Origin of the sequence: Pseudooceanicola endophyticus (assembly GCF_018760365.1) — a bacterium.
In the GTDB taxonomy this organism is placed as follows: domain Bacteria; phylum Pseudomonadota; class Alphaproteobacteria; order Rhodobacterales; family Rhodobacteraceae; genus Pseudooceanicola; species Pseudooceanicola endophyticus.
Window position 1 is genome coordinate 167,216 of sequence record NZ_JAHIAB010000011.1, and the last position, 45,655, is coordinate 212,870.

The following is a 45,655-nucleotide window of genomic DNA, read 5'->3' on the forward strand; positions in this document are numbered from 1 at the left end:
CGGGGAACGGAATACGAGGTATTCGCGCGAATCACGCACAGGCTCGTCGCTGCCGCCCGGAAGGGAGCTGCCCGAAACGGGGCCGACAAGTCTTCGGCGGAAAATTTCAACGAGCTGGCCCGCGCCCTCTATGAAAATCGCCGCCTCTGGACGTTGCTTGCCGCAGATGTGGCCGACGCCGCCAATACGCTTCCCGAAGCGCTGAGGGCGCAAATCTTCTACCTTGCCGAATTCACTCAGGTGCACAGCCGCAAGGTTCTGGCTGGCAAGGCAAGCCCCCGTGCACTGATCGAGGTGAATACCGCTGTCATGCGGGGGCTTCGGGCGGAGGGGGCTGCCAAATGACCGGGTTGATCCTCAAACTGTCCCCGAAGGAGCGGGTTCTGATCAATGGTGCGGTGATCGAGAACGGGGATCGCCGGTCGCGGCTTTCTATCGTCACGCCGAACGTGAATATCCTGCGCTTGCGGGATGCCATTCATCCCGAGGAGGCCAATACGCCCGTCCGACGCGTCTGCTACGCGGCGCAATTGGTGCTGACCGGTGATGTGGATCCCGAGGAAGCCCGTCATCAGTTGCTGAGGCGGATCGAAGAGTTGAGCCAGATCCTGACGGATCCCGACAGTCGCAATCTGCTGTCCCAGGCCACCGAGGCGGTCCTGCAGGGCCAGTATTACCAATGCCTCAAGGCGCTGCGCGGCTTGCTGCCGCGCGAGGATCGCCTGCTGGCGGCGAGGCTGTCATGAGCTTCACTCCGGTTCTCCCCGCCACGGGCCTCGTCGGTTGGGTCTTTCTGGACCGGACCTACGAAAACCAGCGGGCGACTTTCGACAAGTCGCCCCTGATCACCCGCGATACCGCCTATTTCGAGGAAAATATCGGCAAGGTCAAAACTGCCGAGGATCTCGTGTCGGACCGGCGGCTGCTGCGTGTCGCCCTGGGGGCCTTCGGGCTGCAGGACGATATCAACAACACCTTCTTTATTCAGAAGATTCTGGAAGGCGGGACGTTGAAGGAAGACTCCCTGGCCAACAAGATGACGGATCAGAGGTACAAGGATCTTGCCCGCAAATTCGGTTTCGACCTGACGCCGCCAAGCACCGCCATCTCGACCTTCGGCAGCGAGATCGTTGAGAAGTATCGTCAGCAACAGTTCGAAGTGGCCGTGGGCGAACAGGACGACACCATGCGATTGGCGCTGAATGCGGATCGTGCCTTGGCGGCGCTGTCATCCGATACCAGTTCGGTGAATGCCAAGTGGTTCAAGATCATGGGGACCTCGGCACTGCGGCAGGTGTTCCAGACGGCCTTTGGCCTTCCCAGCAGCATCTCTCAGATGGACCTCGACAAGCAGCTCGAGCTTTTCAAGGATCGTGCCGAGTCCGTGCTGGGAAGCGAGGACCCATCGGTTCTGGCAGATGATGAGCAGCGCGAGGGCTTTATTCGCAAGTTCCTCCTGCGTAGCCAGCTTGATGAGTACCAGGCCAGCACGAGCGGCAGCATTGCACAGACCCTTCTCTCCAGCGCCGTGAGCTTTGCCTATTCTCTGCGAACCCCCTGAAGTGATTTTGGGGCCGGGCCGTTCTAGCCCCGGCCCCTTGGCTTCAGCAGTGCCTCCTTCGAAGCTGGGGGAGTCCTGTTTTGCGTGGCGCCCCGCGGCGTCGTGGTTGCGCGGCGCATGATCAGGCGCAGTCGCGCGAAAGAGGCTTCTGTGTCATTGGCTTCCTTTTCTCCTAGGAAGGCGTCCAGCTCGGGCCAGGCGCGGATGGCATGATCCAAGGTTGGATCGCTGCCGTTCACGTACAGGCCGGCCTGGACCATCATCTCGGAACGGGCATAGGCACTCAGTAATTGGCGGGCCTCGGCAATGTCGCGGTTCTCCTGATCGGAGGCCGCATCGGGGAGGCTGCGCGAGACCGAGCGCAGCAGGTCGATGGCCGGGTAGCGCCCGCGTTCGGCGATCTGACGGTCGAGGACGATATGGCCATCCAGCACGCCGCGCAGGATATCGGCCACCGGTTCTTCCATATCGGAGCCTGCCACGAGCACGCTGAAAATGGCGGTCATGGCTCCGGCGGCGCCGGCACCGGGGCCGGCCCGTTCGCAAAGCTGCATGATCTGGGCCGCGGTTGAAGGTGGATAGCCCCGCAGGGCCGGCAATTCTCCGGCGGCGATGGCGACCTCACGATGGGCCTCGGCGAAGCGGGTGATCGAATCGGCCATGAACAGCACGTGCTTGCCGGCATCGCGGAAATGCTCGGCCACGGTCATCGCTGCCCAGGCGCAACGCCGGCGCACCAGGGCAGACCGGTCCGAGGTCGCCGCGATCACGACGGCGCGTTTCATCCCCTCTTCGCCCAGGGTCCGGTCGACGAATTCCCGCAGTTCGCGGCCCCGCTCCCCGACCAGCGCGATCACCGCGACATCGGCCTGCATGGTGCGGGCCAGATGCGCCATCAGGCTGGACTTGCCGACGCCGGACCCGGCAAAAAGTCCGATCCGCTGCCCTTCGACAATAGGGAGAAGCGTGTTCAGAACGCTCATCCCGGTTTCCAGCCGGGCGCCCAGAGGGTGTCGTTCGGCCGGAGGAGGTGGATCGTTTCGCAAGCTTTTCCAGCGGCTTCCGGGTAAAATCGGACGCCCGTCCAGGGGCTGGCCGTGGGGATCAATGACGCGCCCGATCCAGCTCAGGTCGGGGGCGATGCGCATCGGCCCCTGCAACACCACGCGATCGCCCAGCGACACGCCCTCGGCGCTGGCATCAGGCAGCAGGGTTACCGCCTGCCGGTCGAGGCAGATCACCTCTCCGTGCAAGGCCGAGCCGTCGCCCCGTGTTATCCGCAGGATATCACCCAGCCGGGCGAAGCGCCCAAGGCCCGTGACCCTCAATACCTCGGCCTCGACCGCGTCGATGCGTCCGACATGGCGGACGGCATCCAGCGCCCCCAGTTCGGCCTTGACCCCTTGCAGCACGTTCTGTGACACCGGTCGGCTCCTTCATTCCCTGCCAACGGTTTCTAAAGGAATCGGAGTTAAGCCTTGATTGAAACCAATCGAGGGAGAAGCCCCGGTGTTCGAAACTCTGCAGATCTTCCGGATGTCCGCTGCCATGGCCCGCCATGCCAGCTTCCGGGAAACGGTCATCGCCGAGAATGTCGCCAATGCCGATACGCCGGGCTTCAAGGCGCGCGACACCCTGTCCTTCACCGAGGCCCTGTCGGGCACCGGCCAGCAGGAGGGTCTGCGCGCGACGCGGGCGAAGCACCTCAATGGATTCGATCCCCGCGCCACGCTGGTCTCCGAGGAAAAGGACAATCCCTGGACGTCGCCAAACGGCAACTCCGTCTCGCTTGAGCAGCAGGCGCTGAAATCCATCCAGTCGAAACAGCAGCATGACCGCGCGCTGGCGATCTATCGCAGCGCCATGACCCTCATGCGCAGCGCCATCGGGCGCAGGTAAGGAGGCCACCAGATGGGGGATCTCTCCGATTCTCTCGCGATTTCCTCGTCCGGCCTGCGGGCCCAGGCGCAGCGCCTGCGGCACACGGCCGAGAATATCGCCAATGCCGACACACCGGGATACCGGCGCAAGACCGTGGCCTTCGAAGAGGTTGCGGGCGCCGGGGAAACGGTTGGCGGGGTCCGGACCGGTCGGGTGCAGCTCGACCGGTCGGATTTGCCGCGGGTCTTCGATCCGCAGCACCCGCTGGCCGATGAAAGCGGCCACTACGATGGATCGAACGTCGATCTGGTGGTCGAAATCGCCGACTCGCGCGAAGCGCAACGCAGTTACGAGGCGAACCTCAAGATCTTCGACCAGGCGCGCCAGATGTCGGCGGGTCTGCTTGAACTGTTGCGTCGTTAATCACGTCCGAAAAGGAGGTCCAGAATGGACATTCGTGCTTTGAATGCCGCCCGGAACTATGCGGCCGCACGCCCCGCCACGGAACCCGTGCCGGGCAGCGGCCAGGGGATCGGCGACAGACTCGGCGAGGTCACGAAGGACTTTGCCGAGACCTTCCGGGAAGGGGAACAGACCGCCCTGGCGGCGATGGTCGGAGAAGCCGACACCCAGTCCCTCGTTCAGGCCCTTGCGCAGACCGAACTGGCCGTCGAAGCGGCAGTGACGGTGCGCGACAAGGTTGTCGAAGCCTATCAGGAAATCCTGAGGATGCCGGTCTGACCGGGGGTTCTGGCCAGGATGGACGAGGCACTTCTCTTCGACACCCTGCGCCAGGGCCTCTGGGTCGCCGTGATCTCGGCTGCGCCGATCCTTGCGGTGGCCCTGGTGGTCGGCGTCATCGTGGGCCTGTTCCAGGCCCTGACCTCGATCCAGGAAATGACCCTGACCTTCGTCCCCAAGCTGGCGGCGATCGTCGTGATCTTCTGGCTTTCCATGAGCTTCATGACCCAGACCCTGGTCGCCTTCTTCCATGACCAGGTGATCCCGCTCATCATCGGAGGCTGAGCATGGAAAACGCGGGCTACACCACGCTGGCACGTCTCTCGGGGCTGATGCGAGAGATGACGGTGATCGCCAACAATATCGCCAATGCCAATACCACCGGGTTCCGGCAGGAAGACCTGATCTTCTCGGAATACATTGCCCCGGTGGATGACGGCCCCTCGCTGTCGATGGCCGAGGCCAATCTGCAATGGATCAACTACGCCCAGGGCACGCTGGAGCAGACCGGCGGGCCGCTCGATTTCGCCATCGAGGGCGACGGCTATTTCGTCATCCAGACCCCGAATGGCGACCGGCTGACCCGGGCCGGCAGTTTTGCCAGTTCCAATGCCGGGGACCTGGTGACCAATGACGGCTACCCGGTGCTCGACAGCGGCGGCGCCCCGGTCTTCGTGCCGCCCGATGTCGATGTCAGCGTCGGTGCCGATGGCACGCTGTCGGCCAATGGCCAGGCGATCGGTCAGATCGGCATCGTCCGTCCCCTCGATCCGCTGGCTCTGGTGCGCGAGGGCGGTGTGATGTTCCGCGCCGATGCCGGCACCGAGCCGGTCGAGGATCCCCGCGTCCTGCAGGGCTTCCTCGAGGCCTCCAACGTCGATCCCATCGGGCAGGTTGCCCGCATGGTCGAGGTGCAGCGCGCCTACGAGCTGGGCCAGTCCTTCCTCGACAAGGAGGACGAGCGCATCCGCACCTCCCTCCAGACCCTTCTCAAATAGGAGCTTGCCATGAGAGCCCTCAAGATCGCGGCCACCGGGATGGCCGCCCAGCAGATGCGGGTCGAGACGATCTCGAACAACCTCGCGAACATGTCGACCACCGGCTACAATGCCCGCCGGGCAGAGTTCGCCGATCTGCATTACCAGCAATATGCCCGCGCCGGCACGATCAACGCCACCGACGGCACCATGCTGCCCACCGGCATCCAGCTGGGGCTGGGGGTGCGTCCGGCGGCGGTGACCATGCAGGTGCAGCAGGGCGCGCTGCTGCAGTCCGGCGGCGACCTGGACCTGGCAATCGAGGGGCGCGGCTACCTGGAGGTCACGCTGCCTTCGGGCCAGACCGCCTATACCCGGGACGGGGCGCTGAAGCGGACCGCCGACGGGTTGATCGTCACCTCCGACGGGTATCCCGTCTCGCCCGAGATCACGATCCCGGATGATGCGCGCTCGATCTCGATCAACCCCGATGGTGAGGTCTATGCCTATTTCCTCGGGAACACGTCGGCGCAGCTGCTGGGCCAGTTCAACGTTGCGGGCTTCACCAACGTGAAGGGGCTGGAGGCCATCGGCTCCAACCTGTTCGTCGAGACCGAGGCCTCGGGTGCGGCGGTTCTGAGCACGCCGGGAGAGGACGGGCTGGGCACGCTGCGCCAGGGCTATCTGGAAGAAAGCTCCGTCGATCCGGTCCGCGAGATCACCGAGCTGATCGAGGCGCAGCGCGGATACGAGCTGAATTCCAAGGTGATCTCGGCCTCGGACCAGATGCTGGCCGCGACGGCACAGGTGCGCTGATGCTGCTGCTGCTTCTCCTGCTGGCGGCCGGGCCGGCGCAGGCCGACACGGTCATCGCGGCACGCAACCTGCGTCCGCAGAGCGTGGTGGGCCCGGGCGACCTGATCCTGCAGGAGGGCAGCCTGCCGGGCGCCTACGAAAGCCTGACCGGGCTGGTCGGGATGGAGGCGCGGGTGACGCTCTATGCCGGGCGCCCGGTGCGACCGGGTGATCTGGGCCCGCCCGCCCTGGTGGAACGCAACGGGCTGGTCAGCCTGGTCTACGACCGTGGCGGGCTCAGCATAACGGCAGAGGGGCGCGCGCTGGACCGGGCCGGCGTCGGAGAGATGGTGCGGGTCATGAATCTTGCATCCCGCCTGACGGTCAGCGGGGTGGTTCAGCCCGATGGATCGGTAAGGGTGAAATGATCATGCGTCTGACTCTCCCCCTGCTGATGCTGTTGGCGGGCTGCGCCCGGATGGAAGAGATCGGCCGGGCGCCGCCCTTCACCCCCGACACCACCTCGGCCGAACGCAGCGCGATGTTCACCCCCGGGCCGGTGGCCAGCCGTGGCCAGTTGCAGGAGGCCTCGCTCTGGCGTGGCGGCCAGGCCTCGCTGCTGGGCGATCGACGGGCGATGAAGCGTGGCGACATCATGACCGTGGTGATCGAGATCGACGACAGCGCGCAGATTTCCAACTCCACCTCGCGCAGCCGCAGCGGCTCGGAAAGCCTCGGCATTCCGAACATGCTGGGCCTGCCGCAGCGGATCGACAACGAGCTTCTCTATGAGGGGGCCACGATGGGCTCGGCGGTGGGGCTCGATTCCTCTTCCAGCGCCACCGGCGACGGCTCCGTCAGCCGCAACGAGAAACTGACCCTGCGGGTCGCGGCCACCATCGTCGACGTGTTGCCCAATGGCGTGCTCTCGATCTCGGGCAACCAGGAGGTGCGGGTGAACTACGAGCTGCGCGAACTTCAGGTCTCGGGCTATGTCCGGCCCGAGGATATCTCGCGCCAGAACGAGATCACCTACGACAAGATCGCCTCGGCGCGCATTTCCTACGGCGGGCGCGGGCAGATCAGCGAGGTGCAGCAGCCACGCTACGGCCAGCAGTTCCTTGAAAAGATCCTTCCGTTCTGAGGCCCGCCTATGAAAAAGCTCCTGCCCATACTCCTGATCATCCTCGGCATCGGTGGCGGCGCCGGGGCCGGGCTGATGCTGCGCCCCAAGCCCGCGGAGATGGCTGCGATCGACCCCTGCGGCGATGGCACCGGCGCCGTCGCCCAGGAGGCCGAGCCGCCGCCGCCCGCCGACGAGGCGCCGAAGGACAAGGACTACGTCAAGATGAACAACCAGTTCATCATCCCCGTGGTCATCGACGACAAGGTCGGCGCGCTGGTGGTCATGTCGCTGAGCCTGGAAACCGATCCCGGTTCCTCCGAAGCGGTCTATGCCAAGGAGCCGAAGCTGCGCGATGCCTTCCTGCAGGTGATGTTCGACCATGCCAATGTCGGCGGGTTCGACGGCGCCTTCACCAATTCCAACAACCTGGAACTGCTGCGGCGCAACCTGCTGAACGTGGCCCGCAAGATCCTGGGCGGCATCGTCAGCGATGTGCTGATCACCGACATTGCCCGCCAGGAAACCTGAGGGCGCCTGAAGCGAAGGCCAGATCACAAGGGCCGCCGGTCGGACCGGCGGCCCTTGCCCGTTCGGGCGGGGATCAGGGGCGGGCGCGGCGCAGCACGGCCAGCGCCTGAAGGTCGTTCAGCTGCTTCTGCCGGGCCTCCGCGCGCTCCGTGGCGCAGGCGCTGTCGTACAGGCGGGCAGCGATGTCCTTGCGACCCAGGCTGCGGGTCAGTTTCAGCCGCTGCTCGGTCTTGTCGGCCAGCACCAGCGCCAGCTCGGACTGGATCTGGCCGCGGCGCAGCCCGGCCCAGTCACGCCAGGCCCGGTCCTGCAGGCTGGCCCGGCCCAGGTCCTGGCCGGGTTCGGCGATCCGTGTCAGGAAGCTGTCGCGCATCCGGGCATCCAGCTCTTCCAGGGCGGCACGCAGCCGGGCCTCGTGGGCGGTGATCCGGGTCAGCCGCATCAGGTCGGCCTCGTAGGCCATGGCGGTGGCGGCGGCCAGCGGCGCAAGCTGGCGGGGGGGGACCGGCACGCGCATCAGATCCGCGCCTTCGCCTTGCGGCGCATCTGGTCGGCGAAGCGGATCGCGGCGGCCACGGCGCGGTAGTCGGAGGGGGCGATCTCGGCGCCGATCTCGACCTCGGTGTGCAGGCGCCGCGCAGTGGGCGGATCGGAATGGATCGGCACCCCGTGTTCGGCGGCGATGCGGCGGATGACATGGGCCACCTCGTCCATCCCCTTGGCGACGCAGACCGGGGCGCTGCCGCGCCGGCGGTCCCATTTCAGCGCCACCGCGTAATGGGTCGGGTTGACGATCACCACATCGGCCTTCGGCACCTCGGCCATCATCTGTGACCGGGCGATCTGCTCGCCGCGCATCCGGCGCTGCTGCTTCATGTGCGGATCGCCCTCGGCCTCCTTCATCTCGTCGCGGATCTCCTTGTCGGTCATGCGGTTCTTGCGCAGATGCTCGCTGCGCTGCCAGAGGAAGTCGATCCCGCCGATGGCCAGGGCAATGGTGAAGACGAGGAACAGGAAGGACAGGCAGAGCCGGCCCAGCAGCGCCGCGCCCTGGCCGGGGTCCAGCTCCAGCGTCATCACCATGTCCTGGAAATTCGCGTCGATGAACCGATAGAGGACGAAGGAATAGATCAGCAGCTTGGCCAGGCTCTTGAGGAATTCGGACAGCCCGCCGCGGCCGAATTTCTGCTTGGCATTGGCCACCGGAGAGAGGCGCGACAGCTTCGGGCGGATCCGTTCGGCAGAGACCACGAAGGCCTGCTGGGCGAAGACGATCGCCAGAACCGCAGCGGCGGGCACCAGGAAAAGCGGCGCGATGCGCAGCGCGACCTCGGCCATCATCCCGCCGGCCAGGCTGGTGCCGCCCGACAGCATCAGCGGCCCCAGTTGCGCCGACTGGTCGACCATGCCCTGCATCTGGCTGCCCAGCCCGACCAGCGCGGGCCCGCCAAGGGCCAGCCCCGCAACGCAGAGCCCGCCATAGGCCGCCGCCGTCGAGAGGTCGCTGGAGCGCGGGACCTCGCCCTTCTGACGCGCCTTCTGCAGCTTGCGGTCGGTCGGTTCATGCGGTTTCTCGCCGCTGTCCTCGGTGTCGGCCATGGTGCCTCAGAACGGGTTGCGCAGGAAGCCGAAGACGGCCTCTGCCCAGAGGGTCAGGATCTGCGGCGCCAACACCCACAGCAGTGCCAGCCCGCCGAAGGTGATCAGCGGCGCACCGACGAAGGCGACCATCAGCTGCGGCATGGCGCGGTTGATGACGCCCAGCGTCAGGTTGTAGATCAGCGAGACGATCAGGAAGGGGGCGGCCAGGGTATAGGCCATCCGGAAACTCTGGGCGATCAGCCGCAGCCCCCAGTCCGACAGGTCCGCCCCTGCGGGCCAGCTGCCGGCGGGCATCGCCTGGTAGGAGATCAGCAGGTAGAGCACCGCGTGCACATGCAGCCCCATCAGCATCGCCAGCGCCAGCGCGCCGATCATCAGGATATGGCCGATGGCGGGCATCGGTTCGGTTCCGGCATTGCCGAGGATCTGGCTGAGCGAGGTCGACTGCGCCATCATCGAGGCGGCGGTCTGCAGCCCCATCATGAAGGTCCGCAGCCCGAGGCCGAGTCCAAGGCCGGCGACCGTTTCCGTGCCGAGGAAGCGCAGGAAGGTCGGCCAGTCGGGACCGGGCGGAATGCGGATCTCGGGCGCGGCGCTGACTACCACGGCGCTGAGGCAGAGCGCGATCACCAGCTTCACCCGCACCGGGACCGCCTGTTCGCCGAAGCCCGGCAACAGGGAGGTGAAGGCCGCGACCCGCAGGAAGATCAGCGCGCCCTGCCAGAGCTGGTCCTGGGCAAGGCTCATCAGCCGGGCGAGCGCCTCAGTCATCGGGCACCATGGCGACCAGGGAGGGGCGGGCGTCGATGCCGATTTCCTCGAACGACAGCACGGGGTTGGTAATGCCGCGGGCGCTGAGGGCCGTGCGCAGGAAGCGCCGCCGCTGGGTCGAGGTGACCAGCGCCGCGTAGATCCCGCGATCCGAGGCATCCGACAGCGCCTGGGCGGTATTGGTGACCAGGCGATTGAACATGTCGGGCGGCAGGGCGATGTCGACGGCGCCGCGGTCGCGCTCGATCTGGTAGGTCTGGAAGATGTCCTCCCAGCCGGGGGCAAGCTGGATCAGCGGCACGGTGCCATCCTCGCGGCGCAGCTCGGCGACCAGCTGGAAGCCCAGCCGGTGGCGGACATGTTCGCAGATCGCCTCGGGTTGCTGGAGCTGGCCGCGCAGTTCTGCCACGGCCTCGAGGATCAGCGGCATGTTGCGGATCGAGACCTGCTCTCCCACCAGCAGCCGCAGCACCTGGTGCAGCAGGTCGAGTGGCACCTTCTCCGGGATCAGCTCGTCCAGCAGTTTGCGGTTGGCCTGGGCGCGGCGCTCGTCCGAGAGGTTGGTCATTTCCTCAAGCACCCGGCGCAGGGATTTCAGCGTCAGCAGGCGGGCAAAATTGCGCTTGATGGTTTCCAGCAGGTGGGTCGCCAGGACTTCGGTTGGGGTGACGATGGTCAGCCCCGAAAGGGCCGCATGGTCCTGCGCCGCCTCGGCGATCCAGCGCGCCGGGGCACCGTAGACCGGCTCGCGCACGTTCTCGCCCTGGGGCAGTCCGGTTTCGCCGCCCTGGGTGAGCACCAGCACCTTGTCGGGACGCAGCACGGCCCGGGCCTGTTCGACCCCCTGGATGCGGATCACATAGGCGCCCTTGGGCAGGCCGGGATCGTCGGTCAGCCGGATCTCGGGCAGGATCAGGCCGAAGCTCTCGGCGACATGCAGGCGCATGTTCTCGATCCGGGCATCCAGCCCGGTGCCGGGATCAAGCGCCATGTTCACCAGGTCCGGGGCGAATTCGACATGGATATCATCAAGATCGAGCGTGTCGCCAATGGATTTCTGCTTTGGCAGGGGGATGTCCCGGGCCGGTTCCGCCTTGGCGCTGGCGGCGCGGCGCTGGCGGTTGCGCACCACGTAGGCGGCGCTGCCCAGCACCGCGGCGCCCAGGGTGAAGGGGATCAGCGGCAGGCCGGGGACCAGTCCGAACAGCAGCATCAGCACGGCCACGGTGGCCAGCGCGGCCGGATGGCGGCCCAGCTGGCCGACCAGGGCCAGGTCGGTCGCCCCGGTGGAGCCGCCCCGGGCCAGCAGCAGTGCCGAGGCGATGGAGATGATCACCGCCGGGATCTGAGTCACCAGCCCGTCGCCGACGGTCAGGATCGCGTAGGTCTCGAAGGCATCCTTCATCGGCATGCCGTGGACGATCACCCCCATCATCAGCCCGACGACCAGGTTCAGCAGGGTGATCAGCAGCCCCGCCACCGCATCGCCCTTGACGAATTTCGACGCACCGTCCAGCGAGCCGAAGAAGGTGGTCTCCAGCTGCTCGCGTTCGCGGCGTTCGCGGGCCTGATTGTGGTCGATCGCGCCGGCGGACATGTCGCTGTCGATGGCCAGCTGCTTGCCGGGCATTCCGTCCAGGGCAAAGCGCGCGCCCACCTCGGCCATCCGGGCGGCGCCCTTGGTGATGACCATGAAGTTGACGATCAGCAGCACGCCGAAGACCACGAGGCCGAGGAAGACGGAGCCGCTCATCACGAAGTCGGCGAAGCCCTGGATGACATCCCCGGCGGCGGCGGTGCCGGTATGGCCATTGCCGATGATCAGCTTGGTCGAGGAGACGTTCAGGGACAGCCGCAGCATCAGCGAAGCCAGCAGGACCGTCGGAAAGGCCGAGAAATCCAGCGGCTTCTCGACGAAGAGGGTGACGGTGAAGATCAGGATCGCCAGGGCGAAGCTGGTGGCCAGGCCGATGTCGAGGATGAAGGCGGGCACTGGCAGGATCATCATGACGATGATCGCCATCAGCGCGAGCGCCAGCAGGATCGTGGGCTGGAACAGGGGGCGGGCTTCTGCCTCGGTCATCTGGGGTCCCGTTTTTGTTCAGGGCCGCCGCTTCGGGCCGGCCTCGGGGCATCCTTCGGGCAAATGGTTGAGAAGTGGCAAAGATTGCCCGCCTCGGGGCCCGGATCGGCTCACTGGTCCAGGGCGGTGTCCACCTGCAGCGTCGACAGCAGCTTCTGCAGGGCATTCCGGGTCTCGGCGCTCTGGCTCAGGGCATCGCGGCTGGCGGTCAGGCTGGGCGGGCCGAGGGCCGGCAGATCGACCGGGGCGGCCTCCTGGGTGGTGACGACATCGGCCAGGGTGGCGCCGGGGGCGGCCTGGCTGGATTGCAGCGTGCTCCAGTCCCGGGCCAGCAGCGCGGCACTGTCGGCGGCCTCGGTCTCTCCGATGGCGCGGAACAGTGTCTCCGCCCCCAGGAAATCATTGGTCTTCAGGCGCAGTTCGGCGCGCAGCCGGTCGGCATCCCGACCGGTCAGACCGGTCAGCTCGCCTTCGGCCTGGCGGGGCAGGTTCTGCGCCAGCGCCAGGCGCGCGCGCATCAGCCGGCGGCTGCGCCCGGCGTCGCCCTCGGCCCCGGGGGCAAGGTAGCCGGCGGCCTCGTCCAGGAAGCCAAGGCTCAGCAGGCGGTCGGCGACCAGGTTGGCGGTTTCCGGCGGGATGCCGTCGCGGATCAGCGGGGTGTGGCGGAAGTAGAGCCGCGCGAAGGCGGCATCCGATGCATTCATCGAAAGGTTCCGGGCCAGGCTGTCGGCCACCTTCGCGCGGTCCGGGCCCGTCATTTCGGCCTGCGCGGCCTCGAAAAGGTCATAGGCGGCGGTGAAATTCCCGGTCGAGGAATGCGCCGCGATTTCGGTCCGGGTCAGACCGGCTTCGATCGGCGTGTCGCGGTACTGTGCCCGGAAGCTTTCCAGCAGGCCGATCGTCTCGGGATCCACGGGCTTGCCGCCGGCCAGCGTGTCCTCGGTGTAATGCAGCAGCGCTTCGGCCGAGACATCATCGTTGTTGGCAATGATCTCGTGGTAGGCGGTGCGGTCGGGTTGGCCGCTGTCCTGGCTTTCGAGGCGGGCCGCCACCATCTCCTGCCGCGGGCTGGTGATCTCGGTCTCGCGTTCCAGTACCCGCATCAGATCGCGGGCGGTATCGCCTTCGTCGATGCTGACGAACCGCTGGGCCAGAATCGGGCCCAGGTAGCGTTTCAGCGGGTCCGGCAGCGTCATCATCGCGCGCTTGACCGCGACGGTGTCGATGTCCTGGCCAGGCGGCAGGGGATCCAGCGCCAGAATGCCCCATAGCGCGGCTTCGGAATCGCAATCGGTGCGGCTGGCAAAGGGATTGTCCTGCGGATCATGCCCGTATTCGAGGATCCGTGCGACCGAGGCCATTTCCCGGGTTTCGCGCGTGTCCAGCGCCAGCGCGTCGAGGACGCTGCGGGCCTCTGCGCCGAACCCCTGGGAGATGTAGAACTGTGCCAGTTCCAGGTGCGCCCGCGGATCGGGCCGGTCGAATTCCCCGACAAGGGCAGAGCGGAGCCGGGCCAGCTGGTCTGAAAACGCCCCGGTCTCCTCGGTCGAGACGGTGGGTGGCATGGCGAGGGCACAATCGTCGCCTGACAGGACGAAGCGGTTGCTGGGGCCGGGCTGGGCATCTTCAAGGGTCGCGGTCAGGGCGGCGACCCCGGGATCGGCAGTGGCGGTGTCGTCCGAAGCAGGCAGGCTGCGTTCCTCGGCGCTGAGCGCGGCGGCCCCACGCGGATCGGTCTGCAGCAGCCCCTCCGTGGCGGCTCCGCCGATGGCGCGCAGCAGGCTGTCCTCAAGCTGGCGGGCCAGGCGCTCTTCGGTTTCCGAAAGCGGCGCGGGCAGGTCCGGCAGGGCGTTGACCCGAGCCTCGGCAAAGCTGCGCAGCGGAGCGGGGATTTCCGGAGGGGGCGGGGCAGAGGTGGGGTCGGTCGCCATCGCGCCCTCGGGCGGATCGGGCGGGGGCATGGCGGGCAGGGCCGGCATCTGTGGCGGCACGGGTTGCGCCAGGCTGAGGTTGGCGCGCGGATCGGCCAGCGGGCGGTCGGCCAGCGGCATGGAGATGTCGGGCCGCTGCGGCAGGGGCGGGCCGTCGCGCAGGTCGAGGATCAGCAGCTGGGTCCCGTAGGTCGAAGGCTCGATCCGGCACAGGCAGGCCAGTTCCAGGGTCAGCGTCTGTCCCGGTTCAACGGTGACCTCGCGCAGGCGGTCCCTCTGAATTCTTTCGAAGACCTGAGATATATCAATGGACTGGATCGTTCCTGATAGGCTGACGGTGGCCCGGCCCGGGGATTGTACCAGGTCCCAGGTGGTTCCCCGCGGCAGGGAGATCGTCAGCCGCGTGAAGGCGGCATGATCGCCGGCCCGCACGACCGAGACCTGTGCCAGGGCCAGACCCGGCAGCAGCATCAGCAACAGGGCCAGCAGGCCGGTGCCCAGACGCCCGCTCATGCGGCGCCGCTGCTCTTGACCGCCTTCAGTGCCTCCTCGAGTTCCGAGAAGCTGGGGCGGTAGTGGGCCGGGGTGTTCTGGCGCCCGACCTCAATGCAGATATTGGTGGCGTGATTGTGCAGGTTGGCGACAAGCACCTCACGGATCAGCTGGTGGAAATGGCTGTCCTCCTCGGTCACGGTCTTCAGGCGGCCGGCGAAGGGTCCGACGATGCCATAGGCCAGGAAGACGCCCAGGAAGGTGCCGACGAGGGCACCACCGATCATGCCGCCCAGCACCTCGGGCGGCTGATCGATGGAGGCCATGGTCTTGATCACCCCCAGCACCGCCGCGACGATGCCGAGCGCCGGAAGCGCATCCGCCATGGCCTGCAGGGCGTGGCTGGAATGCATGGCGTGATGCAGGTTCGCCTCCATCCGCTTTTCAAGCACCTCCTCGACCTGGTGCGGATCGTCGTAGTTCATCGAGGCGGAGCGCATGGTGTCGCAGATCAGCTCGATCGCTTCGCCATCGGCGAGGACCTTGGGGTACTTGGAGAAGATGGTGCTGTCGTTTGGCGCCTCGATATGTTCCTCGATCGCGACCGGGTTCTGGCGGGCCAGGCGGATCAGTTCGAACAGCAGGCACAGCAGGTCGCGATAATCGTCGGGCTTCCATTTCGGACCCTTGAAGACCTTGCCGACATCCTTGGCCGTATGCTTCACGGCGGACATGTCGTTGGACAGCAGGAAGGCCCCGACGGCCGCACCGCCGATCATCATCAACTCGAACGGCAGGGATTTGAGGATGATCGACATCTTTCCGCCGGCCATGACGTAACCGCCGAAGACCATGACGAAAATCACACCGATACCGACGAAACCAATCATGCGTGCAGCCCCGAATCCACTGTCCCTGCCGGCAGGCTAGGGGTCATTCCTTTGGAACCGATGAATTTCGCCCGGCCAGGATCGCGCTGATCGAATAGGCCCGTTCCGAGGACAGGCCGGTCATGATCGCGGCGGCGGCGGGCGGCTGCATCCGGGCGATGAAGCCTGCGGCGAATTCCGGCGCCATCTGCTCGAAAAGCGCGGCGGCGTCCTTGGGTTTCATGGCCTCGTAGACCGAGGTCAGGCGGGTGATGTCCTTTTCCGCCGCGCCATCGGCCAGCGCCAGGGTGTCGCGCAGGCGCTCCTCGGCCTCCTCCAGCTGGACAAGCTTCTTCTGAATTTCCTCGTCGGCGATCGCCAGGGCATTCATGCGGTCGCGGATCTGCGCCTCGCGCTGGTCGAGCCGGGTCTCGCGTTCCTTGAAGGCGCCCAGCATCGCCTCGACATCCGGGCCCGGGGTGCAGCCGGCGGGTGCCCCCTCCGCGGGCGCGGCATGGTCGCCGGGCTCCAGCGCCATGACATCATCGGCGTGCATGGCGATGCGCAGCCCGGCCGAGGTCAGCAGCAGCAGGGCGATCATCGTCAGGGGGCTGCGGGCGCGGCGCTTTGGCCGGCGGGCAGGCTTGATCTTGCCGGCCCCCTTCGCGGCGGGCTTCGCCCGGGTCTTGGCCATTGCTCTGTCTCCTTACTGTCCGCCGGTCCGCCGGGCGAAGACCGGCTGGATCCGGGCCATTTCCTCTGGCGGTTCGGCGGCGGTCGGCGGCGGTCGACGCCCGGGTTCCGGCAGGTCGTGCATCGAAGCCACCAGCAGCTCGAGCCGCTTGGCCACGCCTTCTGCGCGATCGGTCAGCTGTTCGAGCGAGGCGCTGCTGTCACTGGCGGCGCCCTGGGCGGCCTTCAGCGTGCGGGTCAGGTCGTCGACCTGCGCCGAGAGAACCGCGACCGCCCCGCCAACCCCTGATTCGAGGTCGTTGAAGCGCGCCAGCCGGCGGGCCAGGATGAAGCAGTAGAACACCGCCCCGAGGGCGCCGGCGACAAGCAGGATGTCCGAGATCATTTCCATGGCAAGCTCCTCAGTTCAGTACGAATTCCGTGATCAGAAGGTCGCGGACCGCTTCCGGCCCGGTGATGGCCTGGATGCGTCGCAGCATCTGGGCGCGCAGGCGCACGAGGGCAGCCGGATCTTCCAGGTCGTCGATGCGCAGGGCCCGCATGTAGCTGTTCAGCACGTCGACGATGCGGGGCTGGATCTTCTCCACCTCCGGTAACTTGTCCGGCGGGATCTCCAGGCTGGCGGTGAATCGCAGGTGCCGGTTGTCGGCGATTCGTCCCATCGAAATCACCATCGGCTGAAGCGCCAGGTAGGCCATGTCGGGCGCCTTGAAGTCCTCTGCCGGCGCCGCCTCTCCATGGGCTTCCTCGCCCGCGACGGGCGCGTCGCCGCCCAGGATCATGCCGCTGTAGATGGCGAAGAACGCACCGCCGCCGCCGGCAAGTGCCACGACCAGCCCCAGGATCAGGGGCAGCTTGGAGGCCTTTTTCGGGGCCTCTTCCGGTTCTGCAGTGACGTCTGTCATGAGCCTTCCAGAATCTGTCCGCAGGGCCGTTATAGGGCGGGACCGACTAACCGATTGTTAAGTGCGTTCGGCCCATTAAGGGGGGCACCGGCAGAAGGCCGGAGGAACGGAGACGCGGTTTGCAACAGATCATATCCCTGTGGACCAACCTGGAGCCGAGGCGCAGGATCACCGTGATTCTGGCGACTGTCGCGATGTTCGCGGCGGTGCTGCTGCTGGCGCGGATGGCCGCCCAGCCATCGATGAGCCTGCTGTATTCGGGGCTGGAAAACGGCCAGGCCGGAGAGATCGTGCGGGCCCTCGACCAGCGTGGTGTCACCTACGAAGTGCGCGGGGGCTCGATCTATGTCGACGGGCGGGACCGCGACGCGCTGCGCATGACCCTGGCGAGTGAGGGGTTGCCGCGCAATTCCAGCCAGGGCTACGAGCTGCTCGATTCTCTCTCCGGTTTCGGCATGACCTCGCAGATGTTCGATGCCGCCTACTGGCGTGCGAAGGAGGGGGAGCTGGCCCGCACCATCGCCTCTTCGCCGCAGATCGAGGCCGCGCGGGTGCATATCGCCCATCAGGGTGCGACCCCGTTCCAGCGCGACGTGAAGCCCACGGCCTCCATCGCGCTGACCACGTCCGGCGATATTTCCGCGAGCCAGGCCAAGGCTTTACGATATCTGGTCGCCTCGGCGGTGGCGGGGCTCAATCCCGATGACGTCGCGGTGATCGATGACAAGGGAGAGCTGCTGAGCCTGGCGGACGACCCCTCGGCGGATACGGCGGCGACGGACCGGGCCCAGGCGCTGAAGGAGAAGGTGCAGCGCCTGCTCGAGGCGCGGGTCGGCGCCGGCAATGCCGTGGTGGAGGTGACGGTCGAAACCGTGACCGAAAGCGAATCGATCCATGAGCGCCGCTTCGATCCGGACGGGCGCGTGGCAATCAGTACGGATACGGAGGAAAGTTCGAACTCGGCGCAGAACAGCGATGCGGGCAACGTGACCGTGGCCTCCAACCTGCCCAACGGGGCCGGAGGCGGCAACAATTCCTCCAACTCCCAGGGCAACGAGACCCGCGAGCGGGTGAATTACGAGGTGTCCGAGGTCAACCGGGAAGTGCTGCGCGCGCCCGGGGCGGTGCGGCGCATGACGGTGGCCGTTCTGGTCAACGGCGTCGGTACCCAGGGCGCCGATGGCACCACCACCCTGGCGGTTCGTGGCGATGAGGAACTGGCCAGCCTGCGCGAGCTGGTCTCTTCCGCGGTCGGCTACGACGACTCCCGTGGTGACGTGATCACCATCAAGTCGATGGTCTTCGAACCGGTGACCCTGCTGGGCACGGCCAGCGACGGCGGCTTTGCCGCGGGTCTGAACCTCGACGTGATGTCGCTGATCCAGATGGCGGTCCTGGCGCTGGTCGCGCTGGTGCTGGGGCTGTTCGTCATCAAGCCGGTGCTGAGCGGTGGCGTCGCCCGGGTGCCGCTGCTGGAAAGCGGCGGGGGCGGAGGCAGCGCGGGCGAAAGCCTGCCGGCGCTCGACGGCGAAATCGACGGGGACGAAGATTACGCCCTGCCGGACCTCTCCATGGGCTCGGGCTTCGGCGGCGGGAACGAGGGCGGAGGTTTCCCGATGATCGCCGATTTCGACGGCATGGGCGGCGGCAGCGCCATGGACAGCGATGATCCCGTGGCCCGCCTGCAATCGCTGATCGAGGAACGCAAGGACGAGACCATGGAGATCCTGCGCAGCTGGCTCGAGGAAAGCGGAGAGACGGCATGAGGACGATGGCACAGCTGCTGGAGGATTTCAGCGTCGCGCCCCGGGGCGACCATGCCCCCGGGCTCAGCGAGGAAGAGCTGGAGACGCTGCGCCTCGAGGCCTTCGAGAAGGGCTACAAGGCCGGCTGGGACGATGCTGCCCGCGCCACCCGCGAGGAACAGGCCCATATCGGTGCGGAATTCGCCCGCAACCTCCAGGATCTGGCCTTCACCTACACGGAAGCCCATTCCAACGTGCTGAACGCCGTGCGCCCGATGCTGGCGGAGGTCATCGACAAGGTCGTGCCGCTGATCGCGCACGAGACCCTGGGCCTGCGGATCCGGGAACTGCTGGACCACATGCTTGTCGACCGGGCCAGCCAGAAGGTGGAGCTGGTGGCCGCGTCGCAGAACGTGCCCCTGCTGGAGGGGCTCATGGCGCAGGATTTCGGCTTCCCGCTGGAGCTGGTCGCCGATGACACGCTCTCCGACGGCCAGGTCTTCCTGCGCTTCGCCGAGGAGGAGACAGAGATCGATCTCGACAGCGTGACCGAGGGCATCCGGGGGGCCGTCTCCGGCTTCTTCACCGAACAGGAAAGGAGATATCAGCATGGGTGAGCAGAATGGATGACCGGGGCCCCGAGGCGGGCAATCCCTTCACCGTCGTGCCGATCGAGATCACCATTTCGGTCGGCAAGGCGCGGCCGCTGATCCGGGACCTGCTGAAGCTGACCCGCGACAGCGTGCTGCCGCTGGACCGGCGGGTCGAGGATCCGGTGGAACTTTACGTCGGCGACCGGCTGATCGCGCGCGGAGAGCTGGAGGAGCTGGATGGCGACCAGGCCGGCCAGCTGGCCGTGCGCCTGACCGAGGTCGTCGATTTCTCGGGCGAGCTCTGACATGCGCCGCAGCGCGGTGCTGGCGCTGATCCTGCTGCTGATTCCGTCCCTTGCAGGGGCTCAGGGCATCGACATCGACCTGGGGCCGGGGGGCTCGCTGACCGCCCGCGGCATCCAGATGCTCCTGCTGATCACGGTGCTGAGCCTCGCCCCGGGGCTGCTGATCATGGTGACCTGTTTCCCCTTCCTGGTGACGGTGCTGTCGATCCTGCGCCAGGCGCTCGGGTTGCAGCAGGCGCCGCCCAACATGCTGATCGTGTCGCTGGCGCTGTTCCTGACCTGGTTCGTGATGGAGCCCACCTTCCAGCAGGCCTGGAGCGCCGGGATTCTGCCCCTCCTGGATGAGAAGATCACGCCGGAGCAGGCCTTTCCGCTGGTCGCCGGCCCGTTCCGGGGCTTCATGGCCCATCGCATGGATCCCCGGACCTTCGAGGCCCTGGCGGCCCTGCGTCCCGATGCGGCACAGATCCCGACCGGGCCCGAGGCGCCGCTCTCGGTCCTGGTCCCGTCCTTCATGCTGTCGGAGATCGCCCGGGCCTTCCAGGTGGGATTCCTGCTGTTCCTGCCCTTCCTGATCATCGACCTGGTCGTGGCGGCGGTGCTGATGTCGATGGGGATGATGATGGTCCCCCCCGCGATCGTCTCGCTTCCCTTCAAGCTCAGCTTCTTCGTCATCGCCGACGGCTGGAGCCTGCTCGCCAGTTCCCTCGTGCGCAGCTACTTCTGAGCGGTGCCCAAAAGCAAAAGGGCGCCGCTAGGCGCCCCCGCCCGCCGCAGGCGGCGCGCCGTCAGGCGCGCTTCAGTCGTCAAAGCCCGGCAGGTGGTGTTCGCCACGGGCCCTTGCCAGAGCAATCTGCTTCTGGCGCTCGCGGAACCGGGCCTTGTCGGCCTCCGAGGTCTCTTCGATGCAGAAATGGCAGGACACGCCTTCCTCGTATTCCGGGCGGCTGCGGTCCTCGGGCAGGATCGGGCGGCGGCAGGCATGGCAGAGTTCATGCGGGCCTTCGACCAGGCCGTGGCCCACCGACACGCGGCGGTCGAAGACAAAGCATTCGCCCTGCCAGGTGCTGTCCGCGGCCGGAACCTCCTCAAGGTATTTCAGGATCCCACCCTTTAGGTGGTAGACCTCTTCAACACCCTGTCCCAGAAGGAAATTCGTCGATTTCTCGCAGCGGATGCCGCCGGTGCAGAACATTGCGATCCGCTTGTTGTGGAAACGGTCCTTGTTCTGCTCCCACCAGGCGGGAAAGTCGCGGAAGCTCTCGGTCTGGGGGTCGACCGCGCCCTCGAAGGTACCGATGGCGACCTCGTAATCGTTGCGGGTGTCGATCACCGCCACGTCCTCGGCCCGGATCAGCGCGTTCCAGTCGGCGGGTTCCACGTAATGGCCGACGCGCGCCAGCGGATCGACATCCGGCTGGCCCATGCTCACGATCTCTTTCTTCAGCCGCACTTTCATGCGGGCGAAGGGCCGTTCGGCGGCCGTCGAGAGTTTCCATTCCAGGTCCGCGCAGCCGGGCAGGGCGCGCACATGTGCCAGCACCGCCTCGATCCCCGCGGCGGGGCCGGCGATGGTGCCGTTGATCCCTTCCCGCGCCAGCAGCAGGGAGCCGCAGATGCCCTGCGCCTCGCAAAGTGCAAGCAGCGGGTCCCGCAGGGCGGCGGGGTCTTCGAAACGGGTGAAATGATAGAGTGCGGCGACCGTATACATGGCGCCCAGATACGCGTGCAGCGCGCCCCCGGCAAGGGGACGCGCCGCGACAAAGCGTCAGGCGGGCCGGATCAGGCGGCGGCCTTTGCCTCCAGCGTGGCCAGCAGGCCCTGCAGCTTGCCGGCAACGAAATCGCGGGTGCCTTCGTCGGTCAGCTTGCCGCCTTCGACCTTGCCGAAGGAGCCGCTGATCGCGACTTCGAAGCCCGCCATGACCTTGGCGCCGGGGACGGCCAGGATCGAGCGCAGCGAGTGGTTGGCCATCAGGCCGCCGGTGGCACCCGGGGAGTGGCTGATGATCTCGACCGGCATGCCGGCCAGCGGTGCCGCGTCTTCCTTCGACAGCCAGTCGATGACGTTCTTCAGCGCGCCCGAGGTCGAGCGGTTGTATTCCGGGGTGATCAGGACCAGGGCGTCGGCATCGACCAGCTGCTGGGTCAGGGCGGCGACGGGCGCGGGCGAACCGTTGGCCTTCAGGTCCTCGTTCAGCATCGGGATGTCGTTCAGGGTGACGACTTCGACGGTGGTGCCGGCGGGGGCCAGCTCTTCCAGGGTGTTGGCGATCTGGGTGCAGACGGCGTCCTTGCGGAGCGAACCGCTGATCGCGACGATCTTCTTGGTCATGGGGAATCTCCTTTTTTGCAAAGGTACGCCTCGTTTCACCGCTCATGAAGGCCGATATGTGCACCCTGCTTCTTGCAGGAATGCACAGAACTTCGGTGGAGCTTCGCCGATCCGGCAGGCAGATGCCGGGAAATCGGGCAGTGCGCCCGGGCGGCAGGATTGACGCTGCCGGGCGCTCTTGCCACCGTGCCGGCCACAGAAGCGGAGTTTCCCATGGCCAAGGCACTGATCGTCATCGACATCCAGAAGGACTTCTGCCCGGGAGGCGCGCTGGCCGTGCCCGAGGGCGACCGGATCGTGCCGGGCGTCAACCAGCTGATGACCGAGTTCGACGCGGTGATCCTGACCCAGGACTGGCATCCGGCCGGGCATTCCTCCTTTGCCTCCGCCCATGAGGGCGCGGCCCCGATGTCGATGACCGAGATGCCCTATGGGCCGCAGGTCCTCTGGCCCGATCACTGCATCCAGGGCTCTCACGGGGCGAATTTCCACGCCGACCTGACGGTGGACCGCGCCGACCTGATCATCCGCAAGGGATACAATCCGGCGATCGACAGCTATTCCGCCTTCTTCGAGAACGACCACACCACCCCCACCGGGCTGGAAGGCTACCTGAGGACGCGGGGCCTGACCCAGCTGACGCTGGTCGGCCTCGCGCTGGATTTCTGCGTCAATTACAGCGCCGTGGATGCTGCGAAACTGGGTTTCGACGTCACCGTGCGCAGCGATCTGTGCCGGGCCATCGACTTCGGCGGCTCCCTCGCGGCGGCGCAGGCCGCCATGGGAGAGGCCGGCGTCACTCTGGTGTGATCACGGCCCGAGCGGCGGGCCGGTGAAGCGCAGGTTGTGCCGTGCGGCGCTGGCCTCGATCGCGGGCATGTCCTCGGGAATCGCGAACTGGCCCCGGGCCATCTCGGCAAAGAAGCCCTCGAACCCGCCGGGGGTCAGGATCACCAGATGGCGGCTGGGCCCCTCGGTGACGCGGAAGGTGTGTTCGGCCCCGCGCGGAATGAAGACGGTCTCTCCGGGGCCGCGCGACAGCCGCGTGCCCTCCAGCCAGAAATCGCAGCGCCCGGTCAGTACCACGAAGACCTCGTCCTCGGCCTCGTGGACATGGCGCGGCGGGCCGCTGCCCTCGGGGCCGGTGCTGTCGACGATGGACATGCGGCCGCCGCTGTCCGTCGGGTCCAGGATCGTGCGGTAGCTGGTGCCCAGCCAGGTCAGCTCTTCCGCGCCGGTCGGGATCTGCGTCATCTTCGGGTCTCCTCCTCTGGCGTGCCCTCCCCGGCACCCGGGCAGGATGCCTCATGATGTGACGCAGGGGAAACCCATTTCGGCCTATTCGGCGGCCAGCCCCATGCGATCGTCCCGGGCGGCGGTGCCGAACATCGCGCGGTAATCGCGGCTGAACTGCGAGGGGCTTTCGTAGCCGACCCGAAGCGCGGCCTGGGTGACATTGGTGGCCCCGGCACGCAGCAGGCGCTGCGCTTCGAGCAGCCGCAGCCGCTTGAGGAACTGAACCGGCGTGGTGCCGGTGATCTCGCGGAACTGCTGGTGGAAGACCGTCGCGCTCATCCCGGCGCGGCGGGCCAGGGATTCGACCCGCATCGGCTGGTCCATGTGGGCGCGCAGGTGGGCGGTGATCCCTGCAATTTGCGCGACATGGCTGCCGGCCTGTGCCATGCGGCGCAGCATCCCGCCCTGCGGGCTGGTCAGCAGCAGGTAGTGCAGCTCGCGCAGCCAGAGCGGGGCCAGGACATCGCGTGCGCCCGGCTGCCCGACCAGCGAAAAGAGCCGGGCGCAGACATCGACCAGCGCGGCAGAGGCGGGGGCGCTGGCCAGCACCGAGACCGGCTGATCCTCGGGCGGCAGCGGGCTGGCATGGGCCAGTTCGCGCAGCAGCGCCGGGTCCAGCCGCACCGCCAGCGCCAGGTAGGGCACTTCGGGGGAGGCGCGGGTGATCCAGCTTTGCGCCGGCAGATCGAGCGAGACGACCAGCCCCTGGCCCTCGCCGAAGATGGTGGGGGTGCCGTTGAATTCGGCACGTTTCTCTCCGCTCAGCACCAGGCAGAAGACCGGGTCGTACAGGACATGGCTCAGCTCGGTCGGAGCCTCCGAGTAGAACAGCGAGAGCCGGTCCACGGGCAGGGGGTGGGGCCGGTATTCAAGGCCTTCGCGCAGGGCATAGGCGCGGGCATCGCGGGTCAGGATCTGGCTTTGGGTCATGGGGGCAGCTTTCGGCGGAACGGCGCAGGGGGCAAGGCGGATATGGGGCTTGCGCAGGATCGGGCAAGTCTTGCGCAGGATGTGGCAGGCCCGCGCGCCCTGCCTGCGCCATATCGGGGGCAGAACCGAAAGGAGCCATCCCATGACCCATCCCCTCTTCCTCATCACCGGCGGCAACCGCGGCCTGGGCGCCAACATGGCGCTGCACCTGGCCCGTGGCGGCGCCGATATCCTGCTGACCTACCGTTCGGGCGCCGACCAGGCCGCCGAGGTCGTGACCCAGATCCGCGCGCTTGGCCGCAAGGCCGAGGCGCTGCCGCTGGAGGTTGCCGACAGCGCCGCCTATCCCGCCTTCGCCGAAGCGGTGCGGGCCGCCACCCGCGCGCTTGGCCACGACAGCCTGACCGGGCTGATCAACAACGCAGGCCATGGCATCCGTACCCCCTTCACCGAAACCACGCCCGAGGCGCTGGACGGGCTCTACCAGGTCCATGTCCGCGCCCCCTACCTGCTGACCCAGGCGCTGCTGCCGCAGCTGGCCGATGGCGGGCGGTTGCTGTTCCTGTCCTCGGGCCTCGCGCGGTTCGCGACGCCGGGCTACTCGGCCTATGGTGCGATGAAGGGCGCGGTGGACACGCTGGTGCGCTACCTCGCGCAGGAGCTGGGCGGGCGCGGCATCTCGGTCAATTCCATCGCTCCCGGCGCGATCGAAACCGATTTCGGCGGCGGCGTCGTGCGCGACAATGCCGAGGTGAACCGGATGATCGCCGGGGCCACCGCGATGGGGCGCGCGGGCCAACCCGACGATATCGGCGCCGCGGTCGCCAGCCTGCTGCTGTCGCAGGGCAACTGGATCACCGGCCAGCGGATCGAGGCTTCGGGCGGTCAGAACCTCTGACGGTCCAGCGCCTCGACCGAAAGGATGGTGGGCAGGTGGCGGGCGATCTCCTGCCAGCTGTCGCCCTCGTCGGTCGAGGCGAAGACAGAACCGGAGTTGGTGCCGAAGTAGATCCCGGCGGGGTCGCGGGCATCCCCGGCCATGGCCTGGCGCAGCACGGTGAAGAAACAGGCCTGCTGCGGCAGGCCATCACGCTGCGCCTGCCAGCTTTGCCCACCATCGCGGGAGCGCCAGACGGCGGCGCTTGCCCCGGGCGGAAAGCGCCCGGCCATGTCGCCGTTCAGCGGCAGGGTCCAGAGGGTCTGCGGATTGCGCGGATGCACCCGGATCGGGAAGCCGAAGGTCGAGGGCAGCCCGGTGGTAATGTCCTCCCAGCTGCGCCCGCCATCGGCGGAACGCCAGACACCGTGGTGGTTCTGCTGATAGAGGATGTCTTCGGCGCCTGCTGCCCGCATCATGTTGTGGACGCAATGCCCGGTCTCTCCATCCCTGGGGGCGGCGGGGTGATCATGATGGGCGCAGGCTGCGGCATTGGCCAGCCGGTTGCGGCGCTCCCAGGTCGCGCCGCCATCCTCGGTCGCGAAGACCCCGGCGGCCGAGATCGCCAGCCACAGCTTTGCCGGATCAGCGGGGTCGGAGACGATGGTGTGCAGCACCAGCCCCGCCGCGCCGGGCGTCCAGCTGTCTGCCGAAGGGTGTCCGGCCAGGCTGCTCACCTCCTGCCAGCTTGCGCCCCCGTCGCGGCTGGACAGCAGACGGGCGGGTTTCGTTCCGGCGTAGAGCGTGCCGTGCGACAGGCCCAGCGACCAGACCTGGCTGAAGCCCTCGAAGGGGGCGGGGGCGCCGGTCCAGCCGATCATCGCGGCGAAATCGGCGTCCTTCTCGGCCCAGTCGTCCATCTGGCCGCGGGTCAGCTTGGTCAGGGTCCAGCTGTCGCCGTGATCGTCGCTGTGCCAGACCCCGGCGCCGAACCAGTCGCCGCCGCCGCCCGCCCAGATCCGCCCGGTGCCGGGGTCTGCGGCCATGTGGTTGATCGGCCAGCCGCCGCAGAACGGCCCCCGCACCGCCCAGCCGGAACGATCCTCTCCGCCCTCCAGCAGGAAGGCGCCCTTTGTCGTTCCGACCATCAGGGTGATCCCGGTCATCGTCTCCTCCTCGCACCTGACCTTGCGTCACTCTGGCGCCGAAAGCCCCGTCCGTCCAGCGCGGCGATACCCGCAACACTTGCAATCCATGGTCCCGGCAGGCTTTATCGCACGGCAATAAGGGAGCGGGAGCGCCATGGTCGACATCGCGACACGTGTCTACAATCACAAGTGGAAGATCGATCCGATCGTCCGTTCGCTGATCGACACGGATTTCTACAAGCTGCTGATGTGCCAGTCGATCTTCCGCAACAAGCCGGAGACGCAGGTCACCTTCACGCTGGTCAACCGGGCCAGCGACGTGCCGCTGGCCAAGCTGATCGACGAGGGCGAGCTGCGCGAGCAGCTGGATCACGTGCGCTCCCTCTCGCTGTCGCGCGGCGAAAGCACCTGGATGCGCGGCAACACCTTCTACGGCAAGCGCCAGATGTTCCGCTCCGATTTCATGGAGTGGTTCGAGAAGATGCGCCTGCCGCCCTATTCGCTGGAACGCCGCGGCGACCAGTACGAGCTGACCTTCGAGGGCGCCTGGCACGAGGTCATGCTCTGGGAGATCCCGGCCCTCGCCATCCTGATGGAGCTGCGCGGCCGCGCCGTGCTGCACCAGATGCGCAAGTTCGAGCTTCAGGTGCTCTATGCCCGCGCCATGACCAAGCTCTGGGAAAAGGTCGAGCGGCTGCGCCAGATCGACAACCTCAAGATCGCCGATTTCGGCACCCGTCGGCGGCATTCCTACCTCTGGCAGGACTGGTGCGTGCAGGCCATGGTCGAAGGGCTGGGCGACAAGTTCACCGGCACCTCGAACTGCCTGATCGCCATGAAGCGCGACCTGGAGGCCGTGGGCACCAATGCGCATGAGCTGCCGATGGTCTATTCGGCCTTGGCCGAGGATGATGCCACCCTGGCCCGTGCCCCCTACGACGTTCTGGCCGACTGGCATGACGAGCATTCCGGCAACCTTCGGATGATCCTGCCCGACACCTACGGCACCGAGGGCTTCCTGAAGAACGCGCCCGACTGGCTGGCGGGCTGGACCGGCATCCGCATCGACTCGGGCGATCCGGTCCGCAATGCCGAGGTCGCGATCGACTGGTGGAAATCGCGCGGCGAGGATCCGACCGAAAAGCTGGTGATCTTCTCCGACGGGCTCGACGTGGCCGAGATGGAAAGGCTGCACAAGCGCTTCTCGGGTCGGGTGAAGGTCAGCTTCGGCTGGGGCACGCTTTTGACCAACGATTTCCGTGGTCTGGTGGCGGGCGATGCGCTGGCGCCCTTCTCTCTGGTCTGCAAGGCCCAGAGCGCCAATGGCCGCCCCACGGTCAAGCTGTCGGACAACCCCGAAAAGGCGATGGGCCCGGCGGACGAGATCGCGCGCTACAAGCGGGTCTTCAGCGTCGGTGAGCAGGAGCGGCGCGAGGTGGTGGTCTGAGGGCCTAACGCTCCCAGCCGCGCCCGTCCTTGACCTCCGAGCGCGCCTTCTTGGCATCCAGCCGCTTGCGCTTCTGGTTCTGCGACACTTTGGTGGCGATGCGCCGCTTCGGCACCAGGGTCGCCTTCAGGATCAGCTCGGCCAGGCGTTCGCGCGCCAGCTCGCGGTTGCGGGCCTGGCTGCGTTCGTCCGAGACCTGGATCACGATGGCGCCGTCCTTGGTCCAGCGCCGTCCCGCGATCCGCTCCAGCCGCCGCTTCACCGGTTCGGGCAGGGAGGGCGAACGCGCCGCCTCGAATCGCAGTTCCACCGCGGTCGAGACCTTGTTGACGTTCTGCCCGCCGGGGCCGGAGCTGCGGATGAACTGTTCCACCAGCTCCCATTCCTCGATGGCGATCCTGTCGGTGATGCGCAGCATGGGGTCCTTCCTTTCCCCGCCCATATGGCCCGCCGCCCGGCCTTCGGCCAGTGCTTTCCCGCGAAGAGCGCCCTTCGCTTTCATCTTTCCTTAAATACGGGCCACGCGCAGCGCGGAATGAAATCCCCGTCCGGGGTAATGAAATGTTGTCGAAGCGGAAAATGGCGAAAAAAATGGAAAGGGCCGCCCCGGTAACGGAACGGCCCCTCTCGAGATCAGGAGGTGGTCCGGTTAGGTAAAGACCAACCCTTTGGTTCATCTGCCGAGGGCTGCCTCAGCGACGCTCCTTCCAGGCTGTTCCGACCCCATTCCCCAATACCTCAATAGACACTAGAGCACCTCCTTTCTGAATGTTACCGATACCCTGAGGGTGGCACGAAGTTCTTAATAGTCAAAGAACTTATTGCATCCCGGCGAAAGAATTTTCTTCGATCTGCCTCGAAACGCGGCGGGACAAAAACTGCGGCCCGACGGCGTCAGGCGCCGGGGGCGGGCAGGGCGACTTCCAGCAGCGACTGGCCGAGTTCGGGAAGGAAGTTGTTGTCCGAGACCAGGGTCATTCGCAGCCCCTCCGGCGCCTGCCAGACCGCCAGCCCTTCGAAATTGTGCAGCGGATAGGCATCGGTCTTCCAGACCACGGTGCCGGGCTGCTCGGGGTGCCGGAGATCGAAGCGCCGGACCCGGCTGCGGAAGGTCAGCAGCCAGCTGCGTTCCAGCACGTAGAGCGCGCCATCGGGGCCCACATCGGCCCCCGCCAGCAGGTAATGATCCGACAGCGGGATCTGCCGCACGGCCCGCCAGCCCTTGCCATCGAAGGCCCAGAGCGGCGCCAGAGTCCCCTCCGCGCGCGAAGGTTTCTCGGGCATGGTGTAAAGCGTGCCGTCGGGCCCCGCCGCCAGCGCCTCGTACTTGCGGTTCGCGCGCAGGGTGGCCTCGTCCGGGGGGCTGGGCAGGCGGGTCAGGGCGAAGGTGTCGGGATCCATCATGTAGAGGCCCCGGTTTTCGGTCGACAGCGCGATCCGCCCGTCCGGCAGATCCGCCAGCCCCTCCGAATCCAGGCGGTGCCGGCGGGTCAGGTCGCCGCCGGGCCAGACGGCCTTGTCGTAGTGCACGCCGCGCAGCGCCCCCGTGCGATCGCGCAGCAGGCGCCCTTCGACGAAGCGCCCGCGATCGCTGAGTATGCTGAAGCGCTGCCCGTCGGTCGAGACCTCAAGGGCAGAGAAGCCGCCAAAGCTTTTTTCGGCGGCGGGCAGTGGCAGCAACGTTCCGTTCTCCGGGTCCATGGCGCGGATCATCGCGCAGGACCCGGTCATCAGGATCAGGGCAAGGACGGCGATTGCAGGACGGAAACGCATTGGGCAGGCAGGCCGGCAAGGGTCAGTTCGGGTTTCGGCGGGGCCGGCTTGGCGTTCGGGTTCGGCGGCGGCGGGTTCAGGATGTTGTCGACCCAGCTCTGGGCCTCGGCGCAGCCGTCACCGGGGGGCGGCGGGGCCTGCTCCACGCAGCCCGACATGCCGGCGGGGCAGTGCAGACGGACGTGGAAGTGGTAGTGGTGGCCGTACCAGGGCCGGATCTTGTTCAGCCAGGCGCGGTCGCCGGTCGCCGTCTTGCACATCTGCACCTTGGCGCCGGGGAAGACGAAGATCCGCGCGACCCGGGGATCGCTGGCGGCCGCCTTCATCAGCGCCATGTGCTGGGGCGTCCAGTTGTCGTTGACGAAAGCCCCGGCATTGCGGCGCAGGGAGATCGACGAGAGGCTTTCGCGCGCCGCCGGGCTGAGGTGCATGTCGCTGCCAGGCAGCATCCAGATGTCGGCATCCAGACCGATCTGGTGCGACGCGTGACCCGAGCTCATCGGGCCGCCGCGCGGCTGGCTCATATCGCCGATGTAGATGCCGTTCCAGCCGGGAAGCTGGGCGCCCTTGCGCGACAGGTCTTCCAGGAAATCGACCAGCTCGGGCGTGCCCCAGTTGCGGTTGCGGGACAAGCGCATGGCCTGCCAGGTCGGGCCGCTCTCGGGCAGTTGCACGGCGCCGGCCAGGCAGCCCTTGGCGTAGGAGCCGAAGGATTCGTCGCGCTGCGAAGAGGGGCGCGAGACGGCGCCGAACAGGGATTTCGCGCTCTTGTCCGCCCAGGCGGCGGGAATGGCGGCAGCGGTGGCGGCCTTGCTGACCTCGGGCGCCGCAGTGCCCGAAGGCCCCTGGCAGCTGGCAAGCGTCATGACGGCGGCAAGAAGCAGGGGCAGGCGGGTCAGGAAGGTCATCGGGGGGCGGTATCTCCGTCGGGCTTGACGAAACCTAGCATGACCAGCCCGGCGAGAAAGAGGAAAACCAGAGGCAGGATGCCGGTCTGCTGAGACCCGCTCATCCAGGTCGCGGCACTGATCAGCAGCGGGGCCAGGAAAGAGGTCGCCTTGCCCGAGAGCGCATAGAGACCGAAGGCTTCGGTCATCCGGTCCGGGCGGGCCTGGTGCACCATCATGGTGCGGCTGGCGGCTTGCAGGGCGCCGCCGGCGGCGCCGATCACCGCGCCCACCGCCATGAACAGCAGGTCGGGCAGGGGGGATCCTTCCGGAAGGGCGATGCCCAGCACGTGATCGCGCGAGATCGAGATGGTCACCAGGCTGACGCCCAGCAGGATCGCCACGCAGGCCCCGATCACCGGCTTCGGCCCGAAGCGGCTGTCGGCGCGCCCGCCGAGCGCGGTGAAGATCGCCCCGGTGACGATGGCCAGGATGCCGAAGATGCCGATCCGGGTGACATCCCAGCCCAGCACGCCGGCCGCGTAGATGCCGCCGAAGACGTAAAGCCCGTTCAGTGCGTCCCGGTACAGCATTGAAGCGCCCAGATAGGCCAGCAAAGAGGGGGTCTTTGGCAGCATCCGCAGGGTGCCGCCCAGCTGGCCGAGGGCCTGGCGGACGGCGCCTTTCGGAGCTTTGGGGGGCTTCGGATCCCGCACCCAGAGGAAGAAGGGCACCATGAAGACCGCGTACCACAGCGCGGTCAGCGGCCCGACCGCCCGCGTCCCTTCGCGCAGCGCCGGATCCAGCCCCAGGACCGGCGGGATGCCGATCAGCGTGCGCCCGGTGGCGGGATTTTCGGCCAGCAGCGTCAGCATCAGCACCAGCGCGATCAGCCCGCCGACATAGCCGAAGGCCCAGCCGTTGCCGCTGATCCGCCCGAGCTGCTCTCTCGGGCCCAGGTCCGGCAGCATGGCATTGGTGAAGATGGTGGCGAATTCCATGCCGATCAGCCCGAGGGCGAAGAAGCCCAGCGTCCGCCCCAGATGGAAATCGCCCGGGGCGGCGTACCACAGCATCCAGGCGCCGATCACGTAGAGGAGAGAGAACAGCCAGATCCAGCGCAGCCGCTGCCCCGACACGTCCGAGATCGCCCCGAGGAGAGGGGCGAGGACGGCGATGCACAGGCCCGCTGCGCCGATCCCCAGGCCCCAGGCGCTTTGTGCGGCCGTGCCCGATCCCATCAGCTCCTTCACGTAGGGGCCGAAGATGAAGGTCAGCAGCAGCGTGTTGTAGGGCTGGCTGGCCCAGTCGAAGAAGAACCATCCCCAGATGCGCTTGCTCATGTCCGCTCCCCGTTGCGGTTGTGCCCTGCCCGTTCAAAGCGCAGCCCGGCGCCGGGGGCAAGCTCCGCCGCGATCTCAGAGCCGTTCCGGAGGCCAGGGACGCGCGCTCTCGGCGGCAAAGAGATCGCCTGCCCAGCCGGGCAGCGCCGGAAGGGCCTGGGTTCCGAGGGCGGCCAGCACCTCGGCCATGGGCACCATGCGGCGCCCGGCGATCACGGCGGTGCGCAGGATGGCATGGTTGGCGCAGGTCTGCGGATCGCTCCACAGGCTCTGCTCCATGTAGAGAAACCGCGCATCCGCCCCCATCAGGCGCGAACGCATCTCGACCTTCTGGAACAGGGTCAGGCGCTGGCGGTAGCGCACGACGCTGCCGGCGACGGTCAGCCCCCAGCCCTGGCGCTTCAGGACCTCGGTGAACCCGGCGCGGATCGCCAGCGGCAACCGCCCGAGGTCATAGAGCGTCAGGGTGCGGCCATTGTTCAGCTCGGACCAGGGATCGATGTCGCCGGGCCAGATCCGCAGATGGGAGACATGGGTCTGATCGAGCGCCAGCGGAGGCGCACGCCGGGCCTGCCGGATGTCGCGGATGAAGCGGAGATAGGGATACATGGGAGGACCTCCTTGCCTTCGGCGTGACGCGCCATGTCCACACCGTCAACCAGAACGTCCCGTCCGACTTGCGCCCCGGGACCGGACTGCTTACCTGAGGCCGGCCCGGTTAAGGAGAAGCGCCGCATGCAGTCCCTGTTGATGATCATCAACCTCGTCCTGAACGTCGTCTGGTTCTTCGTGATCGCCCATGTGATCATGTCCTGGCTGATTTCCTTCCAGGTGCTGAACACCCGCCAGCAGTTCGTGGCACAGATCTGGTACGGGCTGAACCGCGTGCTGGAGCCGATCTACTCCCCGATCCGCCGCATCCTGCCGCCGATGGGCGGCCTCGACCTCGCGCCGCTGATCGTGCTGGTTGCGATCATGGCGATCCGCATCGTCATCCAGAACAACATCGGTTACTTCTACTGACCGGCCGGGGGGGCGGGGGCTCTGCCCCCGTCTTCCTGCCGGAAGACTCCCCCGGGATATTTATGGCCAGATGATATAGAGAGCCCGGCTCTTCATCATCTGGCCATAAATATCCCCGCCGGAGGCCTGCGCCGCAGGCGCATTCCCGGGCGCGCCGCCTTGTCCCCTCGTGCCTCTTGTGGGACAGTGCCGCCGAATTTTGACAAGGGGACAGGACATGGCGACGGCAGAAACGCTTCTGCGCGAGGTATTCGGATTCGACGCCTTTCGTCCCGGTCAGCAGGAAATCGTCGAGGCCGTGGCTTCGGGCCAGGACACCCTGGCCATCATGCCGACGGGGGGGGGCAAGTCGCTTTGCTATCAGCTTCCCGCGCTGGTTCGTCATGGGCTGACGCTGGTGATCTCTCCGCTGATTGCGCTGATGCGCGATCAGGTGCGGGCGTTGCGCGAAAGCGGGGTCGAGGCGGGCGCGCTGACCTCCGGCAATACCGAGGAAGAGACCGAGGCCGTCTGGGAGGCGATCCATGCCGGCCGGCTGAAGCTGCTCTACGTGGCGCCGGAACGTCTGGCTTCGGCTTCGGCGATGGAGATGCTTCGGCGTCTCGATGTGTCGCTCATCGCCGTGGATGAGGCGCATTGCGTCAGCCAGTGGGGCCATGACTTCCGCCCCGACTACCTGCGCATCGGCGAGCTGCGCGAGGCGCTCGACGTGCCCGTTGCCGCCTTCACCGCCACCGCTGACGAGGAAACCCGGGGCGAGATCGTCCGCCGCCTGTTCGGTACCCGCACCCCGCGGATCTTCCTGAGGGGCTTCGATCGGCCCAATATCCACCTGGCCTTTGCCGCCAAGGACAGCCCGCGCAAGCAGATCCTGACCTTCGCCAGCGCCCGGCGCGGCCAGTCGGGCATCGTCTATTGCGGCACCCGCGCCCGCACCGAGAGCCTGGCCCAGGGCCTGCGCGAGGCGGGCATGGAGGCGATCCACTACCACGGTGCCATGGACCCCGAAGCCCGCCGCGCCGCCGAACTGCGCTTCCAGCAGGAGGATGGGCTGATCGTCGTCGCCACCGTCGCCTTCGGCATGGGCGTCGACAAGCCCGACATCCGCTGGGTCGCCCATGCCGACCTGCCCAAAAGCATCGAGGCCTATTACCAGGAGATCGGTCGCGCCGGGCGCGATGGCGCCCCCGCCGAGACCCTGACCCTGTTCGGGCCCGACGATATCCGCCTGCGCCGCTCGCAGATCGACGAGGGGCTGGCTCCGCCCGAGCGCAAGGCCGCCGACCATGGCCGCCTGAATGCCCTGCTGGGGCTGGCAGAGGCGCTGGAATGCCGCCGCGCGACCCTGCTGCGCTATTTCGGCGAGACCTGCGAACACTGCGGCAACTGCGACCTCTGCGACCGCCCGCCCGAGACCTTCGATGCGACGCTGGCGGTGCGCAAGGCGCTGTCCGCCATGCTGCGCACCGAGGAATGGTTCGGCGCCGGCCATCTGATCGACATCCTGACCGGGCACGAGACCGACAAGATCCGCGAACGCGGCCATGACAAGCTGCCGACCTTCGGCGTCGGGGGCGAATTCAAGCGCTCGGAATGGCAGGCGATCTTCCGGCAGATGATGGGGCGCGATCTGGTGCGTCCGAATGCCGAGCGTCACGGCGCCCTGTTCATGACCGACGCCGCCCTGCCGATCCTGAAGGGCGAGGACAGCATCCGCCTGCGCCGCGACAGCCTGAAGGCCGCCAAGGGCAATCGCCCTGCCGCCAGGACCCTGGTCAGCGAAGAGGACGAGCCGCTGCTTTCCGCGCTCAAGGCCAAGCGGCGCGCGCTGGCGGAAGAAGCCGGGATGCCCGCCTACATGGTCTTCAACGACCGCACCCTGGTCGAGATGGCCGAGCGCAAGCCCGCCACGCTGGACCAGATGGCCGGGATCTCGGGGGTGGGGGCGAAGAAACTCGATGCCTATGGGGCGCTGTTCCTCGAAGTGATCACCGGCGCGGTGGAAGAGATGCATCCGCAGCGCCGCCGCCTGGCCGGGCGCGAGGCCGGATCGCTCTATGACCGGCTGATGGCGGTGCAGGTGGATCTGGCGCGCGGCCCCGAGGGCATCGACCGGCCGCTGTCCTGCTCCTCTTCGGTGATCCGGCGGATTGCCGAGACGCGCCCTTCGGATTCGGATGCGCTGGCGCGGATCATCGATGACCGGCGGGTCGAGCGGTTCGGCGCCGCCTTCCTGGAGGTCCTGCGCGACGCGGGCTGAAAGCGCTGGCCGGGCAGGATTGTTCGGCCTATGTTCCCCTCCGCGAAGGTAAGAGGACAAGATATGCTGATCGTCGTTTCCCCGGCCAAGCGGCTGGACTGGGCCGAGCGGGACCTGGCCATGACCACGCCCGATTTCACCGATGAGGCCAATTCCCTGGCGCGCACCATGCGGGGGCGGACGCTGGAGGAGATCAAGGCGCTGATGGATCTCTCGGACGATCTGGCGAAGCTGAACCGTGACCGTTACCGCGATTATGCCGATGCGCCCTCGGACGATCTGCTGCGCCCCGCCGCGCTGGCCTTCGCGGGCGACACCTACCAGGGGCTCGACGCGCCCTCGCTTGACCCCGAGGAGCTGAACTGGGCGCAGGATCATCTGCGCATTCTTTCGGGGCTTTACGGGGTGCTGCGCCCGCTTGACGGCATCCAGCCCTACCGGCTGGAGATGGGCACGCGGCTGAAGACCCGGCGCGGCACCAACCTGTATCAGTACTGGAAGGACGTGCCGGCCAAGGCACTGAATGCGCAGGCCGAAGCGGTCGGTACCGATGTGCTGGTGAACTGCGCCAGCCAGGAATATTTCGGCGCGGTCGAGCCGAAGGCGCTGAAGCTGCGGGTGATCACGCCGGTCTTCCTGGACGTGGTGAAGGGCAAGGAAAAGGTCGTGTCCTTCAATGCCAAGCGGGCGCGGGGCTCCATGGCGCGTTTCGTGATCGAGCGGCGCCTGAGCGATCCCGAGGGGCTGAAGGATTTCGACCTGGGCGGCTACATCTACCAGCCCGAGCGGTCCTCGGACGACCAGTTCGTCTATCTGCGCGACGCCTGAGCGCTCAGCCCGGGGCCTGCCAGGGGGCCTTTCCCGGGGGGGACCATGTGGCCTCCGGCAGGGGCGGCGGGGCATGGAAGGGCGGACGCAGCCCGGCTGGGGTCAACGCTGCCAGCTTGTCCAGCACATCGGCCTTGCGCAGGGGCTTGGCCAGGTAGTGGTCAAGCCCCGCGGCCAGGGCGCGCTCCTCGTCGCCCTGCAGGGCATGGGCGGTCATCGCGACGATGGGCACGTGATGGCCGGTGTCGGCCTCGGCGGTGCGGATGCGCCGGGTAGCCTCCATCCCGTCCATGCCGGGCATGGAAATATCCATGAAGATCAGGTCCGGGGCAAAATCCCGGTGCAGCTGTACGGCCTCGACGCCGTTCTCTGCAAAGCGCAGCTCGATATCCGCGCCGGCCAGCATCCGGGCAAAGACCAGCCGGTTGGTCTTGTTGTCCTCGGCGGCCAGGATCCGGGCCGGGCGCCCCGTTCCGGCGGGGACGGGGGCGGCTTGCGGATCCGCGACGGGCTGGGCGGGCAGAGTGGCCTCTTGCTCTAGCGTGCCCAGGGTGCGGAACAGGTCGCGGCGCAGCATCGGACGCGGCAGGATGGCGTGCAGGTGACGCCGGGCCGGGTCCATCTCGGCGAAATGCACCGCCGGTGAGAACAGGATGATCGGCACGTCATGGCCGCGCTCTCGGATCGCTTCGGCCAGCTCCAGCCCATCCATGCCGGCCATGTTGTGATCGGTCAGCACCAGGCCGAAGCCTTCGTCCAGCCGCGCAAGGGCGGCGGGACCGTTGGCGCAGGAGACGGTGGAAATCCCCAGCAGTTCCAGCTGCTTCTCCAGAATGGACACCTGAAGCGCATCGTCGTCGACGATCAGTACGCGCCCCGGGTCGGGCACCGGCGCGGGTTCGGCGGACTGGCCGATCCCCTCGGCCACCGGCATGGCGACGCGGAACCCGAAGGAAGAGCCCACGCCCAGCTCGCTGTCGACCCAGATGCGACCGCCCATCATCTCGATCAGCCGGCGCGAGATCGCCAGCCCCAGGCCGGTGCCTTCGAACTGGCGGCTGGCCTCCGAGTCGATCTGGCTGAAATCCCCGAAGACCATGTGCACCTTGTCGCGCGCGATGCCGATGCCGGTGTCCTCTACCGTGACGGTCACGTCGATGTCGCCCTGTTCGGGACGCGGCAGGCCCAGCACCCGGATCAGGACATGGCCGTGGCTGGTGAACTTGACCGCGTTGCCCACCAGATTGGTCAGCACCTGCCGGATCCGCCCCGGATCGCCGGTGAAGCCGGTGGGGGTGAACAGGTCGTAATCCACCAGCAGGCTGATCCCCTTCTCCTTCGCGGTGGGCTGGAGCAGCAGCAGCACCTCGTGGATGCAGCGCTCCAGGTCGAAGGGGCGGGGGTGCAGCACCAGCTTTTCGGCCTCGATCTTGGAATAGTCGAGCACGTCGTTGATGATAACCAGCAGCGCCTCCCCGGAGGAGCGGATGGTGTCGACATAAAGCTTCTGTTCCTCCGACAGCGCGGTATCGGCCAGCAGGTCGGCCATGCCGACGACACCGTTCATCGGGGTGCGGATCTCGTGGCTCATGTTGGCGAGGAAGGTGGACTTGGCGCGGTTGGCGGCCTCGGCGCGGGTGCGGGCCTCGCGCAGGCGGCGCTGGTAGCGGATCGTCCCGGTGATGTTGAGTGCCAGGCTGACCACATCGCCGCCATGGCCGCGCTGGTCCATCATGCGGATGTACTGGCCGTTCCACAGCCGGATCACCCGGGGATCGGGGCTGGCGCTTTGCCAGCGCGCCAGCATCTCGTGCCGCCATTCCGCCGGGCTGAGCGCGCCCGTGTCGATCATCCCCTCCTCGGTCGCCAGCTGCAGCAGCCGGATGTAGCTGATCCCCGGAGAGACCTCTGCCAGCCCGTCGAAGACCGAGATCCAGGCATCATTGGCGGCGATCATCACCCCTTCGGAATCCCAGAAGGCGAAGCCGTCGCGGATCGTCTCGATCGAATGCCAGAGCCGGCGTTCGGCCAGGGCGATGCGTTCGTTGGCGACGCTCAGGTCGCCGCGCACGCGCGCGTTCTCTGACAGCGCGGTCTCGACCTCGGCGCTTTTCTCGTGGATCTGCTGCGACAACAGCCGGGCGTGCCGGCTGAGCTTGCGGTTCGCGGCGTGCAGCTCTGCCTGCTTCTGCTCCAGCAACCGTTCCGCGGCGAGCCGCGCGCGGCGCTCCTCCGCGAGTTTGCTTGCCAGGCTCATCCGGTAGTCTCTCCGTCACGGGCAGATCGGGGGACTGTCGCCGGAATCGGTAAAGAAGCGGTTAGGCCTGTTCGGGGCAGGAAATGCGAAAGGCCCCGGATTTCCGGGGCCCTTCTGGTGCATCTGGACGGCTCAGGCCTCTTTCGCGGCCTTCTTCACCGGCTTCCAGATCCGCTTGTTGGTCAGATACAGCAGAACTGACAGCAGGATCAGGAAGGTCACGGCGACGAAGCCCGCGCGCTTGCGGCCCATCATCTTCGGCTCTGCCGCCCACATCAGGAAGGCCGAGACATCCTCGGCCTCGTGGTGCAGCTCGGAGGAATGGCCGTCGTCGAATTCCACGTCATCGCCGGCCAGCGGCGGCGGCATGGCGATCCAGCCGGTCGAGAAGGCGGTGTTCTCGTAATAGGTGACGCCCGCCTGCTCCCGCGTCTTGCCGGTGTAGGAGGTCAGGATCGCGGTGATGTATTCCGGGCCCCCGATGCCGAACAGAAGCTGGTTGATGCCGGTCCCGAGCGGCCCGTGGAAGCCCGCCCGCGCCTTCGCCATCAGGCTGAGGTCGGGCGCGTTCGGCAGGGAGCTTTTCGGGAAGTGATCGTTCGGGGTGGCCGGGCGCGTGTCATCCAGCTCGGGGTCGAAGACCTCGAAATTGCCGGCATAGGCGCGCACCTGGTCCTCGGGCAGCTCCGGGCCGCCGGGATCGCCCAGCGTCCGGATCGGCACGTAGCGCAGCCCGTGGCAGGCCGAGCAGACCTCGGTGTAGATCTTCAGGCCGCGTTGCAGCTGCTGCTGATCGTAGCTGCCGAAGGGTCCGTCGAAGGAGAAGCGGACATTGTGGATATGCCCGCCGCTCTCGGCGGCCTGTGCGGCCCCGGTCATCAGACCCAGGGCTGCCAGCGCGGGAAGGGTGAGTTTGCGGATCATCGGAGTTCGTCCTTTCCTCACTCGGCCGGCTCGGACGGCTTGGCGCCGTAATGGGCCTTGAAGTCGTCCTCGATCGTGGCGGGGGGCGTGTCGGGTCTCTCGAACAGGCCCAGCAGCGGCAGGATCACGAAGAAATACGCGAACCAGTAGGTCGCCCCGATCAGCGAGATGATCGAATAGGGCGGTTCCGCCGGCATGGCCCCGGCCCACATCAGCACCATGAAGTCGAGCGCCAGCAGCCAGAACCAGTACTTGAAGCTGGGTCGGTAGCGCCCCGAGCGCACCCGCGAGGTGTCCAGCCAGGGCACCAGCGCCATGGCGATGATCGCACCGAACATCGCCAGCACGCCGAAGAACTTGGCGTCGATGATCCCGCCCGAGATCCAGTCGAAGAACATCACCACCCAGACATCCGCGGTGAAGGCCCGCAGGATGGCGTAGAAGGGCAGGAAGTACCATTCCGGCACGATATGCGCCGGCGTCGCCAGCGGGTTCGCCTCGGTGTAGTTGTCGGGGTGGCCCAGGAAGTTCGGCATGAAGCCGACGATGGCGAAGAACACCGCCAGCACCACGGCGAGGGCGAACAGGTCCTTGATCACGAAATAGGGCCAGAAGGGCAGGGTGTCCTTCTCGGCATTGGCCTTGCTGTCGCGGCGCACCTCGACCCCGGTGGGGTTGTTGTTGCCGGTCGAATGGAAGGCCCAGATATGCACGATGACCAGCCCGGCGATGACGAAGGGCAGAAGGTAGTGCAGGCTGAAGAAGCGGTTCAGCGTGGCATTGTCCACCGCCGGTCCGCCCAGCAGCCAGGTTTGCAGCGCCTCGCCCACGAAGGGGATGGCGCCGAACAGGCCGGTGATCACCGTGGCCCCCCAGAACGACATCTGCCCCCAGGGCAGCACGTAGCCCATGAAGCCGGTGGCCATCATCAGCAGGTAGATGATCATGCCGATGATCCAGGTGATCTCGCGCGGGGCCTTGTAGGAGCCGTAGTAGAGACCGCGGAAGATGTGCAGATAGACGGCGAAGAAGAACAGCGAGGCGCCGTTGGCATGCAGGTAGCGCAGCATGTAGCCGCCGTTCACGTCGCGCATGATGTGTTCGACGCTGGCGAAGGCCAGGTCCACATGCGGCGTGTAATGCATCACCAGCACGATGCCGGTGACGATCTGAAGGGCCAGGCAGAAGGCCAGGATGATCCCCCAGATCCACATCCAGTTCAGGTTCTTGGGGGTCGGGATCATGATCGTGCCGTGGATCAGGCCGATGATCGGCAGGCGGCTTTCCACCCACTTCTCGGCCTTGGTCTTCGGTTCGTAATGATCGTGCGGAATTCCGGACATGCGCGCCTCCTCAGCCCAGGATGATCTCGGTCTCGCCGTCGAAGGCGGCGACCGGAATGGGCAGGTTCTGCGGCGCGGGGCCTTTGCGGATCCGGCCTGCCGTATCGTAGTGGGAGCCGTGGCAGGGGCAGAACCAGCCGCCGAAATCGCCCGATTCGCCCAGCGGCACGCAGCCCAGGTGCGTGCAGACCCCCATCATCACCAGCCATTCCTCGGCAGCGGCTCCGCTGGCGCCGGCGGGCACCAGGGCCCGGTTGGCATCAGTGGCGGGGGCATCGGCGGCCAGGTTGGCGTTGCGCGCCACCGGATCGCGCAGTTCGGACATCTCGACGGCATTGGCCTTGTCGATCTCTTCCTGGGTGCGGCGGCGGATGAACACCGGTTTGCCCCGCCACTTGACGGTCAGCTGGGTGCCCTGTTCGACCCCCGACACATCGACCCGGATCGAGGACAGGGCCTGAACATCGGCGGAAGGATTCATCTGGTTGATGAGCGGCCAAACCGCCGCCCCGGCGGCTACGACACCCGCGCCAGCTGTGGCGTAATAGAGGAAGTCCCTCCGGGTGCCCTCGTGATCTTCTGCATGGGACACGAATTTTGCTCCATTTCCTGAGCGGCGAGGCCAGCCGCGTTTGGGTTGTAAGGCGCCCTGTTCGCGCAACCGTACCGTTGCTTTTTTTACCGCTCCCGCCCAATTCGGTCCAGCACGCAATCGTGATCGGGGCGCCAGGGTGCGGAAGTGTCGCGCTTGGCAAAGAACAAGGTAAGACGGTCTAGTGTTTCCAGCTATACTCGGTAGTACACTGGTAACGTGTTACGCCGTAATCAAAGGTGAGCCAGAAAACCATGAAAAAGCAAAATTCCCTGAGGCCCCGGCGGGCGGCAGCTTCCGCGTCCGCGCTGGCTCTCCTGCTGGGGGCATCCCTGGCAAGCCCGGCCGCGGCCGAGACCGAGATCAACGTCTTCGGCGGCATCCAGGAAGCGCCGCACAGCCGCATCAAGGGCTGGACACCGGAAACCGGCGACTTTTCCAAGCTGATCGGCTGGGAAGGCAAGAGCTTTGCCGCACCGCCCTATTACGGCGCCCGTGTGACCCAGTGGATCGGCGGCGGCGACTGGGGCCTCGGGCTCGAGTTCACCCATGACAAGGTCTATGCGCCCAAGGGCGACATGTCGCCCGAGTTCACCACGCTGGAATTCACCGACGGCCTGAACATCGTCACGGTGAACGCGGCACGGCGCTGGCGGAATGCCTGGCACGGCATGACCCCGTATCTGAGCGGTGGCATGGGTGTCGCGATTCCCCATGTCGAGGTGACGCCCACCGGCGGGTCCGCGACCAAGGAATACCAGCTGACCGGCCCGGCGATGCGTCTGACCGCCGGCCTCAGCTACCCGCTGAGCGACAGCTGGTCGGTGTTCGGCGAGTACCAGTTCACCGCCTCGGACAACAAGGCGGACCTCAAGGATGACGGGCATCTGAAATCCACCATCCTGACCAATGCCCTGAACGTGGGTGTGGGCTTCCGCTTCTGACGAAAGCCCCGGGCACGGCCCCGCCTCAGGCGGGGACCGTTGCCTGCATCGAAGGCCGCGCGGCAAAGGTCTCGTACCATGCGGCCAGCGCCGGGCGCCCCGCGCGCCAGTCGCGGTCCCCATGGCGGAAGTCGAGATAACCGAGCGCACAGCCAAGCGCGATCTGCGCGCCGTCGAGCGGCTGCGCCATGGCCTCCGCCCAGCCGGTTTCGATCTCCGAAAGCGTGCGGTCGACCTTCTGCCACTGGGCCTCGACCCAGGGGGCAAAGACCATTTCCCCGGGGCGCAGCTTGTGCTCGTAGACCATGAGCACGGCGGAGTCGAGCAACCCGTCCACGAGGGCTTCCAGTGAGAGTACCTCCCAGATCCGTTCGGCGGGATAGAGGTTGGTCCCGGCGAGGGAATCCAGATAGCGGCAGATCACGGGGCTGTCGCAGACCAGCGGTCCATCCCCGCGCAGCAGCGCCGGGATCCGCCCCAGCGGGTTGGCGGCCACCAGCTCCGGATCCGAGTTCAGCGCCGTCGTGGCGACGTTCCGAAGGGTCACGCGGTCGGCAAGGCCGGCCTCCAGGATGGTGACGCGGACTTTCCGGGCAAAGGGCGAGGCCGGGGAGACGAAGGCGGTAAGGCTGGACATGTGAGCTCCGTTCGGATGGTCTTTCGTGCCGGAGCCTAGGAGCGCGGGCTGGGACTGTCCATCGGAAGGGGGGCTCTGCCCCCGTCGCGGCTGCGCCGCGCCTCCCCCGGGATATTTTCGGCCAGATGACAGGGAGCACGTGCTCTTTATCATCTGGCCATAAATATCCCCGCCGGAGGCATGCAGCCTTGCCGGGTGCGGGGCCTCGGGCTGTCAGGCGCGTAGGTGGCCGCTGTCATGCCCTAGAATCGTGGCGCGCACGATCTGGCTTTCGGGTTGGTCGGTTGCGAAGTGGACCTCGGTGAACTGTTCTGTCCGGCCCATGCGCGGGCTTTCCATCAGGATGCTGTGGACCAGCCCCGTCTGGGCTGCCAGGTGACGGGCGACCTGGAGGTCGCCGGCAGCTCGCAGACGGGCGGCACGGTCACGAATTGTCTTGCCGTTCACCTGAGAGGGGATCTTGGCCGCTGGTGTGCCCTCGCGCTTGGAATAGGGGAAGACGTGCAGCCAGGTCAGGTCGCAGTCGGTGACGAGCTTGAGGGAGTTGAGGAACATCTCCTCGGTCTCGGTGGGGAAGCCCGCGATGATGTCGGCACCATAGGTCATGTCGGGGCGCAGCTTGCGGGCCTCTTCGCAGAAGCGGATCGCGTCGTCGCGCAGGTGGCGGCGTTTCATCCGTTTCAGGATCATGTCGTCGCCGGCCTGCAGCGACAGGTGCAGGTGGGGCATCAGCCGCGGTTCGGTGGCGATGGCCTGCATCAGCGCCTCGTCCGCCTCGATCGAATCGATCGAGGAGATCCGCAGGCGCGGCACGTCCGTCAGCTTCAGGATCCGCAGCACCAGGTCGCCCAGTCGCGGCGTTGCCGGCAGGTCCGCCCCCCAGGAGGTCAGGTCGACCCCGGTCAGCACCACCTCGTTGTAGCCCTGCTGCACGAGGCGCTTGATCTGGTCGACCACCACGCCTGCGGGAACCGAGCGGGAATTGCCGCGGCCATAGGGAATGATGCAGAAGGTGCAGCGGTGATCGCAGCCGTTCTGCACCTGGACATAGGCGCGCGAGCGCGTGCCGAAGCCGTCGATCAGATGGCCGGCGGTTTCGGTGACCGACATGATGTCGTCGACCTGCACGCGTTCGGTCTGGCCGATGAAATCGGGGCCCATGCGCTGCCAGGTCTCGGGCTTCATCTTTTCCGAATTGCCGATGACCATGTCGACCTCGGCCATGGAGGAGAAGGTCTCGGGCTCGGTCTGGGCGGCGCAGCCGGTGACGATGATCTTCGCCTCCGGGTTTTCCCGGCGGATGCGGCGGATTTCCTGCCGGGCCTTGCGGACCGCTTCGGCGGTGACGGCGCAGGTGTTCACCACCTGGGCGCCGGTCACGCCGGCTTCCTCGGCCAGGGCCTTCATCGCTTCCGTCTCGTAGGCGTTCAGGCGGCAGCCGAGGGTGGTGAACTTGGGCGCGTCCATGGCTCAGGCTCCGATCAGGGTGGTCGGAAGCAGGCCGTCGAAGACATGGGCGGTGGGTCCGGTCATCCAGACGCCGTCCGCGCGCCAGTCCAGCGTCAGCCAGCCGCCGTCCAGTTCCATGCGCACGCGCTTGCCGGTCAGGCCGCGCAGATGCGCGGCGACAGCGGTGGCGCAGGCGCCCGAGCCGCAGGCCAGCGTGATTCCGGTGCCGCGCTCCCAGACCCGCATGCGGATCTCCTCGGGCGAGCGGATCTCGGCGAATTCCACGTTGGTCTGCTGCGGGAAGAGCGGATCATGTTCGATCTTCGGGCCCAGCTCGGCCACGGCGACGGCCTCGGCATCGGGGACGAAGAAGACGCAATGGGGATTGCCCATGCCGACCGCGACCGGCGCGCCCTCCAGCGGCAGGTCGGTCACCTCCATCTCGCGCGCCAGCGGCACCTCCTGCCAGCTCAGCTGCGGCGGGCCCATGTTCACGGAAACCTCGCCGTCGACGATCCGCGCGTGCAGCAGCCCGCGCGTGGTGCGGATCGACAGGCTGTCGGCGCCGCCCTGGCCCATGACAAAGGCCGAGACGCAGCGGGTGGCATTGCCGCAGGCGCCCGCCCGCGTGCCGTCGCTGTTCCAGAAGTCGAGGCAGATGTCGCTGTCCTCGCCATCGCGGATCTCGGCCAGCTGGTCGAAGCCGACGCCGCGATGACGGTCACCCACCGCGCGCGCGAGCGCCGGGGTCGTCACCGCTTCGCGCCCGCGCGAGTCGATGACCACGAAGTCGTTGCCAAGCCCATGCATCTTCATGAAGGGCAGGCCCTGGGAGAGATCCTGTGTCTGCATTTCGGCGATATAGACCCGGAAAGCCTTGTTGGAAAGGAGGGCCCAGGAGGTTGACGCTGGGTCCTGTATTTTCTGAGAAGTTTTTTGATCCTTTCTGCTTGACCCCCCTCTCAGACATCCTTAGAGAGCGCTTCACAGACGGCGCAGCGACGCTACGCCAGACTGGAAAGTGGGCCGTTAGCTCAGTTGGTAGAGCAACTGACTTTTAATCAGTGGGTCGTAGGTTCGAATCCTACACGGCTCACCACTTTCTTCAAATGACGAAAAGCCCCGCCGCAAGGTGGGGCTTTCGCATTTTCGGCAGCCGAGGTCCCTGGCGGGCGGGCTGCGCCATTCCCAATTTGAAAGTGCCCCGTGTTCGGAGGTGCCCGTGCTGCCGCGCTCCGGGATTGGTGTGTCCGGCGAGGTGTTGTCGGCGGGGGTGTCGTGTTGTCCTCTCTGCCTCTCTGCCTCTCTGCCTCTCTGCCTCTCTGCCTCTCTGCCTCTCTGCCTCTCTGCCTCTCTCTTCTTGGGAATGGGTTTCGGTCGGGTTGGGCGGCTGCCTCGCGCGCGGGCGCGAATCCATACTTGCTTGTGCGGGGTTGGGGATAGATTCGGCCCCTGTGACCTCTTGGGGAGGGGTGTTGAGTCGAGATTCGAGTCCCTGGTGGCTCTGATTCCCCTGAATAAGCCCCTGAGTCTGTGGATAACCTTGGGGATTTGCCGTGATGCCGTTGGCGCTTTGCCGGGGGTGCGCTGCCGGAAAGCCTTTAAAACAGGGCCCGCGCAAATTTCTTGGGGCGTCTTGATTTTTCTGCTTGCGGGCGTTTGGTGTTATCCGTAGAACCCCCTTCACCGGCGGCGCTGAGGCGTTCGGCGGTTGAAATTCAGAGACATTGGTTGGGCGGGCGCGCCGTTGAGTAAAGGGCGCACT

General features: G+C 66.9%; 50 protein-coding genes and 1 tRNA gene (1 of these 51 only partly in view). 24 read left to right on the forward strand and 27 right to left on the reverse strand.

Going from position 1 to position 45,655, the window contains the following annotated elements; translation table 11 throughout:
• The 3 genes in view from flaF to KM176_RS18415 are tightly spaced (each overlapping or abutting the next) and all read left to right on the forward strand, a layout consistent with a single transcriptional unit that may run on beyond the window.
• On the forward strand, positions 1–345 hold the 3' portion of the coding sequence (gene flaF / locus KM176_RS18405) for a flagellar biosynthesis regulator FlaF (protein WP_160896203.1). The gene continues 63 nt to the left of window position 1, outside the view; 345 of the gene's 408 nt are visible here — the last part of the coding sequence; its start codon lies beyond the left edge, outside the window; the stop codon is at positions 343–345.
• Positions 342–746: a flagellar biosynthesis repressor FlbT gene (gene flbT / locus KM176_RS18410; protein ID WP_160896204.1), complete on the forward strand. Its 405-nt coding sequence runs from the start codon at positions 342–344 to the stop codon at positions 744–746. The genes flaF and flbT overlap by 4 nt, the downstream gene beginning before the upstream one ends.
• Positions 743–1,561 (forward strand): DUF1217 domain-containing protein, encoded by an 819-nt coding sequence (locus tag KM176_RS18415; protein WP_160896205.1) that lies wholly within the window; start codon positions 743–745, stop codon positions 1,559–1,561. Before flbT ends, KM176_RS18415 begins: the two co-directional genes overlap by 4 nt.
• Before the next feature lie 23 nt (positions 1,562–1,584).
• On the opposite strand, the gene KM176_RS18420 is transcribed toward KM176_RS18415, so the two are convergent.
• On the reverse strand, positions 1,585–2,985 hold the full coding sequence (locus KM176_RS18420) for a FliI/YscN family ATPase (RefSeq protein WP_160896206.1): 1,401 nt from the start codon (positions 2,983–2,985) through the stop codon (positions 1,585–1,587).
• 85 nt (positions 2,986–3,070) lie between these two features.
• Here KM176_RS18420 and KM176_RS18425 point away from each other — a divergent pair, with 85 nt between their 5' ends.
• From KM176_RS18425 to KM176_RS18465, 9 genes are read left to right on the forward strand one after another with little or no spacing between them, the layout of a single operon-like run.
• The gene (locus tag KM176_RS18425) at positions 3,071–3,460 is read left to right on the forward strand and encodes a FlgB family protein (protein WP_160896207.1); all 390 of its coding nucleotides are present in this window, start codon (positions 3,071–3,073) and stop codon (positions 3,458–3,460) included.
• Between the two features lie 12 nt (positions 3,461–3,472).
• Entirely contained in the window at positions 3,473–3,865 is a 393-nt protein-coding gene (gene flgC / locus KM176_RS18430; RefSeq protein WP_160896208.1) for a flagellar basal body rod protein FlgC, read from the forward strand.
• Positions 3,866–3,889: 24 nt separating this feature from the next.
• Positions 3,890–4,183, forward strand: coding sequence for a flagellar hook-basal body complex protein FliE (gene fliE / locus KM176_RS18435; protein WP_160896209.1), 294 nt, complete (start codon positions 3,890–3,892; stop codon positions 4,181–4,183).
• An 18-nt stretch (positions 4,184–4,201) separates the two neighbouring features.
• The gene (locus tag KM176_RS18440) at positions 4,202–4,468 is read left to right on the forward strand and encodes a flagellar biosynthetic protein FliQ (protein WP_160896210.1); all 267 of its coding nucleotides are present in this window, start codon (positions 4,202–4,204) and stop codon (positions 4,466–4,468) included.
• Between the two features lie 2 nt (positions 4,469–4,470).
• On the forward strand, positions 4,471–5,181 hold the full coding sequence (locus tag KM176_RS18445) for a flagellar hook-basal body complex protein (protein WP_160896211.1): 711 nt from the start codon (positions 4,471–4,473) through the stop codon (positions 5,179–5,181).
• A gap of 9 nt (positions 5,182–5,190) precedes the next feature.
• On the forward strand, positions 5,191–5,976 hold the full coding sequence (gene flgG / locus KM176_RS18450; RefSeq protein WP_160896212.1) for a flagellar basal-body rod protein FlgG: 786 nt from the start codon (positions 5,191–5,193) through the stop codon (positions 5,974–5,976).
• Positions 5,976–6,383, forward strand: coding sequence for a flagellar basal body P-ring formation chaperone FlgA (flgA, locus tag KM176_RS18455; protein ID WP_160896213.1), 408 nt, complete (start codon positions 5,976–5,978; stop codon positions 6,381–6,383). The genes flgG and flgA overlap by 1 nt, the downstream gene beginning before the upstream one ends.
• Positions 6,380–7,099 carry a flagellar basal body L-ring protein FlgH gene (gene flgH / locus KM176_RS18460; RefSeq protein WP_160896214.1) on the forward strand — a complete coding sequence of 240 codons (720 nt, stop codon included), beginning with the start codon at positions 6,380–6,382 and terminating at the stop codon, positions 7,097–7,099. Before flgA ends, flgH begins: the two co-directional genes overlap by 4 nt.
• Before the next feature lie 9 nt (positions 7,100–7,108).
• On the forward strand, positions 7,109–7,609 hold the full coding sequence (locus KM176_RS18465; RefSeq protein WP_160896215.1) for a flagellar basal body-associated FliL family protein: 501 nt from the start codon (positions 7,109–7,111) through the stop codon (positions 7,607–7,609).
• Positions 7,610–7,682: 73 nt separating this feature from the next.
• On the opposite strand, the gene KM176_RS18470 is transcribed toward KM176_RS18465, so the two are convergent.
• The 9 genes from KM176_RS18470 to KM176_RS18510 all read right to left on the reverse strand — a co-directional run bounded on the left by KM176_RS18470 (position 7,683) and on the right by KM176_RS18510 (position 16,955).
• The gene (locus tag KM176_RS18470; RefSeq protein ID WP_160896216.1) at positions 7,683–8,120 is read right to left on the reverse strand and encodes a hypothetical protein; all 438 of its coding nucleotides are present in this window, start codon (positions 8,118–8,120) and stop codon (positions 7,683–7,685) included.
• Positions 8,121–8,125: 5 nt separating this feature from the next.
• Positions 8,126–9,208 carry an EscU/YscU/HrcU family type III secretion system export apparatus switch protein gene (locus KM176_RS18475; RefSeq protein ID WP_160896217.1) on the reverse strand — a complete coding sequence of 361 codons (1,083 nt, stop codon included), beginning with the start codon at positions 9,206–9,208 and terminating at the stop codon, positions 8,126–8,128.
• A 6-nt stretch (positions 9,209–9,214) separates the two neighbouring features.
• Positions 9,215–9,982 (reverse strand): flagellar biosynthetic protein FliR, encoded by a 768-nt coding sequence (locus KM176_RS18480; protein ID WP_160896218.1) that lies wholly within the window; start codon positions 9,980–9,982, stop codon positions 9,215–9,217.
• Positions 9,975–12,065: a flagellar biosynthesis protein FlhA gene (gene flhA, locus KM176_RS18485; protein ID WP_160896219.1), complete on the reverse strand. Its 2,091-nt coding sequence runs from the start codon at positions 12,063–12,065 to the stop codon at positions 9,975–9,977. Before flhA ends, KM176_RS18480 begins: the two co-directional genes overlap by 8 nt.
• A gap of 110 nt (positions 12,066–12,175) precedes the next feature.
• Positions 12,176–14,509, reverse strand: coding sequence for a hypothetical protein (locus tag KM176_RS18490; RefSeq protein ID WP_160896220.1), 2,334 nt, complete (start codon positions 14,507–14,509; stop codon positions 12,176–12,178).
• Positions 14,506–15,378 (reverse strand): flagellar motor stator protein MotA, encoded by an 873-nt coding sequence (gene motA, locus KM176_RS18495; protein WP_160896221.1) that lies wholly within the window; start codon positions 15,376–15,378, stop codon positions 14,506–14,508. The genes KM176_RS18490 and motA overlap by 4 nt, the downstream gene beginning before the upstream one ends.
• A gap of 43 nt (positions 15,379–15,421) precedes the next feature.
• The gene (locus tag KM176_RS18500) at positions 15,422–16,051 is read right to left on the reverse strand and encodes a MotE family protein (RefSeq protein ID WP_160896222.1); all 630 of its coding nucleotides are present in this window, start codon (positions 16,049–16,051) and stop codon (positions 15,422–15,424) included.
• Between the two features lie 12 nt (positions 16,052–16,063).
• The gene (locus KM176_RS18505) at positions 16,064–16,441 is read right to left on the reverse strand and encodes a hypothetical protein (protein WP_160896223.1); all 378 of its coding nucleotides are present in this window, start codon (positions 16,439–16,441) and stop codon (positions 16,064–16,066) included.
• Positions 16,442–16,451: 10 nt separating this feature from the next.
• A complete protein-coding gene (locus KM176_RS18510; protein ID WP_160896224.1) occupies positions 16,452–16,955 on the reverse strand; it encodes a flagellar basal body-associated FliL family protein in 504 nt (167 codons plus the stop codon).
• Between the two features lie 119 nt (positions 16,956–17,074).
• On the opposite strand from KM176_RS18510, the gene fliF reads away from it, so the two are divergent.
• From fliF to fliP, 4 genes are read left to right on the forward strand one after another with little or no spacing between them, the layout of a single operon-like run.
• Entirely contained in the window at positions 17,075–18,721 is a 1,647-nt protein-coding gene (gene fliF, locus KM176_RS18515) for a flagellar basal-body MS-ring/collar protein FliF (RefSeq protein WP_160896225.1), read from the forward strand.
• The gene (locus tag KM176_RS18520; protein WP_160896226.1) at positions 18,718–19,317 is read left to right on the forward strand and encodes a FliH/SctL family protein; all 600 of its coding nucleotides are present in this window, start codon (positions 18,718–18,720) and stop codon (positions 19,315–19,317) included. Before fliF ends, KM176_RS18520 begins: the two co-directional genes overlap by 4 nt.
• A gap of 5 nt (positions 19,318–19,322) precedes the next feature.
• Positions 19,323–19,598, forward strand: a complete 276-nt coding sequence (locus KM176_RS18525; protein ID WP_160896256.1) for a FliM/FliN family flagellar motor switch protein — start codon at positions 19,323–19,325, stop codon at positions 19,596–19,598.
• 1 nt (position 19,599) lies between these two features.
• Positions 19,600–20,325 (forward strand): flagellar type III secretion system pore protein FliP, encoded by a 726-nt coding sequence (gene fliP, locus KM176_RS18530; RefSeq protein WP_160896227.1) that lies wholly within the window; start codon positions 19,600–19,602, stop codon positions 20,323–20,325.
• A 72-nt stretch (positions 20,326–20,397) separates the two neighbouring features.
• On the opposite strand, the gene trhO is transcribed toward fliP, so the two are convergent.
• On the reverse strand, positions 20,398–21,309 hold the full coding sequence (gene trhO, locus KM176_RS18535) for an oxygen-dependent tRNA uridine(34) hydroxylase TrhO (protein ID WP_160896228.1): 912 nt from the start codon (positions 21,307–21,309) through the stop codon (positions 20,398–20,400).
• A 71-nt stretch (positions 21,310–21,380) separates the two neighbouring features.
• Complete coding sequence (locus KM176_RS18540) at positions 21,381–21,932, reverse strand: NADPH-dependent FMN reductase (RefSeq protein ID WP_160896229.1); 552 nt, start codon at positions 21,930–21,932, stop codon at positions 21,381–21,383.
• 213 nt (positions 21,933–22,145) lie between these two features.
• On the opposite strand from KM176_RS18540, the gene pncA reads away from it, so the two are divergent.
• Complete coding sequence (gene pncA / locus KM176_RS18545; protein WP_160896230.1) at positions 22,146–22,742, forward strand: bifunctional nicotinamidase/pyrazinamidase; 597 nt, start codon at positions 22,146–22,148, stop codon at positions 22,740–22,742.
• Here the strand turns inward: pncA and KM176_RS18550 are convergent, their stop codons facing one another.
• Positions 22,743–23,186, reverse strand: a complete 444-nt coding sequence (locus KM176_RS18550) for a cupin domain-containing protein (RefSeq protein WP_160896231.1) — start codon at positions 23,184–23,186, stop codon at positions 22,743–22,745.
• 84 nt (positions 23,187–23,270) lie between these two features.
• Positions 23,271–24,158 carry an AraC family transcriptional regulator gene (locus KM176_RS18555; RefSeq protein ID WP_160896232.1) on the reverse strand — a complete coding sequence of 296 codons (888 nt, stop codon included), beginning with the start codon at positions 24,156–24,158 and terminating at the stop codon, positions 23,271–23,273.
• 142 nt (positions 24,159–24,300) lie between these two features.
• Between KM176_RS18555 and KM176_RS18560 the strand changes: the two genes are divergently transcribed.
• On the forward strand, positions 24,301–25,056 hold the full coding sequence (locus tag KM176_RS18560) for an SDR family NAD(P)-dependent oxidoreductase (RefSeq protein ID WP_160896233.1): 756 nt from the start codon (positions 24,301–24,303) through the stop codon (positions 25,054–25,056).
• Here KM176_RS18560 and KM176_RS18565 read toward each other — a convergent pair.
• Positions 25,044–26,201 carry a WD40/YVTN/BNR-like repeat-containing protein gene (locus KM176_RS18565; RefSeq protein WP_160896234.1) on the reverse strand — a complete coding sequence of 386 codons (1,158 nt, stop codon included), beginning with the start codon at positions 26,199–26,201 and terminating at the stop codon, positions 25,044–25,046. The two genes, KM176_RS18560 and KM176_RS18565, sit on opposite strands and share 13 nt — an antisense overlap.
• A gap of 136 nt (positions 26,202–26,337) precedes the next feature.
• Between KM176_RS18565 and pncB the strand changes: the two genes are divergently transcribed.
• Positions 26,338–27,630, forward strand: a complete 1,293-nt coding sequence (pncB, locus tag KM176_RS18570) for a nicotinate phosphoribosyltransferase (RefSeq protein WP_160896235.1) — start codon at positions 26,338–26,340, stop codon at positions 27,628–27,630.
• Positions 27,631–27,634: 4 nt separating this feature from the next.
• Here the strand turns inward: pncB and arfB are convergent, their stop codons facing one another.
• The 5 genes from arfB to KM176_RS18595 all read right to left on the reverse strand — a co-directional run bounded on the left by arfB (position 27,635) and on the right by KM176_RS18595 (position 32,242).
• Entirely contained in the window at positions 27,635–28,048 is a 414-nt protein-coding gene (arfB, locus tag KM176_RS18575; protein WP_160896236.1) for an alternative ribosome rescue aminoacyl-tRNA hydrolase ArfB, read from the reverse strand.
• 476 nt (positions 28,049–28,524) lie between these two features.
• Positions 28,525–29,361 carry an esterase-like activity of phytase family protein gene (locus KM176_RS18580; protein ID WP_160896237.1) on the reverse strand — a complete coding sequence of 279 codons (837 nt, stop codon included), beginning with the start codon at positions 29,359–29,361 and terminating at the stop codon, positions 28,525–28,527.
• 5 nt (positions 29,362–29,366) lie between these two features.
• The gene (gene mepA / locus KM176_RS18585; RefSeq protein ID WP_236045366.1) at positions 29,367–30,311 is read right to left on the reverse strand and encodes a penicillin-insensitive murein endopeptidase; all 945 of its coding nucleotides are present in this window, start codon (positions 30,309–30,311) and stop codon (positions 29,367–29,369) included.
• Positions 30,308–31,633, reverse strand: a complete 1,326-nt coding sequence (locus tag KM176_RS18590; protein ID WP_160896238.1) for an MFS transporter — start codon at positions 31,631–31,633, stop codon at positions 30,308–30,310. Before KM176_RS18590 ends, mepA begins: the two co-directional genes overlap by 4 nt.
• Positions 31,634–31,708: 75 nt before the next feature.
• Positions 31,709–32,242, reverse strand: a complete 534-nt coding sequence (locus KM176_RS18595) for an acyl-CoA thioesterase (RefSeq protein ID WP_160896239.1) — start codon at positions 32,240–32,242, stop codon at positions 31,709–31,711.
• Positions 32,243–32,368: 126 nt separating this feature from the next.
• Between KM176_RS18595 and KM176_RS18600 the strand changes: the two genes are divergently transcribed.
• The 3 genes from KM176_RS18600 (at position 32,369) to yaaA (ending at position 35,744) form a co-directional block, all read left to right on the forward strand.
• Entirely contained in the window at positions 32,369–32,656 is a 288-nt protein-coding gene (locus KM176_RS18600; RefSeq protein WP_160896240.1) for a YggT family protein, read from the forward strand.
• A gap of 217 nt (positions 32,657–32,873) precedes the next feature.
• Complete coding sequence (gene recQ / locus KM176_RS18605; protein WP_160896241.1) at positions 32,874–34,916, forward strand: DNA helicase RecQ; 2,043 nt, start codon at positions 32,874–32,876, stop codon at positions 34,914–34,916.
• Positions 34,917–34,979: 63 nt separating this feature from the next.
• Positions 34,980–35,744 (forward strand): peroxide stress protein YaaA, encoded by a 765-nt coding sequence (yaaA, locus tag KM176_RS18610; RefSeq protein ID WP_160896242.1) that lies wholly within the window; start codon positions 34,980–34,982, stop codon positions 35,742–35,744.
• Between the two features lie 4 nt (positions 35,745–35,748).
• Here yaaA and KM176_RS18615 read toward each other — a convergent pair whose 3' ends face one another.
• The 4 genes from KM176_RS18615 to petA form a co-directional block, all read right to left on the reverse strand.
• Positions 35,749–38,001: a response regulator gene (locus KM176_RS18615; protein WP_160896243.1), complete on the reverse strand. Its 2,253-nt coding sequence runs from the start codon at positions 37,999–38,001 to the stop codon at positions 35,749–35,751.
• Positions 38,002–38,133: 132 nt separating this feature from the next.
• Complete coding sequence (locus KM176_RS18620; RefSeq protein WP_160896244.1) at positions 38,134–38,925, reverse strand: cytochrome c1; 792 nt, start codon at positions 38,923–38,925, stop codon at positions 38,134–38,136.
• Positions 38,926–38,942: 17 nt separating this feature from the next.
• Complete coding sequence (gene petB, locus KM176_RS18625) at positions 38,943–40,268, reverse strand: cytochrome b (RefSeq protein WP_160896245.1); 1,326 nt, start codon at positions 40,266–40,268, stop codon at positions 38,943–38,945.
• Between the two features lie 10 nt (positions 40,269–40,278).
• Positions 40,279–40,860 carry a ubiquinol-cytochrome c reductase iron-sulfur subunit gene (petA, locus tag KM176_RS18630; RefSeq protein WP_160896246.1) on the reverse strand — a complete coding sequence of 194 codons (582 nt, stop codon included), beginning with the start codon at positions 40,858–40,860 and terminating at the stop codon, positions 40,279–40,281.
• A 254-nt stretch (positions 40,861–41,114) separates the two neighbouring features.
• On the opposite strand from petA, the gene KM176_RS18635 reads away from it, so the two are divergent.
• Positions 41,115–41,804: an outer membrane protein gene (locus tag KM176_RS18635; RefSeq protein WP_160896247.1), complete on the forward strand. Its 690-nt coding sequence runs from the start codon at positions 41,115–41,117 to the stop codon at positions 41,802–41,804.
• 25 nt (positions 41,805–41,829) lie between these two features.
• Here the strand turns inward: KM176_RS18635 and KM176_RS18640 are convergent, their stop codons facing one another.
• From KM176_RS18640 to dapF, 3 genes are all read right to left on the reverse strand, one after another.
• Entirely contained in the window at positions 41,830–42,441 is a 612-nt protein-coding gene (locus KM176_RS18640; RefSeq protein ID WP_160896248.1) for a glutathione S-transferase family protein, read from the reverse strand.
• Between the two features lie 213 nt (positions 42,442–42,654).
• Positions 42,655–43,908, reverse strand: coding sequence for a tRNA (N(6)-L-threonylcarbamoyladenosine(37)-C(2))-methylthiotransferase MtaB (mtaB, locus tag KM176_RS18645; RefSeq protein ID WP_160896249.1), 1,254 nt, complete (start codon positions 43,906–43,908; stop codon positions 42,655–42,657).
• Between the two features lie 3 nt (positions 43,909–43,911).
• The gene (gene dapF / locus KM176_RS18650) at positions 43,912–44,742 is read right to left on the reverse strand and encodes a diaminopimelate epimerase (RefSeq protein WP_160896250.1); all 831 of its coding nucleotides are present in this window, start codon (positions 44,740–44,742) and stop codon (positions 43,912–43,914) included.
• Between the two features lie 171 nt (positions 44,743–44,913).
• Between dapF and KM176_RS18655 the strand changes: the two genes are divergently transcribed.
• Positions 44,914–44,989 (forward strand) — tRNA-Lys (locus tag KM176_RS18655).
• The last annotated feature ends 666 nt before the right edge of the window (positions 44,990–45,655 follow it).

Bases quoted from the DNA above. Each gene is read 5' to 3' on its own strand.
- recQ (WP_160896241.1), top strand. From the start codon at position 32,874: ATGGCGACGGCAGAAACGCTTCTGCGCGAGGTATTCGGATTCGACGCC.
- KM176_RS18560 (WP_160896233.1), top strand. From the start codon at position 24,301: ATGACCCATCCCCTCTTCCTCATCACCGGCGGCAACCGCGGCCTGGGC.
- flgH (WP_160896214.1), top strand. From the start codon at position 6,380: ATGATCATGCGTCTGACTCTCCCCCTGCTGATGCTGTTGGCGGGCTGC.
- KM176_RS18640 (WP_160896248.1), bottom strand. From the start codon at position 42,441: ATGTCCAGCCTTACCGCCTTCGTCTCCCCGGCCTCGCCCTTTGCCCGG.
- KM176_RS18465 (WP_160896215.1), top strand. From the start codon at position 7,109: ATGAAAAAGCTCCTGCCCATACTCCTGATCATCCTCGGCATCGGTGGC.
- motA (WP_160896221.1), bottom strand. From the start codon at position 15,378: ATGATTGGTTTCGTCGGTATCGGTGTGATTTTCGTCATGGTCTTCGGC.
- KM176_RS18500 (WP_160896222.1), bottom strand. From the start codon at position 16,051: ATGGCCAAGACCCGGGCGAAGCCCGCCGCGAAGGGGGCCGGCAAGATC.
- KM176_RS18505 (WP_160896223.1), bottom strand. From the start codon at position 16,441: ATGGAAATGATCTCGGACATCCTGCTTGTCGCCGGCGCCCTCGGGGCG.
- KM176_RS18520 (WP_160896226.1), top strand. From the start codon at position 18,718: ATGAGGACGATGGCACAGCTGCTGGAGGATTTCAGCGTCGCGCCCCGG.
- arfB (WP_160896236.1), bottom strand. From the start codon at position 28,048: ATGCTGCGCATCACCGACAGGATCGCCATCGAGGAATGGGAGCTGGTG.
- fliP (WP_160896227.1), top strand. From the start codon at position 19,600: ATGCGCCGCAGCGCGGTGCTGGCGCTGATCCTGCTGCTGATTCCGTCC.
- KM176_RS18635 (WP_160896247.1), top strand. From the start codon at position 41,115: ATGAAAAAGCAAAATTCCCTGAGGCCCCGGCGGGCGGCAGCTTCCGCG.
- mepA (WP_236045366.1), bottom strand. From the start codon at position 30,311: ATGACCTTCCTGACCCGCCTGCCCCTGCTTCTTGCCGCCGTCATGACG.
- KM176_RS18620 (WP_160896244.1), bottom strand. From the start codon at position 38,925: ATGATCCGCAAACTCACCCTTCCCGCGCTGGCAGCCCTGGGTCTGATG.
- dapF (WP_160896250.1), bottom strand. From the start codon at position 44,742: ATGCAGACACAGGATCTCTCCCAGGGCCTGCCCTTCATGAAGATGCAT.
- KM176_RS18600 (WP_160896240.1), top strand. From the start codon at position 32,369: ATGCAGTCCCTGTTGATGATCATCAACCTCGTCCTGAACGTCGTCTGG.
- flgA (WP_160896213.1), top strand. From the start codon at position 5,976: ATGCTGCTGCTGCTTCTCCTGCTGGCGGCCGGGCCGGCGCAGGCCGAC.
- flbT (WP_160896204.1), top strand. From the start codon at position 342: ATGACCGGGTTGATCCTCAAACTGTCCCCGAAGGAGCGGGTTCTGATC.
- fliE (WP_160896209.1), top strand. From the start codon at position 3,890: ATGGACATTCGTGCTTTGAATGCCGCCCGGAACTATGCGGCCGCACGC.
- KM176_RS18550 (WP_160896231.1), bottom strand. From the start codon at position 23,186: ATGACGCAGATCCCGACCGGCGCGGAAGAGCTGACCTGGCTGGGCACC.
- yaaA (WP_160896242.1), top strand. From the start codon at position 34,980: ATGCTGATCGTCGTTTCCCCGGCCAAGCGGCTGGACTGGGCCGAGCGG.
- KM176_RS18580 (WP_160896237.1), bottom strand. From the start codon at position 29,361: ATGACCGGGTCCTGCGCGATGATCCGCGCCATGGACCCGGAGAACGGA.
- petB (WP_160896245.1), bottom strand. From the start codon at position 40,268: ATGTCCGGAATTCCGCACGATCATTACGAACCGAAGACCAAGGCCGAG.
- KM176_RS18590 (WP_160896238.1), bottom strand. From the start codon at position 31,633: ATGAGCAAGCGCATCTGGGGATGGTTCTTCTTCGACTGGGCCAGCCAG.
- KM176_RS18475 (WP_160896217.1), bottom strand. From the start codon at position 9,208: ATGGCCGACACCGAGGACAGCGGCGAGAAACCGCATGAACCGACCGAC.
- KM176_RS18510 (WP_160896224.1), bottom strand. From the start codon at position 16,955: ATGACAGACGTCACTGCAGAACCGGAAGAGGCCCCGAAAAAGGCCTCC.
- mtaB (WP_160896249.1), bottom strand. From the start codon at position 43,908: ATGGACGCGCCCAAGTTCACCACCCTCGGCTGCCGCCTGAACGCCTAC.
- KM176_RS18415 (WP_160896205.1), top strand. From the start codon at position 743: ATGAGCTTCACTCCGGTTCTCCCCGCCACGGGCCTCGTCGGTTGGGTC.
- KM176_RS18480 (WP_160896218.1), bottom strand. From the start codon at position 9,982: ATGACTGAGGCGCTCGCCCGGCTGATGAGCCTTGCCCAGGACCAGCTC.
- pncB (WP_160896235.1), top strand. From the start codon at position 26,338: ATGGTCGACATCGCGACACGTGTCTACAATCACAAGTGGAAGATCGAT.
- pncA (WP_160896230.1), top strand. From the start codon at position 22,146: ATGGCCAAGGCACTGATCGTCATCGACATCCAGAAGGACTTCTGCCCG.
- KM176_RS18565 (WP_160896234.1), bottom strand. From the start codon at position 26,201: ATGACCGGGATCACCCTGATGGTCGGAACGACAAAGGGCGCCTTCCTG.
- KM176_RS18440 (WP_160896210.1), top strand. From the start codon at position 4,202: ATGGACGAGGCACTTCTCTTCGACACCCTGCGCCAGGGCCTCTGGGTC.
- KM176_RS18615 (WP_160896243.1), bottom strand. From the start codon at position 38,001: ATGAGCCTGGCAAGCAAACTCGCGGAGGAGCGCCGCGCGCGGCTCGCC.
- KM176_RS18490 (WP_160896220.1), bottom strand. From the start codon at position 14,509: ATGAGCGGGCGTCTGGGCACCGGCCTGCTGGCCCTGTTGCTGATGCTG.
- KM176_RS18540 (WP_160896229.1), bottom strand. From the start codon at position 21,932: ATGACCAAGAAGATCGTCGCGATCAGCGGTTCGCTCCGCAAGGACGCC.
- KM176_RS18445 (WP_160896211.1), top strand. From the start codon at position 4,471: ATGGAAAACGCGGGCTACACCACGCTGGCACGTCTCTCGGGGCTGATG.
- KM176_RS18525 (WP_160896256.1), top strand. From the start codon at position 19,323: ATGGATGACCGGGGCCCCGAGGCGGGCAATCCCTTCACCGTCGTGCCG.
- flhA (WP_160896219.1), bottom strand. From the start codon at position 12,065: ATGACCGAGGCAGAAGCCCGCCCCCTGTTCCAGCCCACGATCCTGCTG.
- trhO (WP_160896228.1), bottom strand. From the start codon at position 21,309: ATGTATACGGTCGCCGCACTCTATCATTTCACCCGTTTCGAAGACCCC.
- KM176_RS18595 (WP_160896239.1), bottom strand. From the start codon at position 32,242: ATGTATCCCTATCTCCGCTTCATCCGCGACATCCGGCAGGCCCGGCGT.
- flgG (WP_160896212.1), top strand. From the start codon at position 5,191: ATGAGAGCCCTCAAGATCGCGGCCACCGGGATGGCCGCCCAGCAGATG.
- flgC (WP_160896208.1), top strand. From the start codon at position 3,473: ATGGGGGATCTCTCCGATTCTCTCGCGATTTCCTCGTCCGGCCTGCGG.
- KM176_RS18555 (WP_160896232.1), bottom strand. From the start codon at position 24,158: ATGACCCAAAGCCAGATCCTGACCCGCGATGCCCGCGCCTATGCCCTG.